The sequence below is a fragment of the Archangium primigenium genome (assembly GCF_016904885.1).
GTDB lineage: Bacteria > Myxococcota > Myxococcia > Myxococcales > Myxococcaceae > Cystobacter > Cystobacter primigenius.
The window spans coordinates 6,295,919-6,353,589 of sequence record NZ_JADWYI010000001.1 but is presented as its reverse complement, the minus strand read 5'-3'; the positions used below and the strand labels follow the sequence as shown (position 1 = coordinate 6,353,589).

Sequence of the window (57,671 nt, the reverse complement as noted above, 5' to 3'; positions counted from 1 at the left end):
AGGCTCGCGCCCAGGTCCCGGCTGAACATGAACTCCTTGGCGCCGAACAGCTTGATGGCGTGCGTGCGGTCGAAGGGCAGCAGGCCCGAGCGGTTCTCCGTCAACGACAGCAGGTCGAAGTCCGAGCTGAAGTTGGGATCCAGCTGGAAGGTCTCCGGACGGAACAGGCCCGAGTAGTTGCCGGTCAGCCGCGACCACGTGTAGCTCGCCTGCGCCAGCCAGCCGTCGGTGAAGGTGCGGTTGAGGAACACCGTCACCGCGTCGTAGTTGCGCGTGGCCCGGGGGAACTCCTGGGCGAAGCCCTCGCCGGGGTTGCCCATGAAGCGCGAGTTGCCGCCGTCCCGGCTCATGTCCTCGATGATCGAGTTCATGTAGCGGTGGGTGTAGAGCGCGCCGGCGCGGATGTTGGCGAGCAGCTCGTACTCGGCGCCCACCAGCACCTCGTCCGAGGACTGGGGCTTGATGCTCGGGTCCACCGGCACCCGGTCCGCCTTGCCGCCGAAGTGCAGGAAGCTCGGATCGATGTAGCCGGGGCCGAACGTGCCGTTGAACAGCTCCAGGTTGGAGTCGGCCAGGCACGTGGCCTGTCCTTCCCGCGTGGGGATGGTGGCGGGATCACACCGGCCCACGCCCGAGGAGTGCTTGGCCACGTAGCGCGGCTCGGGCGGGAAGGCGCGATCCAGCAGGTTGATGGGCACCTGCTGGTAGTAGCGCGCGAAGTTGGCGTAGACCTTCATGCGGCCGTTGGCCAGCGGGTCCACGACCAGGCCCAGCCGGGGGGAGATCTGGTTGGGCAGCGAGAAGGCCAGGTTGCCATCCCCACCGTAGAGCCACTGGGCGTCGTAGCGCAGGCCCACGTTGAGCGTCACGCGCTGGGCGATGGTCCAGCTGTCCTGCAGGAAGCCACCGGCCGTGTTGCTCGTGGTGGTGGAGTTCAGGAAGGGCAGGCTGATGGCCGTGTCCGGTCCCGACTGGTAGCCGAAGCGGCGGATGTCCACCCAGTTGGCGCCGTTGGTGGCCTCGAGCAGGAACACGGAGCCGGAGTAGGCCTTGCGGTTGTTGTAGCGCAGCAGCTCCACGTCCGCGCCCGCCTTGAGCACGTGGGTGCCCAGCGCCTTGAGCAGGTAGGTGGCCTTGGCGTTGGCCTGGACGCGGTCCAGCTTCGCGTCGTTGAGGTAGCCCGGGCCGCCCGCGTAGTACGAGTACACCGGACACGTCAGCAGGCCCGTGGTGTCCCCGTTGCGGGTGCACAGGTCACGCGCCGCGGCCAGGTCGGGCTCGTAGAAGAAGATGGGCCGCGGGGCGCTGTAGACGACCGTGGCCAGACCCGCCAGGCCCGTGGTGGAGCCCACCGCCGAGCCGTCCGACGGCAGGATGGCCGACGTCTGGTGGAACCAGCCCAGGTTGGCGTCCACGAGCAGCTTCTTGTCGTCGAAGGCGCCCGAGTAGCGCAGCGCGGTGGACGTCGTGCTCGACGTGGCCCGCGTGTAGAAGATCTCCGCGTCGGGGTTGCCGGGCAGCAGCGACAGCAACTGGCCCGTCAGGGGGCTGATGGCGATGGTGCCGTTGCCTCCCGACGTGGAGGGCGTGCCCGTCACCGACAACGAGAGGTTGTGGTTGGCGTTGAGCAGGTACGTCAGCTTGCCGATGTACTGCAGGCTCTGCCCCGTCGCCCCGATGTCGCGCCGCGAGCCGGGGATCTCCGTGAACAGGTTGAAGCCGCGCTCGTCCGTCTTCACCCGGAGCGTCCCCGAGGCCGGATCGATCTCCGTCTGGTAGGCGTTGACCGAGCGCGTGTGCGTGTAGCGGTTGTAGTTGGGCGCCACGCCCGCGAAGAACCACAGCTTGTCGTGGAGGATGGGACCGCCGAGGGTCACGCCCACGTCCCCCAGGAGGTTGAGCGCGTTGCGGCCCGCGAGCACCGACGAGGCGCTGACCACCTGGGCGCGCGTGCCCTCGAGGGCGCCCGGCGTCACGGTGCCGTACACCGAGCCGTGGAACTCGTTGGAGCCGGACTTCGTCACCGCGTTGAGCACGCCGCCCGTCGAGCGGCCGTACTCCGGCATGTAGCCGCCGGTGATGACGTTCACGTCCTGCACGAACTCCACGCTCAAGGGGCTCGCGTTGACGCCGAAGGCCGGGTCGTTGTTGGACAGGCCGTCCACCACGTACCCGTTCTCCGGCGACGTCGCGCCGTTGAGGGACACGCCGTACATGTCGTTCTGCGCGCCCGGCGCCAGCTCCGCCAGGCTCTCGAAGGAGCGGGCCGCGCCCGACTTGCCGCCCGGCCGGTTCACCGCGATGCGCTTGATGAAGTCCTGATCGACGTTGAGGCCCGTGCTCGTCGAGCCCACGTCCACCGTGGGCGGACGCGCCACCACGTCGATCTCGATGCTCTCCCGGGCGCTCTCGGGCAGGAGCTGCACGTTGACGCGGATGGTGCGATCCAGGCGCAGCTGGATCTCCGGCCGCGCGAACGGACGGAACGACTCCTTGTCGAAGCGCAGCGTGTACACGCCCGGCGGCAGCTGCGGAATGCGGTACTGGCCCTGCGTGTCCGTCACCACCACCTGCTCGCCTTGCAGGTTGGGCGAGGTGGCCGTGACGAGCACGTCGGGGGCCGGCTGGCGCGTCTCGGCGTCGATGACCGTGCCGAGAATCACGCTGTCGGCGTGGGCCACCGTTGCGGCGGACAGAACCGCGACCACTCCGGTTGCCCGGAGCATCCGTTTCACTTGCATGGTGCAACCCCCTCGCGCTGGGTGTGCTGGAACCCTGAACGTCGGCGAAAATAGCCGAGCCCGCCCAATTGTCCACGACTCCCGTGTCTACCCCGCGGGGGCCGTGAACACGGCGTCATCGGCGCGCACCGTCTCCATGGTCTGGCGCAGCGTGCCCTCGCCGAAGCGCAGCAGCAGCGCACCTCCGACGAAGCCCGGCACCGCGACGAGCATCATGGCGGTCAGCAGGTTGCGGGGCTCGGGCCCGAGCGCATCGGAGACGATTCCGACCACCAGTGGACTGAGCGCGCCAAAGCCCACGTAGAACATGCCGCCCAGGGCCATCAGCCGGGCCCGGACCCGCGCGGGCGCGATGCCCTGGTTGACGGTGGGCGACAGGGCGAGCCCGCCGAACGACGCGGCGATCTGCAAGGTCGCGATGACGTAGAACTGCGTGGGCGTCGTGGCGAACAGGTAGAGCAGCGAGAAGCCCAACGCGGCGAGCGCCCCCAACTGGGCGACCCGCACCGGCGCGGCGTCGACATCGCGCCGCGCGATGCGTTTGGCGAGCAGGTTGGCCGCGGTCACGCCGAGCACGCTGCCCACCGCGAAGACCTGGCCCAGGGTGACGCCCACCTCGGCGGGGGTCACGTTGAACAGCCGGACGATCACGACCGCGATCCACCCGAAGACGGTGAAGTTGGCCGCGCCAATCGCACCGAAGCCGGCGAACATCGACAGCAGCGTCCGCGCGTTCGCACGGCAGTACTCGAGCAGCCCGTCCCGGACCGCCGCGGGGGCCGTCCCGCCCGGGGCGCCCCCCCGCGCCGCCTCGCGCAGGGGAATGGCGAGCATCATCGGGATGAGCACGATTCCCGGCAGGGCCACCAGGATGAACACGATGCGCCACGTCGTGAGCGAGGCCAGCGCCTCCGGCAGCGCGGCGTGCGAGCGCTCCACCGCGCCAATCAGCAGGCCTCCGAGCGCCAGCCCCACCGCGTAGCCGAGCAACTGCGAGACGAAGAAGATGGAGTTGGCCAGCATGCGACGCGCCGGTGGGAACAGGTCCGGGATGAGCGAGTAGGTGACGGGACCGAGCACGGCCTCGCCCACCGAGATGCCCATCGCGAAGACGAACAACATCTCGTAGTCGCGCGCCAGCCCGGACGCGGCGGTCGCCGCGCACCAGATGAAGATGCACACCGCGAAGATGCGCCGACGGTCCACACGGTCGGCGAGCCAGCCGATGGGATAGGCGGCGAGGGCGACCACCAGGGTCGCGCCCAGGCCCCGCAGCGCGCCAATCTCCGTGTCGGACAGCGACAGCTCCTGTTTGATGGGCTCGGTCAACAACGCCATCACTTGCATCACCGAGTTGCCGCAGATCGACGCGAGGATGAGCGTCGTGAGGCCGTACCAGGCGCCGAGCGGAATGCGAGGGGAGGACGGCGTGGAAGTCGAGGGCTGCATCGTGCACTCCATGAAGTCACACCCATGGATTCATTGCGAGAAAGGCATTGCGGCGGCATCATCGGCCGCTGCATGGCTACCCCTTCGAACGGCAACGACCCGAAGCCCCTGTCCTGGACCGAGCTGGGACTCGGGCCGCGGTCCGTCCTGTCCTTCCTGCTCATCCTGGCCGTGGTCGCCGGGTGGCTCTACCACTGGTTCTGGGGACATGCCGCCCGCGCCGTCCCCGCACCCGCCACGCACATGGCGGACGTGGGGACCGTCAACGCCATGCGCGAGGACGTGTGTGGACCTCCCACGCCCAATGGCCGTCCCACCGCCTTCTCCATGCTCTACAGCGAGGAGAAGCGGGCGTGGATCGAGGCGGCCGTGGACGACTTCGCCCGGCTCTGCCCCAACATCCAGGTGAAGCTCACGGCCATGGGCGGGCTGGAGTCCGCGGATGCGCTGCTCTCCGGCAACCAGCGACCGCTCGTCTGGGCCCCCACGGATGACCTCAACGTGGACTACCTGTTGGCGCGCTGGAAGACGCGCGGCCGGGAGGAGACCCTGCTCGAGCCCTCCACGCGGACGGCCCTGGTGCGCACGCCCCTGGTGGTGCTCGTCTGGTACGACCGGCTGCGGATGTTCCAGGCGCTCCTGTCCGCGCAGACCAGCCGCGAGGGCTCGTGGATGTCCTCGCTCTGTGCCCTGGTGCCGCGCGACGTGGATCCCTCGGCGTCCCTGCTCCAGGACCAGGTCCCGGGCCGGTGGGCGGATTGGTATGATCAGAACGCCGCGCGGCTGCCCCGTCCCGCCGCCGGAGAGCGGCCCTTGCCCTCGCGCGAGGAGCTGGTGCGGTGGGATCGCGTGAAGATCCAGCACACCTCGCCCACGTACTCGACCTCGGGCTTCGAGGTGCTCTACCTGCTGGCCTACGACTACGCACTGCCGCCCCGCCAGCGCCGCTCCGCCCCGGCCTCGTCCGCCGACGCGGGCACCGAGGCGGACGCAGGCACCGAGGCGGAGGACGCGGGGCCTCAGGAGACCGTGGTGCTGGGCAACGAGCAGTTGCGCGAGGCCTTCGCCCAGGGCCTCGACGCGAAGAAGCCGCAGTTGCAGCGCTGGCTCCAGCGGTGCCAGGCGGGCATGCCCAACTTCCCGCGCTCCACGGAGCTGGCCACCAAGCGGATGCTCGACGAGGGCCCGTTGGAGTTCGATGGCGTGGTGACCTTCGAGCACCTGGCGCTGCCCTTGCTCCAGCGCATCGACCGCTACCCGGGCGCCCGGCCCGACGTGCGCATCAATTACCCCGAGCCCACCTTCGTCAACGAGCACCCGGCCTACCTGCTCTGGCCCGAGTCCCAGGGCCCGGAGCTCGAGGTCCAGCGCGACGCGGCGCGCCGCTGGCTGGCCTTCCTGCGCGGCAAGGAGCAGCAGCAGAAGGCCATCCTGCACGGCTTCCGTCCCGCCACGGACCTGTCACTGCTCGACTACGACGTGGACGGCAACCTGTTCCTGAGCCTGCGCCGCCACGGCGTCCAGCCCGTGTTGGAAGTGACCGAGCCGCCCCGGCTCACGGGACAACCCCTGGCGGACATGGTGGACATCTGGAAGGCGGCCGTGGGCCGGAACTGAGAGACGCCCCGAGGCGTCCCTCCGTTCCGGCCTGGACCGGAACTCAGGCCGGCGGGGAGCGGAAGCGCTGGGTGGCCGAATCGATGACCTCCTTGCGCAGCTCCTTCACCGTCTGCATGGACTTCTCGTACTGCTCCTTGAAGCGTCCCTGCATCTGCTTGGGATCGAAGTCCAGCAGCGAGCCTCCGGACTCCAGGTGCACGACGTACACCTGGCCCAGCGCATGGGTGAACGCCGCCGCCATGAGCGGAGCGGACACCGCGCTGAGGGCCCGGCCCACCCCCGGGATGAAGTTGACGATGCGCATCACCGCATCACCCGCGAGCGCGCCGCCCATGCCCATCACGATGGCGCTCACCACCTTGGCCGCCAGCCCCTCGGAGAACTTCACCTCGTAGAGGTCCGAGAGGTTCTTGAGCATCTTGATCTGCACGGCCGCCGCCGCCACCACGTCCATGTACGGAAAGACGATGACGAAGGTGCCAGCGCCCGCGGACCACAGCGTGTTGTTGCGGATGATGGCTTCCGCCGCGTAGAGCCGCTCCCGGGCCTCCGGTGAGCCCATCAGGGGCGTCACCGGCAGGGCTTGCGCCGAGGGGACGGCTTCTGGCGTCTTCTCCTCGGACGCGGGGGGCCGCGTGGAGGTCTCTACTTCAAAGGTCTCGACGGACATGCCTCGGACTCCTGTCTGGGTTCACGCGGAGGCGGGTGAGCGCGCGGCTCACGTCGCCTTGTATTCGGTCCGAGCCGCCGGCTCGGCGGCCTGGGGCGCTTCCTTGCGCAGCTGCTCCACGGTCACCCGGGCCTTCTCGAACTCGGCCTTGAAGTGCTCCTGCATCTTCTTCGGATCGAAGTCGAGCAGCGTGCCGCCCGACTCGAAGTGCATGAGGAACACCCGGCCCAGCGCGTTGGTGAACGCCGCCACGGCCAGCGGGAACGTCAGCACGCCCAGCGCCGAGCCCACGCCCGGAATGAGCTTGATGAGGCTGGCGGCGCCCACGCCCACGGCCAGGCCGCCCAGGCTCATCAGCAGCGAGCTCACGATCTTCTTGGCGATGCCCTCGGAGAACTTCACCCCGTAGAGGTCCGACAGCTCCTTGAGCATCTTGAGCTGCACCGCCGAGGCGGCCACCACGTCCACCACGGGGAAGATGAGCGCGCCGGCGCCCACCGCCCACAGCGTGTTGCGGCGAACGACGGCCTCGGCCTGCTTGAGCCGCTCGCGCGACTCCGCCGAGCCCAGCACGGGCTGGGGTGCCGGGGGCTGGTTCTTCGCCGCCTCCTTGGCCGCCGCCTTGGCGGCCTTGGCCTCCTGCTTCAGCTCCTTCTTCGTCTTCACCTCAGGCGTGGGGGACTGCGTCGGCGTCTCCACCTTGTGCGTCTCGACGGACATGCGGCTGCCTCCTGCGTGGGTTTGCTTGCGGTACGACGGGAATGCTCGGCTTCACTCCGGGTACGTCACTCCCTGCTGCCATCCCGTGAGGTTCCGCCGTCTCCACATCCCTTGGCGTGTCACGGAAAGTCCCATCTGGCCCCGAAGGGCCAACCATTTGTCGAATGTTCTTCATCGCTCGGGCGGCACGGGGGGCGCCTCGGCGCGGGTGTCACGCTGGACGGCCGGGGCGCCAAAGGCTGGCTTCGCTCGAGTGCCGTCCGTGGGAGCGGTCCGGGACTCGGCGGGCGGCTCGATGCGCGTGGGCGTGACCGTCCCCGCCGTGGGCGACGGCGTCGCGGGGCGCGTGCCGTTCGTGGGGAGCGGCTTCTCCTCGACGGCGGGCGTCGTCTTGCCCGTCGAGGCGCCGCCGGTGTCGCCGGGCGGGGGACGCGGCGGCGGGGTGGTGGCCGCCGCGGGCGAGGCCACGGCCGCGGGCGGTGGCCCCTCCAGGTTCATGATGAGCGAGGGCGCCTGGCCCTGCTGCCCGCCGCCGAGCAGCACCACCTTGGAGTTGGGCGAGCGCGACAGCTCCAGCGTGGCCTCGATGCTCTTGAGCCGGAGCACCTCGGGCGACAGCTTGCCGACGATCTCGTTGTAGTCGCGGATGCCGGCGGCCTCGGTCCGCTTGCGCTCGGCCTCCTTCTCCTCGCGCTCGAGCTTGTAGCGGTACTCGAGCATGAGCTGCTCCTGCCGGTACTTGTCCGCGATGGCGCCGGCGACCATGTCCGGCAGGGAGATGTCCATGAGCTTGAGCTCCTGCACCACCACGTAGGGCATGGCGTTGGGGTCCACTCCCAGGTCCTCGACGCGGCCGAGCACGGGCAGGCGCCCCAGCTCCTGCAGGACGTCCTTGGCGCTGGAGTAGATTTCGTGCGCGGGCCGGTTGCCGAAGGTGCGGCGCGTATGGGCCTGGATCTCCGGCAGCACGAGCTTGTCGAAGTACTCCTTGCCGATGTCGCGCTGCAGGAAGCCCAGCATCTCCAGCTGGGGCCGGAAGCGGATGGACACCTTCACGCCGAGCTGGAGGCCCTCCTCGCTGAGCACGTTGAAGTTCAGGGTGCGCTGCTGCAGCCGCGTGTCGTAGAGCGTGAGCCGATCCCACGGGGGGATGACGTGCAGGCCTTCCCCCCACACCCGGTCCGTGACGGTGCCGCCCGCGAGGAAGCGGTACATGACGGCGTTGTGGCCGGCGGGCACGGTGATGAAGACGCGCTGCCAGACAAAGCCCAGCAGGATGAGGCAGAAGACGAGCACCAGGTACACGACGAAGCGCAACTGGAGGAAGGCCGCCGCGAGCTGCTCACGGAAGGTCGGCGGCGGCTCGGGGTCGGGGGAGTTCTTGCTGCGGAACATGGATGCCTTCTCCTGGGAACTCACGCCGACCGGGACGTGTCAGCCTCGGGGGGGGGAGCCGACCGCTTCTTCTTCTTGGGCTTGATGCGCTTGGGTCCCGACAACACCGCCACCAGCACGCCGCCAATCGGCGTCAACACCACCGCCAGCAACACGGAGAGCCAGAAGCCGAGCCTGCGCGTGCCGCCCACCAGCCCCACGGAGAACACGAGCAGCACTGGCAGGAGGACGACGAGGACGGGAGTCAAGTCCATGGGGTTGAATCTCTCGGGAGGAAATCAGGTCGCCTTGGGCTCACCGCGCGAGGCCACCTTGCGCTTGAGCTCCGAGACGTGCTGCTGGGCCTTGTCGAACTCGCTCTGGAAGTACGCCTGCATCTTCAGGGGATCGAAGTCGAGCAGGGTGCCGCCCGCCTCGAAGTGCATGATGAACACCTGGCCGATGGCATGCGTGGACGAGGCGAGCGCCATGGGCAAGGACAGCATGCCCAGGCCCGTGCCGATGCCGGGGATGAGCTTGAGGAGCGAGGTGGCCAGGGCGCCCACGCCCACACCGCCCAGGCTCATGAGCATCGCGCCCACGAGCTTCCGGGCGAGCCCGTCCTTGAAGTCCACGCCGTACAGGGTCGCCAGCTCGCGCAACTGCTTGAGGTGCACGGCGGACGCGGCCACGAGGTCCGCCACGGGCACGCCGATGGCGCCCGCGCCCATGGCCCAGAAGGTGTTGCGGTAGACGATGGTCTCCGCCTGCCGCAGCCGCTCGCGCGTGTCAATTTGGGGCGTCGCCGCCTCCGCGGCGGGTTCAGGCGTCCCGGCGGGGGGCGCCGCGGTGTCCTTGGCCTCGGCGGCGGGGGCCTGGGGCGCTGTCTCGAACTGGATGGTTTCGACCGACATGTGCTGCCTTTCGTGTGGCGCGGGTCTCGAAGGGGAAGCGTCTCTCAGGAGATCTTCTCGGGGGAGGGGGGCGGCGGCGCGACGGCCTTGTGTTGTTCGATGGAGCGCACCTGGCCGTACTCCATGGTCACCACGCGGTCGGCACAGGAGAAGTACCGGTCATCGTGGCTCACGGCCACCACCGCCTTGCCGCGCGCGCGCAGCATCGGCAGCAGCTCGTTGTAGAAGAAGTGCCGGAACGTGGGGTCCTGATCCGCGGCCCACTCGTCGAAGATGTAGAGCGGGCGGTCCTCCAGCAGGGCCACGATCATCGCCAGGCGCTTGCGCTGGCCCGTGGACAGCTCCCGCCGGGTGAAGCGCTGCTGGGAGAAGGACGTCTGCTCCTCCAACTGCATCTGCGCGATCAGCGCCTGGACGGCCTCGGGCTGCACGTCCAGCAGGCCATAGAGCCGGGAGAACAGGTGGAAGTCCGTGAAGATGGTGCAGATGAGCTCGCGGTAGGCCGCGATGGTGTGCGTGTCCACGCGGATGCCGTCCACGCGGATGCTGCCGGCGCTGGCGGGGTAGAGCCCCGTGAAGGCCTTGAGGAAGGTGGACTTGCCGCTGCCGTTGCCGCCCACGATGAACACCACCTCGCCCGCCTGGATCGTCAGGTCCACCGGGCCGATGTGGAAGCTCGCGCCATCCGCCGTGGGGGTGTAGTTGTACTCGAGCCGGGAGATCTCGATGCGCGAGAAGCGCCCCTTCCAGGGGTCGGAGGCGAGCGCGTCCTTGGCGAGCGGATCGATGCCCGACTCCAGCTTCTGCTCCAGGGCCTCGAGCGCCATCAGCGCGTGGTTGGAGCGCACGTAGGCGGGGTAGCAGTTGACGGCGATGGCCACCGAGTTCCACGAGAGCATCAGCGCCGCGATGATCTGGGTGACCTGCACGCTCTTGAGCTCCAACTGCTGGGGGAGCACGAACACGATGGCCGCCAGCAGCGCGAAGAGCAGGGTGTTGGAGAAGATGAGGTTGTCGTCGAACAGATGGTTCGTGCGCGTGGTGCTGTCGCGCAGGCGCTCCGAGGTGCGCAGCACGTCCTCGCGCAGCTCCTGGCTGCGCCGGGCATTGAAGCGCGTCTCCTTGAAGCCCCGCAGCAGGTCCGTGAGCTGATCGAAGAAGGCGAGCCGGATGTGGCTCAGCCGCATCAGGCCGTTCTCCACCTGATCCTGGTTGGAGCGGAAGAGCATCAGGCCGCTGCCCAGCAGCAGGCAGATGAGCATCAGCGCCGGAATGGACAGCCACGCCAGGTAGAGCGCGGCGAACACCAGCACGCAGATGGACTGGAGCGTGGCGGCGATCATGCCCGCGGAGGTGGAGATGACCGTGACGTTCTCGGTGATGCGATCGTAGATCTCCGAGGTGCCCACCCGCTCGAAGCCCTGCAAGTCCATGCGCCGGATCTTGTCCACGATGCGGATCTTGATGTGGTGCAGCGCCGACTCGACCAGGTTCGTGGTGCGATGGAACGTGTAGCGCGAGGTCACCACGTACAGCACGACCGAGAGCGCGAAGAGCACGAACGAGTGCATCCGCACGTTGGGAATGCTGCGCGCCACGGTGTTGACGAGCGCGATGACGAAGGCATTGGCGAGGCCCGACAGGCTCGCGGCGATGAACAGATTGCGCCGCTCCGCGCCCGCCTCCTTGGACAGCAACTCGATGATGGTCATCGCCATGAAACCACTGCCTCTCTCCACGCAACGCGCTTCGGCCCCACGTAAGCGTGCGGCCCTGTTTTCGTCAATGAATGGACCGGCCCTTCAGCGCCGCTCCAAGGTGGCCTTGGCCCGCTCGTACTCGCGGATGAAGTGCTCCTGGACCTTCTTCGGATCGAAGTCCAGCAGCGTTCCGCCCGTCTCGAAGTGCAAGAGGAACACCCGGCCCACCGCGTTGGTGAACGCCGCCGCCGCCAGCGGGAAGGTCGCCAGCCCCAGCACCGAGCCCACCACGGGGATGGCCTTGAGCGCGCTCGCGGCCGACAGGCCCACCAGCGAGCCGCCCGAGCTCATCAGCAGCGAGAGCACCAGCTTGCGCGCGAGGTCCTGGGTGAACTTCACCCCGTAGAGGTCCGACAGCTCCTTGAGCATCTTGAGCTGGACCGCGACCGCGGCGGCGAAGTCCACCCACGGGAAGATGAGGGCACCCGCGCCCAGGGCCCAGAGCGTGTTGCGCTTGATGATGGCCTCGCCCCGCACGGTGCGCTGGCGCGCCTCCTCGGTGCCGAACAGGGGCGCCGCGGGTGGGGGCTCGGCCGGGGTGTGCGGCTTGGACTCGGGGGGTGCTGCGTTCGGGGTCTCGACGGACATGGGGGTCTCGGGGATGGGTGGTGCTACTGCGCCGCGTCTTCCACTGAATCCAGCCAGGCGGAGAGCTGGTGGGCCAGCGCCTCGGCATGCGGAGGTCTCACGAGGGTGGGGTGCGTGCCGGCGGACGCCACCACCGACAAGGGCGCGCACAACCGGGCCCACCCCTCCTGCTTCTCCTGGGTCGTCATCTCGCCCACTCCCAGCATGCCCTGACTGCTCTCCGCGGAGAACAGCCGCACGGGCGCCTCCAGCCGGCCCGCGGGCAGATCGTTCATCAACAGGCCCGCGTGGAAGACCTCTGCCCGGCCGCGCACGAGCGCCAGGTCCGTGCCCGGGGGAATGCGCCGCGAGCGCTCGCCGCACGCGCGCACCAACTCGAGCCGCTCCTCGTCCGTGGTCAGCTCCGCCATGCGCGCGCGCTCGGCGCTCAGGTCCAGGCCGCTCTCCAGCTCGTAGCCCTCGATCACCATGTTCATGAGGTGCGCGTGGTCGCGGGGCACCGGGAACAGGGCGTGCTTGTGCGAGGTGGCGTCGAAGAGCGCCAGGGTCACCCGCTCGCCCCGGGCGGCGAGCCGCTGCGCGAGGCGATAGGCCACCCAACCGCCGAGCGAGTGGCCGCCCACGTGGTAGGGCCCCTGGGGCCGCACGCGCACGAGCTCGCGCTCATAGCGCGCGGCCATGGCGTCCAGGGTGCGGTCCGGCGGGGTGTGTCCGTCCAGGCCCACCGCCTGCAAACCATAGAAGGGGCGATCAGGGCCGAGGTGCTGGGCCAGGGCCTGGAGGTAGAACACGTCGCCGCCCACGCCGGGCACGCAGAAGAACGGCGCCCGCGTGCCGTGGGGCTGCATGCACACGAGCGGGGCCCACAGCTCCTCCTCCGGGATGTCGCGGCGTCGCAGGGCCGCCAGGGCCTCCACGGTGGGATTCTGGAAGAGGCTGCCGAGCGACAGGGCGTAGCCGAGCTCCTCCTTGAGCCGGGACAAGAGCCGCACCGCCAGCAGCGAGTGGCCGCCCAGGGCGAAGAAGTCCGCGCGCACGTCCACCTCGGGCAGGCCGAGCGCCTCGCACCAGAGCCGGGCGATGGCCGTCTCCAGGGCGTCACGCGGCGGGAGCAGCGCGCCGAGGGCGGCCTCCGTCCGGGTCTCGGGCGCGGGGAGCGCCTTGCGGTCCACCTTGCCGCTGGAGTTGAGCGGGAAGGCCTCCAGGGGCACGAAGGCCGAGGGCACCATGTGCTCGGGCAGTCGCGTCCGCAGCCGCTCGCGCACGTCCGCCACCCGCCGCGCCGCGGCGTCCGCGTCCCACGGCGAGAGGACGAGCCAGGCCACGAGCCGCTTGGCACCCCGCTCATCCGCGCGCAACAGGACGCACGCGTCGCGCACCTCGGGCTGCTCGCGCAGGCTCTGCTCGACTTCTCCCAGCTCGATGCGGAAGCCGCGCAGCTTCACCTGGTTGTCGGTGCGGCCCACGTAGTCCAGCTGGCCGTCCTCCCGCCAGCGTCCGAGGTCGCCCGTGCGGTAGAGGCGGCCTTCCCCGAAGGGGTTGGGGATGAAGCGCTCGGCCGTCAGCTCCGGGCGGTTGAGGTAGCCCCGCGTGACGCTCACGCCACCCAGATACACCTCGCCCGCCACGCCCAGCGGCGCGGGCCGCAAGTGCGCGTCGAGCACGTACATCTGGGTGTTGGACATGGGGCGACCCACCGCGGGCGCCTGGGCCGAGGGCTCGCAGTCCGCGAAGGTGGACCAGATGGTGGCCTCGGTGGCGCCATAGATGTTGATGAAGCGGCGGCCCGGAGCCCACTGGCGCACCAGCTCCGCGGAGCACGTCTCGCCGAACACCATGACGGTGTGCAGCGCGGGCAGGGGCCGCACAGGTACCGTGGCGAGCGCCGAGGGCGTGAGGCCCAAGGCGGTGATGCGCTGGCGCTCGAGGAAGGCGAGCAGCGGCTCGCCGGGGGCCAGCGCGTCCCGGGTGCCCATGCACAGCGAACCGCCCGCGCGCAGCGCCAGCCACAGCTCCAGGGCCGAGGCGTCGAAGGAGGCCGAGGCGAACTGGAGCACGCGGTCGTCCGGGCCCAGGCGGATGGCGCGGGCCTGGTCCTCGATGAAGCAGCACAGGCCCCGGTGGTGCACCAGCACGCCCTTGGGACGACCCGTGGAGCCCGAGGTGTAGATGATGTAGGCGAGGTTGTCCGGCGTGGCCTCGCACGGGGGCGGACGGGGATCCTGGGCGGCGAGGGTCCCGGCCTGCGTGTCCACCTGGAGGCAGCGCTCGGGCGCGAGCTGGAAGTGCGCGACGAGCGAGGACTGGGTGAGCAGCAGGCGCGGCTGGGCGTCCTGGATCATGAAGTCCAGACGGGCCTGGGGCGAGCCGGTGTCGAGCGGCAGGTAGGCGCCGCCCGCCTTGCTCACCGCGAGCATGGCCACGATGAGCTCCGGCGAGCGCTCCAGCAGCAGGCCGACGACGACCTCGGGCCCCACGCCGCGCGAGCGCAGCACGTGGGCGAGCTGGTTGGCGCGCGTGTCCAGCTCCCGGTAGGTGAGGCGCTGGACGCGCTGGCCGTCATCGAAGCAGAGGGCCTCGGCGTCGGGCGTGCGGTCCACCTGGGCCTCGAAGAGCCGATGGGCGCAGACGTCCTCCGGGTAGGGCTCCGCCCGGGCGGGATTGAAGTCCACGAGCAGGCGCTGGCGCTCGGCGTCGGAGAGCAGTGACAGCGCGCCCACGCGGCGGTCGGGGTGCCGGGCCACGTCGGCCAGCAGGGAGAGGAAGTGCCCGTTCATCCGCTCCAGCGTGGAGGCGTCGAAGAGGGCGGTGTTGTAGAGCCAGTAGGCCGACAAGCCGCCGTCGCGCTCCCACAGGTGCAGCTCCAGATCCATGCGCACCCGGGGGGGCTGCCCCGCGAGCGGTTGGAGCGCGAGCCCCGGCAGCGCCAGGTCCTGGAGGGGCGCGTTCTGCAGGGCGAGCACCACCTGGACCAGGGGGTTGAAGTTCTGGTGGCGCTCGGGGGCCAGCTCCTCCACGAGCCGCTCGAAGGGCAGGTCCTGGTGGGCGAAGGCCTCCTGCGTCGTGTGCTTCACCTGGGCGAGCAGCTCGCGGAAGGTGGGGTCGGCCGACAGGTCCGCGCGCAGGGCGAGCGTGTTGATGAAGACGCCGATGAGCGGCTCGGTCTCGGAGCGGGTACGCCCGGCGATGGGCGAGCCGACGACGACGTCCGGCTGGCCGCTCCAGCGCGACAGCAGCACCTGGTAGGCCGCCAGGAGTGTCATGAAGAGCGTGGCGCCCCCGTTCTGGCTCAAGGCGCGCAGGTCGCGCACCACGGAAGGCGGCACCTCGAAGCCGAGCACCTGGGCGTCGAACGTCATGACGCTCGGGCGGGGCCGGTCGGTGGGCAGTTGCAGCAGCGTGGGCGCATCGGCCAGCCGCCGCTTCCAGTAGTCCACCTGCCGCGCCAAGCGCTCACCCTGGAGCCAGTCGCGCTGCCACACGGCGAAGTCCGCGTACTGGATGGGCAGCTCGGGCAGCGGCGAGGGACGTCCCTGGTGGAAGGCGCCATACAGCTCCACCAGCTCGCGCTGCAGCACGCCCATGGACCAGCCGTCGCTCGCGATGTGGTGCAGGCACAGGAGCAGCACGTGCTCGTGCTCGGCCACCTGGATCAGGCTGGCGCGCAGCATGTGGTCGTGCGCCAGGTCGAACGGCCGCTGGCTGTCCTCCAACGCCAGGCGCTGGACTTCCGTCTCGCGCGCCTCGGGCGGGAGGTGCCGCACGTCCACGTGCTGGAGCGCGAAACCCCCGGCGGGCAGCACGTGCTGGAACGTTTGCCCGTCCTCCTCGCGGAAGAGGGTGCGCAGGCTCTCGTGGCGCCGCACGAGGGCGTCCAGCGTGGACTCCAGGGCCGCGGTGTCGAGCACGCCCGTCAGGCGCAGCGCCTGGGGCATGTTGTAGGCCGCGCCCGAGCCGAAGCGGTCGAGGAACCACAGCCGCTGCTGGGCGAAGGACAGGGGCAGCCGTCCGGTGCGCTCCGCGCGCGGAATGGGCTGGAGGCGCGTGTCCGCGTCCCCGCCGCCCGTCGCCAGCGCCTGGAGGGCCTCGGCCAGGGCGGACAGGGTGCGCGCCTCGAAGAGGAGCTTGAGGGGCACGTCGCGGCCGAGCCACTTGCCCAGACGGGACATGACCTGGGTGGCGAGCAGGGAGTGGCCGCCCAGCGCGAAGAAGTCGTCGTGGGCGCCCACCTGGGGCACGCCCAGCACTTCCTGCCAGACGAGGGCCACGGCCCGCTCGGTCTCCGTGCGCGGCGCCACGAAGGCGCCACCGACCGCGCCGCCCACCGCGGACGGAGCGGGCAGGGCCTTGTGGTCCACCTTGCCGTGAGACGTGAGGGGCAGCGCGTCCAGGGTGACCCAGGCGGAGGGCACCATGTACTCGGGCAGACGGGCGGACAGGGCCTGGCGCAGCAGGGGCACGAGCCGACGGTGCAGCTTGCCCAGCAGCGGATTGTTGGCGTAGTCGCGCCAGGGCCGCGGCGAGGCCACGGGCGCGGCCAGCACGGCGTCCGAGACGTCGACGTCGCTCCGGACCAACCGCACGTCCATCGTGTCCAGGGCGCCCTGGGGGGACGGGGTCAGGTGCACGCGGTAGGGCAGCGTGTCGCCGAGGGCCCAGAGCTCCTCCGGGTCCACGGACACGGGGGCCCGCGCCAGCGTCTGACGCAGCCGCGCCACGCCGTCCGCCGAGGCGCTGGAGAGCCAGGCGAGGGTGAGGGCCTCGTCGCGCAGGCGGGCGTTGGGGATGTCCCGCAGCTCGACGTGCGCGGGTCTCGCCTCGCTCAGCCAGCGGCGCAGGGAGGTGAGGGTCCACCCCTCGCGGCGCCAGTCATGCACGTCCGCGGGCACGGGGGCGGCGGCCGACGCGGCGGTGCCCACGTGCACCAGGGCCTGGTAGCGGAAGCGCGTCAGCTCGTTGTGGAACCGGCCGCGCTTGAGCCGCAGCTCCACGCCTCGCACCTGGGGCAGCCGGTGCGGCAGGGCGCGGAAGAGCTCGGCGTCGAGCAGCAGCTCCTCCTCGTCGCGCAGGCGCTGGCCCATGAGGGTCGACAGCTCGTCACGCGAGAGGGCGTCGGGCGCGCGGAACAGCTGCACCGAGGCGTGGTAGGCGTGCAGCAGGCGCAGATCGCGCACGTCTCCCAGGTAGATGACGCCGCCGGGACGCACCACGCGCGCCGCGCCCTCCAGTACCCGCAGCAGGTAGTCCGCGCTGGGGAAGTACTGGATGACGGAGTTGAGCAGCACCACGTCGAAGTGCGCCTCGGGCAGCCCCGAGAAGTCATCCGCGGAGCGCTGGGAGACCGAGACCCCCTCGAGGCCCGGCACCGTGCGCTGCATGAGGCGCACGTGCTCCACGGCGCTCTGGGCGTGGTCCGTGCCCAGGTAGCTCTCGCAGTGGGGCGCGATCCGGGCGAGCAACATGCCCGTGCCGCAGCCAATCTCCAGCAGGTGGCGGGGCCGCAGGGCGCGCACGTCGGCGACCGTGGCCTCCACCCACTCGGCCATCTCCTCCGCGGGCATGTCACCCCCGGTGTAGCTGCTGCCCCAGCCGGAGATGTTGAAGGTGCTGTCGGCCTGAGCGGTCGGCTCGACGTAGGACTGGCCGTGCAGCTCCTGCCACTGCCGCACCTGCTCGGCCTGGAGCGTGGCGTCCTCCGCCTGCGGCACGAGCCAGGCGGTGAGGGCAGGCTCGCCCCGGGCGTCCGCGCGCAACAGCACGCACGCCTCGCGCACGCCGGACTGCTCGCGCAGGGCCTGCTCCACCTCGCCCAGCTCGATGCGCAGGCCGCGCAGCTTCACCTGGCTGTCGGTGCGGCCCAGGTAGTCCAGCTGTCCGTCCTCGCGCCAGCGCGCCAGGTCACCCGTGCGGTAGAGGCGACCCTCGCCGAAGGGATTGGCGATGAAGCGCTCGGCGGTGAGCTGGGGACGGTTGAGGTAGCCCCGCGTCACGCCCACGCCGCCCAGGTACAGCTCGCCCGGGACGCCGACGGGCGCGGGACGCAGGTGCGCGTCGAGCACGTAGGCCTGGGTGTTGGCGATGGGCCGGCCGATCGCGGGCGCCTGGGCCGAGGGCTCGCAGCGCGCGACGGTGGACCAGATGGTGGCCTCGGTGGGGCCGTAGAGGTTGAAGAAGCGTCGACCCGGCGCCCACTGGCGCACGAGCTCCGCCGGGCACGCCTCGCCCGCGACCATCAGCGTGCGCAGCGCGGGCAAGGGGCCCACGGGAACGGCCGCCAGGGTGGAGGGCGTGACGACGGCGGCGGACACCCGCTGGCGCACGAGGAAGGCGCGCAGGGGCTCCCCGGGCGCCATGGCCTCCCGGCTGCCCAGGCACATCGTGGCGCCCACGCCCAGGGCGATCCACATGTCGGCCGTGGCGGCATCGAAGGTGACCGAGGCGAACTGGAGAACACGGTCCTCGGGCCCCAGCTCGAAGGTGCGGGCCTGGGCCTCGACGACGTTGCTCAGGCCCCGGTGGGGCACCAGCACGCCCTTGGGCTGGCCCGTGGAGCCCGACGTGTAGATGACGTAGGCGAGGCTGTCGGGGGACAGCTCGACGTCCGGCGCGTGGGGACTCTGGGCCGCGAGGGTGTCCGCCTCGGCGTCCACGAGGACACGGCACTCGGGCGCGAACGCGAGCCGCTCGGCGAGCGAGGACTGGGTGAGCAGGACCGTGGGCTGGGCGTCCTGGCGCATGAAGTCCAGGCGGGCCCGGGGCGCGGCCGGATCCAGCGGCAGGTAGGCGCCGCCCGCCTTGTGCACCGCGAGCATCGCGATGACCTGTTCCAGCGAGCGCTCGAGGAGCAGGGCCACGAGGCGCTCGGGGCCCACGCCGCGCGAGCGCAGCACGTGGGCGAGCTGGTTGGCGCGCGTGTCCAGCTCCCGGTAGGTGAGGCGCTGGAGGCGCTGGCCATCATCGAAGCAGACGGCCTCGGCGTCGGGCGCGCGGGCCACGTGGGCCTCGAAGCGCTGGTGGACGAACGTCCATGCCGGGGCGGCGGGCGCGGTGGCGTTGAAGTCCACGAGCAGGCGCTGGCGCTCGGCGTCGGAGAGCAGCGACAGCTCGCCCACGCGGGCCTCCGGCCGCTGGACCACGTCCGCCAGCAGGTGGAGGAAGTGCTCCTTCATGCGCTCCAGCGTGGAGGTGTCGAAGAGCGCGGTGTTGTAGAACCAGGTGGCCGACAGACCGCCGTCGTGCTCCCACAGGTGCAGCTCCAGGTCCGTGCGCACCTGCGGGGCCCGGCCCACGAGCGGCTGGAGCGAGAGCCCCGGCAGCGCCATGTCCTGGAAGGGCGCGTTCTGCAGGGCGAGCACCACCTGAACCAGGGGGTTGAAGTTCTGGTGACGCTCGGGGGCCAGCTCCTCCACGAGCCGCTCGAAAGGCAGGTCCTGGTGGGCGAAGGCCTCCTGGGTGGTGCGCTTCACCTGGGCGAGCAGCTCGCGGAAGGTGGGGTCGGCCGACAGGTCCGCGCGCAGGGCGAGCGTGTTGACGAAGAAGCCGATGAGCGACTCGAGCTCCGCCCGTGTGCGGCCCGCGATGGGCGAGCCGACGATGACGTCCCGCTGGCCACTCCAGCGCGACAGCAGCACCTGGTAGGCCGCCAGCATCGTCATGAAGAGCGTGGCGCCGCTCCGCTGGCTCAGCGCCCGCAGTTCCTTGACCACGGCCGGGGGAACCTCGAAGCCGAGCACCCGGGCCTCGAACGTCATGACGCTCGGGCGGGGCCGGTCGGTGGGCAGTTGCAGCAGCGTGGGCGCGCCCGCGAGCTTCGTCTTCCAGTAGTCCACCTGCCGCGTCAGGCGCTCGCCCTGGAGCCAGTCGCGCTGCCAGACGGCGAAGTCCGCGTACTGCAGGGGCAGCTCGGGCAGCGGCGAGGTGTCGCCCTGATGGAAGGCCGCGTAGAGCACCCGCAGCTCGCGCTGCAACACACCCGCAGACCAGCCGTCGCTCGCGATGTGGTGCAGGCACAGCAGCAGGACATGATCCTGCTCGGCCACCTGCACGAGACACGCGCGCAGCATGTAGTCGCGCGTCAGATCGAAGGGCCGCTGGCTGTCCTCGCTGGCCAGGCGGTGGACCTCGGCCTCTCGCTGCTCGAGCGGGAGGTGCCGCACGTCCACGCGGGCGAGCGTGAAGTCCTCGGCGGACAGGAAGTGCTGGAACGCCGTGTCCCGCTCCTCGCGGAAGACGGTGCGCAGGCTCTCGTGGCGTCGCACGAGCGCGCGCAGGGCGGACTCCAGGGCCCCGGCGTCCAACGCGCCCGTCAGCCGCAGGGGCTGGGGCATGTTGTAGGCCGAGCCCGCGCCGAAGCGGTCGAGGAACCACAGCCGCTGCTGGGCGAAGGACAGAGGGAGCCGTCCCGAGCGCTCCACGCGCGGAATGGCCTGGAGGGACGTGGCGTCACCGTGCTCGCCCTTGAGGGCGTCCAGCCGCTCGGCGAGCACCGCCAGTTCGCCCGCCTCGAAGAGCAGCTTGAGGGGCACGTCACGGCCGAGCCACTTGCCCAGACGGGACATGACCTGGGTGGCGAGCAGGGAGTGGCCACCCAGTTGGAAGAAGTCGTCCTGGGCGCCCACGACGTGCAGTCCGAGCACTTCCTGCCAGACCTGGGCCACGGCCCGCTCGGTCTCCGTGCGCGGCGCCACGAACGCGTCCCGGACGGCGCCCGCCTGAAGCGAGGGCGCGGGCAGGGACTTCGTGTCCACCTTGCCGTTGGCGGTGAGGGGCAGCGCGCCCAGGACCACCCAGGCCGTGGGCACCATGTACTCGGGCAGCCGCGACTTGAGCGCCTGACGCGGACCGGAGGCCCACGTGGAGGACGCGTCGTGGAGCACCGAGGTGTCCTGGGGCACGAGCCAGGCGGTGAGGGAGGGCTCGCCCCGGGCGTCCGCGCGCAACAGCACGCACGCCTCGCGCACGTCGGGCAGCTCGCGCAGGGCCTGCTCCACCTCGCCCAGCTCGATGCGCAGGCCGCGCAGCTTCACCTGGCTGTCGGTGCGGCCCAGGTAGTCCAGCTGTCCGTCCTCGCGCCAGCGCGCCAGGTCACCCGTGCGGTAGAGGCGACCCTCGCCGAAGGGGTTGACGACGAAGCGCTCGGCGGTGAGCTGGGGCCGGTGGAGGTAGCCGCGCGTCACGCCCACGCCGCCGTGGTACAGCTCGCCCGGCACGCCCACCGGCACTGGCTGGAGCCACTCGTCGAGCACGTACGCCTGGAGGTTGGCCAACGGCCGGCCGATGGGCGGCGCCGCGGGCCCGGGCTCGCAGCGCGCCGTCGTGGACCAGATGGTGACCTCGGTGGGGCCGTAGAGGTTGTAGAAGTGTCGGCCCGGCGCCCACTGGCGTACCAGCTCCGCCGGGCACGCCTCGCCCACCACCATCAGCGCGCGCAGCGCGGGCAGCTCGCCCACGGGCAGTGCCGCCAGGGTGGAGGGCGTGAGCACGGTGGCGGAGATGCGCTGGCGCTCGAGGAAGGCGCGCAGGGGCTCGCCGGGCGCGAGCGCGTCCCGGGTGCCCAGGCACAGCGTGGCCCCCACACCCAACGCCAGCCACACGTCGAAGGTGGCCGCATCGAAGGCCGCCGAGGCGAACTGGAGGACACGGTCCTCGGGCCCCAGCTCGAAGGTGCGGGCCTGGGCCTCGACGACGTTGCTCAGGCCCCGGTGGGGCACCAGCACGCCCTTGGGCTGGCCCGTGGAGCCCGACGTGTAGATGACGTAGGCGAGCGTGTCCGGCGTGGCCTCGCTCTCAGGGGCGTGGACTGGCTGGGCGGCGAGGCGCGCGGCGTCCACGTCCACGCGCACGCACCGCTCCAGGGGGAGCGCGAAGTGCGTGGCGAGCGAGGACTGGGTGAGCACCACCCGCGGACGGGCCTCCTGGAGCATGAAGTCCAGGCGCGCCGGGGGCACCGCCGGGTCCACCGGCAGGTAGGCGCCGCCCGCCTTGTGCACCGCGAGCATGGACACCACCAGCTCCGGGGAACGCTCGAGCACCAGGGCCACGAGGCTCTCGGGCCCCACGCCGCGCGAGCGCAGCGCATGGGCGAGCTGGTTGGCGCGTGTGTCCAGCTCCCGGTAGGTGAGCGTCCGCGTCTCGGGGCCGTCCTCGAAGTGGAGGGCGGTGGCGTGCGGCGTGCGCGCCGCCTGGGCCTCGAAGCGCTGGTGGGCGCACGTCGCCTCGGGGAAGGGCGCCCGGGTGCGGTTGAGGTCCACGAGCAGGCGCTGGCGCTCGGCGTCGGAGATCAGCGACAGCGCGCCCACGCGGGCCTCGGGCCGCTGGACCACGTCGGCCAGCAGGGTGGCGAAGTGGCCGCGCAGGCGCTCGAGCGTGGCGGAGTCGAAGAGGGCGGTGTTGTACACCCACGCACCCGACAGGCCGCCGTCCTGCTCCCACAGGAACAGCTCCAGGTCGAGGCGCGCCTGCTGCGCGGCCGGCGGCAGGGGCTCGAGGGTGAGGCCCGGCAGGCGCAGCGTCTCCTCCGGCGTGTTCTGCAGGGTGATCGCCACCTGGACGAGGGGGTTGAAGTTCTGGTGGCGCTCGGGGGCCAGCGCCTCCACGAGCCGCTCGAAGGGCAGGTCCTGGTGCTCGAAGGCCTCCTGGGTGGTGCGCTTCACCTGGGCCAGCAGGTCCAGGAAGCGGGGGTTGCCCGAGAGGTCCGCGCGCAGGGCGAGCGTGTTGATGAAGACGCCGATGAGGGGCTCGAGCTCCGTCCGGGTACGCCCGGCGATGGCCGAGCCCACCACGATGTCCTTCTGACCGCTCCAGCGCGACAGCAGCACCTGATAGGTCGCCGTGAGCGCCATGAAGAGCGTGGTGCCGTGGTCCTGGGCCAGGGCGCGCAGCGCTTCGAGCAGCGCGGGCGGCAGGGTGAAGCCCAGCGTGCGGGCCTCGAAGGTCATCACGCTCGGACGGGGCCGGTCGGTGGGCAGTTGCAGCAGCGTGGGCGCCCCGGCGAGCCGCGTCTTCCAGTAGTCCACCTGGACCGCGCGGGCCTCTTCCTGACGCGCGTCGCGCTGCCACACGGCGAAGTCGGCGTACTGGAGGGACAGCTCGGGCAGCGCGGCGGACCGGCCTTCCCGGAGGGCCGTGTAGAGGGCCGACAGCTCGCGCTGGAGCACGCTCGCGGACCAACCATCGCTCGCGATGTGGTGCAGGCACAGCAGCAGCACGTGCTCGTGCTCGGAGACGAGCACGAGGCGGGCGCGCAGCATGAAGTCGCGGGCGAGGTCGAACGGCCGCTGGCTGTCCTCCAACGCCAGGCGCTGGACTTCCGCCTCGCGCGCCTCGGGCGGGAGGTGCCGCACGTCCACGTGCGAGAGCGTGAAGTCCTCGGCGGACAGCACGTGCTGGAAGGTCTGTCCGTCCTCCTCGAGGAAGACGGTGCGCAGGCTCTCGTGGCGCCGCACGAGCGCGCCAAGGGCCTCCGCCAGGGCCACGCCGTCGAGCACGCCCGTCAGGCGCAGCGCCTGGGGCATGTTGTAGGCCGTGCCGGAGCCGAAGCGGTCGAGGAACCACAACCGCTGCTGGGCGAAGGACAAGGGCAGCCGTCCCGTGCGCTCCGCCCGGGGGATGGGCTGGAAGGCCGGGCCGCCGTCCTGAGCGGCCTTGAGCGCCTCCAGCCGCTCGGCCAGGGAGGCCACGTCACTCGCCTCGAAGAGCACGCGCAGGGGCACGTCCCGCCCCAGCCACCGGCTCAGCCGTGACGTCACCTGGGTGGCCAGCAGCGAGTGGCCGCCCAGCGCGAAGAAGTCGTCGTGGGCGCCCACCTGGTCCACGCCCAGCACTTCCCGCCAGATGGCGGCGACTTCCTCTTCCGTGGGCGTGCGCGGGGCGACGAACTCGCCGGCCGCCGCCCTCAGGAAGGTGGGCTCGGGCAGGGCCTTGCGATCCACCTTGCCACTGGCGTTGAGCGGCAGGGCGCTCATCACCACCCAACCGGAGGGCACCATGTAGTCCGGCAGCCGGGCCTCGAGCGCCTGGCGCAGCGAGGCCACCCAGTCCTGGGAATCGGCCGGGGGCTCGTGGGCTGCGACATACGCCGCCAGGGCGGGCTCGCCCCGGGGGTCCGGACGCAAGAGCACGCTCGCCTCGCGCACGCCGGGCAGCTCCAACAGGGCCTGCTCGATCTCCCCCAGCTCGATGCGGAAGCCGCGCAGCTTCACCTGGTTGTCGATGCGGCCCAGGTAGTCCAGCTGGCCATCCTCCCGCCAGCGCCCGAGGTCCCCCGTGCGGTAGAGGCGGCCCTCGCCGAAGGGGTTGGGAATGAAGCGCTCGGCCGTCAGGTCCGGCCGGTTGAGGTAGCCGCGGCCCACCTGGACGCCCCCGAGGTACAGCTCGCCCGCCACGCCCACCGGCACCGGCTGCATCCGGCCGTCGAGCACATAGGCCTGGTTGTTGGCGAAGGGCCGGCCGATGGAGGGCGGCACCGGGCCGGGCTCGCACCGGGCCACGGTGAAGTTGATGGTGGTTTCCGCGGGGCCGTAGATGTTGAAGAAGCGGTGCCGCGCGCCCCACTGGCGCACCAGCTCCGCCGAGCACGTCTCGCCGCCCACGATGACCGTGTGGAGCGCGGGCAGCTCGCGGTACGGCACGGCGGCGAGCGTCGACGGGGTGAGGTTCGCGGTGGTGATGCGCTGGCGCTCGAGGAAGCCGAGCAGCGGCTCGCCTGGGGCCAGCGCGTCGCGGCTGCCCATGCACAGCGTGGCGCCCGAGCACAGCGCCATCCAGATCTCCGAGCCCGCCACGTCGAAGGAGATGGAGGCGAACTGCATGACCCGGTCCCCGGAGGTGATGCCCATCCGGAGCATGTCGTGGCCCAGGCTGCTCAGGCCCCGGTGGGGCACGAGCACGCCCTTGGGCTGACCCGTGGAGCCCGACGTATAGATGATGTAGGCGAGGCTGTCGGGCGTGAGCGCGAGCGGCAGCGGGTGCTCGCTCTGGGCGGCGACCGTCGCGTGCTCGGTGTCCACGCACAGGCAGCGCTCGGCGGGCAGCGCGAAGCGCGCCGCGATGGCCGAGTCGGTGAGGATCACCTGGGGCCGGGCGTCCTGGAGCATGAAGTCCAGACGGGCCTGGGGCGTGGAGGGCAAGAGCGGCATGTAGGCGCCGCCGGCCTTGTGCACCGCGAGCAGGGCGATGATGAGGTCCGCGGAGCGCTCGAGCAGCAGCGTGACGATGCGCTCGGGGCCCACGCCGCGCGAGCGCAGGACATGGGCGAGCTGGTTGGCGCGCGCGTCGAGCTGTCGGTAGGTGAACGACGCCACGGGCCGCCCGTCATCGAAGCACAGGGCCTCGGCGTCGGGCGTGCGGGCCACCTGGGCCTCGAAGAGCTGGTGGACGCACAGCGCCTCCGGGAAGGGGGCCTGGGTGCGGTTGAAGTCCACGAGCAGCCGCTGGCGCGCGGCGTCGGAGAGCAGGCGCAGCTCGCCCACGCGGGCCTCGGGTCGCTGGAGCACGTCGTCCAGCAGCGTGAGGAAGGTGTCCTGCATCCGCGCCAGGGTGGACGCCTCGAAGAGCGCGGTGTTGGAGATCCACTGGCCCGACAGGCCGCCGTCCTGCTCCCACAGGTGCAGCATCATGTCGGTGCGGACCTGCGGCGCTTCCGAGGCCAGCGGTTGGAGCGACAGTCCCGGCAGCCGCCACGGCTCGTCCGGGTTGTTCTGCATGACGAGCAGCACCTGGACGAGCGGGTTGATGTTCTGGTGGCGCTCGGGGGCCAGCTCTTCCACGAGCCGCTCGAAGGGCAGCTCCTGATGCTCGAAGGACTCCTGGGTGGTCCGCTTCACCTGGGCGAGCAGCTCGCGGAAGGTGGGATTGGCGGAGAGGTCCGCGCGCAGGGCGAGCGTGTTGACGAAGAAGCCGATGAGCGACTCGGTCTCCGCGCGGGTGCGGCCCGCGATGGGCGAGCCGACGACGACGTCCGGCTGGCCGCTCCAGCGCGACAGGAGCACCTGGAAGGCCGCCAGCATCGTCATGAAGAGCGTGGCGCCGCTCTCCTGGCTCAGGGCGCGTAGGGCCTCGAGCCGCGCGGCGGGCAGCGTGAAGCCCAGGGTCTGGGCGTCGAAGGTCATGACGCTCGGGCGCGGCCGGTCCGTGGGCAGCTGCAGCAGCGTGGGCGCGCCCGCGAGCTTCGTCTTCCAGTAATCCACCTGACGTGTCAGGCGCTCGCCCTGGAGCCCGTCGCGCTGCCACACGGCGAAGTCCGCGTACTGGATGGGCAGTTCGGACAGCGGCGAGGGCTGTCCCTGCTGGAAGGCCGTGTAGAGCGCGGACACCTCGCGCTGCATCACCCCCATGGACCAGCCGTCGCTGGCGATGTGGTGCAGGCACAAGAGCAGGACCTGGTCCTGCTCGGCCACGTGCACCAGGCACGCGCGCAGCATGCAGTCGCGCGTCAGATCGAAGGGCCGCTGGCTGTCCTCCAGCGCCAGGCGCCGCACCTCGGCCTCGCGCCGCTCGGGCGGGAGGGGCCGCAGGTCCACGCGCGCGAGCGAGAAGGCCTCGGCGGGCAGGACGTGCTGGAGGGCCGTGTCCCGCTCCTCGCGGAAGACGGTGCGCAGGCTCTCGTGGCGCCGCACGAGCTCACGCAGCGCGGACTCCAGCGCCTCGGCGTCCAGCGCGCCCGTCATCCGCACGGGCATGGGCATGTTGTAGGCCGCGCCCGCGCCGAAGCGATCGAGGAACCACAGCCGCTGCTGGGCGAAGGACAGGGGCAGCGGTCCCGAGCGCTCCACGCGCGGAATGGCCTGGAAGCCCGGACCCTTCAGGGCCTCGAGCCGCTCCGCCAGGGAGGCCACGTCACTCGCCTCGAAGAGCAGCCGCAGGGGCACGTCCCGGCCCAGGTGCTTGCTCAGCCGCGACGCCACCTGGGTGGCCAGCAGCGAGTGGCCGCCCAGCTCGAAGAAGTCGTCCAGGGCGCCCACCTGGGGCAGGCGCAGGACCTCTTGCCAGACGTGCGCCACGGCCCGCTCCAGCGCCGTGCGCGGGGCGAGGAACGCTTCCTGGAGCGTCGCGAAAGTGGGGGCGGGCAGGACCTTGCGGTCCACCTTGCCACTGGCGTTGAGCGGCAGGGATTCCAGCGGCACCCAGGCCGAGGGCAGCATGTAGTCCGGCAGCCGGGTGGCCAGGGCCTGGCGCAGCGAGGCCATCCACGCGGGGGGCTCGGCGGGCACCTGGCCCTCGGGCGTCACCACGTAGGCGGCCAGGGCGGGCTCGCCCCGGGCATCCGGCCGCAGCAGGACGCACGCGTCGCGCACCCCGGGCAGCTCACGCAGGACGTGCTCCACCTCGCCCAGCTCGATGCGGAAGCCGCGCAGCTTCACCTGGTTGTCGATGCGGCCCAGGTAGTCCAGCTGCCCGTCCTCGCGCCAGCGCGCCAGGTCACCCGTGCGGTAGAGGCGACCCTCGCCGAAGGGGTTGGGGATGAAGCGCTCGGCCGTCAGATCCGGGCGGTTGAGGTAGCCGCGGCCCACGCCCACGCCGCCCAGGTACAGCTCGCCCACCGCGCCCAGGGGCAAGGGTCGCAGGTGCGCGTCGAGCACATAGGCCCGGGCGTTGGCGATGAGGCGACCGATGGGCGGCGGACGCGTGTCGGGCTCGCATCGCGCGGCGGTCACCTCGATGGAGACCTCGGTGGGCCCGTAGATGTTGAAGAAGCGGCGGCCCGGAGACCACTGGCGCACGAGCTCCGCCGAGCAGGCCTCTCCGCCCACCAGGAGCGTGTGCATGGTGGGGAGTGGATCGACGGGCAGCGCGCTCAGGGCCGAGGGCGTGAGCGTGGCGGCGGTGATGCGCTGGCGCCGCAAGAAGGTCAGCAGGGGCTCACCCGGGGCCATGGCGTCCGCCGACCCCAAGCACAGCGTGGCGCCAGAGCCCAGGGCCATGGTCACGTCGGCGATGGCCGCGTCGAAGGAGATGGAGGCGAACTGGAGGACCCGATCCCCGGGCCCGATGTTCTGCAGGCGGCTCTGCGCGTGGGCGATGTTGCGCAGGCCCCGGTGGTGCACGAGCGCGCCCTTGGGTTGGCCCGTGGAGCCCGAGGTGTAGATGATGTAGGCGAGGTGGTCCGCGGACACGCCACTGTCCGGGGCGTGGGCGGGCAGGGCGGCGAGGGCGTCGCGCTCGGCATCCACGAGCAGGCAGTGCTCGGGCACGAGCGCGAAGCGCGCGACGAGGGACGCCTGGGTGAGGAGGACCTGGGGCCGCGCGTCCTGGAGGATGAAGTCCAGCCGGGCCTTGGGCGTGGAGGGCAGGACCGGCAGGTAGGCGCCGCCGGCCTTGTGGATGGCGAGCAGGGCGATGATGAGCTCGGCCGAGCGCTCCAGCAGCAGCAGGACGACACGCTCGGGACCCACGCCGCGCGCGCGCAGCGCATGGGCGAGCTGGTTGGCGCGCGTGTCCAGCTGCGCGTAGGTGAGCGTCTCCTCGCGCTGGCCGTCATCGAAGCAGAGCGCCTCGGCGTCGGGCGTGCGCGCCGCCTGGGCCTCGAAGAGCTGATGGAAGCACGGCTCCACGGGGGCGTCGGTGGTCGTGGCGTTGAAGTCCACGAGCAGGCGCTGGCGCGAGGCCTCGGACAGCAGGGACAGCTCGCTCACGGGGACATCGGGGCGCTGGACGAGGTCCGCCAGCAGCGTGGCGAAGCTCTCGTGCATGCGCTCCAGGGTGGAGGCGTCGAAGAGGGCCGCGTTGTAGAGCCAGAGCCCCGACAAGCCGCCGTCGCGCTCCCACAGGTGCAGCTCCAGGTCCATGTGGGCCTGGGCGGCCTGCTCCGGCAGGGACTGGACGACGAGCCCGGGCAGGCGCGGATCCTCCGGAGACGCGTTCTGGAGGACGAGCACCACCTGGACGAGGGGGTTGAAGTTCTGGTGGCGCTCGGGGGCCAGCTCCTCGACGAGCCGCTCGAAGGGCAGATCCTGGTGGGCGAAGGCGTCCTGGGTGGTGTGCTTCACCTGGGCGAGCAGCGCGCGGAAGGTGGGGTTGGCCGACAGGTCCGCGCGCAGGGCGAGCGTGTTGACGAAGAAGCCGATGAGCGGCTCGAGCTCCGCGTGGGTCCGGCCCGCGACGGGGGTTCCCACCACCACGTCCGATTGACCGCTCCAGCGCGACAGCAGGACCTGCCAGGCCGCCGTGAGCGTCATGAAGAGCGTGGCGCCCGCCTTCTGGCCCAGGGCCCGCAGTGGTTGGACCAGCGCGGAGGGCAGCGCGAAGCGCACCTGGCCGGCCTCGAAGGTCATGACGCTCGGACGCGGCCGGTCCGTGGGCAGCTGCATCAGCGTGGGCGCTCCGGCCAGCCGCCGCTTCCAGTAGTCCACCTGGCTGGAGAGCCGCTCGCCCTGGAGCCAGTCGCGCTGCCACAGGGCGAAGTCCGCGTACTGCAGGGCGGGCGCCTCCAGCGGCGAGGGCTGGCCTTGGTGGAAGGCCGCGTAGAGCGCCGTCAGCTCCCGCCACAGCACGCCCAGGGACCAGCCGTCGCTGGCGATGTGGTGCAGGCTCACGAGCAGCACGTGCTCGTGCGTGTCCAGCCGCACCCGCGTGGCGCGCAGCATGAAGTCCCGGGAGAGATCGAACGGGCGGCGGCCGTCCTCCAGCGCCAGCCGCTGGACCTCGGCCTCGCGCTGAGCGGGCGCCAGGTGCCGCAGGTCATGGGCCGCGAGCGTGAAGGCCTCGGGGGACAGGATGTGTTGCCAGGCCTGTCCGTCCTCCTCGTGGAAGACGGTGCGCAGGCTCTCGTGGCGGGTCACGAGCGCGGCCAGGGCCGCCTCCAGCGCCGGGACGTCCAGCGCGCCCGTCAGCCGCAGGGCCTGGGCGATGTTGTAGGCCGAGCCCGTGCCGAAGCGGTCGAGGAACCACAGGCGCTGCTGGGCGAAGGACAGGGGCACCCGTCCGGTGCGCTCCGCGCGCGGAATGACCTGGAGGGCCGTGTGCGCGGACGCGTCCAACTGGCGCGCGAGGGCCTCCACCGTGTGTGCCTGGAAGAGCAGGCGCAGGGGAACGTCGCGGCCGAGCCGCTTGCCCAGGCGCGCCGTCACCTGGGTGGCGAGCAGCGAGTGGCCGCCCAGCGCGAAGAAGTCGTCCCGCGCGCCCACCTGCTCCACGCCGAGCACCTGCCGCCAGACCTGGGCCACGGCCTCCTCGGTCGCGGTGCGCGGCGCGACATAGGGGCCGCTCGCCCCGGGGGACGCGGAGGGCGCGGGCAGGGCCTTGCGGTCCACCTTGCCGTTGGACGTGAGGGGGAAGGCCTCCAGGGGCACGAAGGCCGCGGGCACCATGTACTCGGGCAGCCGCGCGCGCAGCCGCTCGCGCAGCGGGGCCACGAGGGCCTCCATGGCCGCCGCGTCCATCGGGCCCAGGACGAGCCACGCCACGAGCCGCGTGTCGCCCGGCGCGAACTCGCGCGGGAGCACCAGGGCCTGGCTCACGCCGGGCTGCTCCGTCAGGGCCGCTTCGATCTCCCCCAGCTCGATGCGGAAGCCGCGCAGCTTCACCTGCTGGTCGATGCGGCCGAGGTACTCCAGCTCGCCGTTGGGCAGTCGGCGCGCCGCGTCGCCCGAGCGGTAGAGCGTGCCCGGGCCGAAGGGGTTGGGCAGGAAGCGGGCGGCGTTCAGCTCGGGGCGGCGCAGGTAGCCGCGCGCCACGCCCGCGCCTCCGACGTGGATTTCACCCGCCAGGCCCACGGGCACCGGCTGGCCATGGGCGTCGAGCAGCAACAGGCCCAGGTCCGGGATGGGCTGGCCGAGCATGCTGCCCGGACGCTCCACGTCCTCCTGGCTCAGCGGACGATACGTGACGTGCACCGTCGTCTCGGTGATGCCGTACATGTTCACGAGCAGGGGCTCGCGATCGCCATGGCGGGAGAACCAGCCGCGCAGGCTCTGGAAGTCGAGCGCCTCGCCGCCGAAGACGACGTAGCGCAAGGACAGGGTGGGGCGGATCTCCGCCTCCTCCTCGGCGCGCGACAGCTGGGTGAAGGCGGAGGGCGTCTGGTTGAGGACGGTGACGCGCTCGCGCGCCAGCAGGCGCAGGAAGTCCGCGGGCGAGCGGCTCACGTCATGGGGCACCACGACGAGGCGGCCACCGTACAGGAGCGCGCCCCACATCTCCCAGACGGAGAAGTCGAAGGCCAGCGAGTGGAAGAGCGTCCACACGTCGTCGGGACCGAAGCGGTACCAGTCCTCGGTGGCGGTGAAGAGCCGCATGACGTTGGCGTGCGTCACCTGCACGCCCTTGGGCTTGCCCGTGGAGCCCGAGGTGTAGATGACGTAGGCGAGGCTGTCGGGCGTGGCGGTGGACTCGGGGCGGGTGACCGGCTGGCGCTCCAGCACGTCGCCCGGGGTGTCGAGGCACAGCGTGTGCGGCACGGGGGCCGTGCCCATCCGGCCGAACAGGGAGGACTGCGTGAGCAGGACGGGGGCCTCGCTGTCCTCGAGCATGAACGCCACGCGCTCGGGCGGATACATGGCGTCCATGGGCAGGTAGGCGCCGCCCGCCTTGAGGATGGCGAGCAGGGCGACGACGGCCTCGGGCGAGCGCTCCATCCACACGCCCACGAGCGTCTCGGGACCCACGCCCCGCGAGCGCAGGTGCCAGGCGAGCTGGTTGGCCTGGGTGTCCAGCTGCGCGTAGGTGAGCGTGCGCGTGCGCGGCCCGTCCTCGAAGGAGACGGCGAGGGCGTGGGGCGCGCGCTCCACCTGTGCCTCGAAGCGCTGGGCGAGGCCTTGCGTCACGGGAAGCGCGGGCACGACCGGACGGCCCTCGGCGAGCAGGTGCTCGCGCTCGGCGGAGGTGAGCAGGGACAGCTCGCCCACGCGGGCCTCGGGGCGCTGGGCGGCGTCCGCCAGTAGGGTGGCGAAGTGCTCCCGCATGCGCTCGAGGGTGGCCGTGTCGAAGAGGGCGGTGTTGTAGACCCAGGTGCCCGTCAGGCCGCCGTCCCGCTCCCACAGGTACAGCTCCAGATCCATGTGCACCCGCTCCGCCTGGAGCGGCAGTGCGTGGAGCGACAGCCCCGGCAGCCGCCAAGGCTCCTCGGGGGCGTTCTGCAGGGAGAGCGTCACCTGGACGAGCGGGTTGAAGTTCTGGTGGCGCTCGGGCGCGAGCTCCTCCACGAGCCGCTCGAAGGGCAGCTCCTGGTGATCGAAGGCGGCCTCGGTGGTGCGCCGCACCTGGGCGAGCAGCTCGCGGAAGGTGGGGTTGGCCGAGAGGTCCGCGCGCAGGGCGAGGGTGTTGACGAAGAAGCCGATGAGCGACTCGGTCTCCGCCCGCGTGCGGCCGGCGATGGGCGAGCCGACGACGACGTCCTGCTGGCCGCTCCAGCGCGACAGGAGCACCTGGAAGGCCGCCAGGAGCGTCATGAAGAGCGTGGCGCCGCTCTGCTGGCCCAGCACCCGCAGGGCCTGCACCAGCGAAGGCGGCAGCGTGAAGTCCAGGGAGTGGGCGTCGAAGGTCGTGACGCTCGGGCGGGGCCGGTCCGTGGGCAGTTGCAGCAGCGTGGGCGCTCCGGCCAGCTGCCGCTTCCAGTGCTCCACCTGCCGCGTCAGGCGCTCGCCCTGGAGCCAGCCGCGCTGCCACACGGCGAAGTCCGCGTACTGGATGGGCAGCGCGGGCAGCTCGGCGGCCGGACCCGAGTGGGCGCCCGCGTAGAGCGCCGCCAGCTCGTGGCGCATCACGCCCGAGGACCAGCCATCGCTGGCGATGTGGTGCACGCACAAGAGCAGCACGTGCTCGTGCTCGGACACGTGCACCAGGCAGGCGCGCAGCATGAAGTCGCGCGCCAGATCGAAGGGGTGCTGGCTGTCCTCGCGGGCCAGCCGCTGGCTCTCGGCCTCCCGCTGCTCGGCGGGCAGGGCCTGGAGGTCCACGCGCGCGAGCGTGAAGTCCTCGGCGGACCGCACGTGCTGGAAGGCCTCGCCCTCCTCCTCGCGGAAGACGGTGCGCAGGCTCTCGTGGCGGTGCACGAGCGCGCGCAGCGCGGACTCCAGTGCCGCGGTGTCCAGCTCGCCCGTCACGCGCAGGGCCTGGGGGATGTTGTAGGCGGAGCCCGAGCCGAAGCGATCGAGGAACCACAGGCGTTGCTGCGCGAAGGACAGGGGCGTCCGTCCGGTCCGCTCGGCGCGGACGAGGGGCTGGAAGGCCGCTTCCGTCCGGTCGACGTGTTGTGTCCGCGAGGCCTCGATCCGCTCGGCGAGGGCGGCCACGGTGCGCGCCTCGAAGAGCAGGCGCAGGGGCAGATCCCTCCCCAGCCACCGGCTCAGGCGGCCCATGACCTGGGTGGCCAGCAGCGAGTGGCCGCCCAGCTCGAAGAAGTGATCCAGGGCGCCGACGCGAGGCAGCTTCAGCACCTCCTGCCAGATGCGCGCCACGGCCTCCTCGGTGGCCGTGCGGGGCGCGACGAAGTCGGCGCTCGAGGCCCGCTCCTCGAACGAGGGGGTCGGCAGGGCCTTGCGATCCGTCTTGCCGCTGCTGTTGCGAGGCATCTCCTCGAGCGTCACCCACGCCGAGGGGACCATGTACTCCGGCAGTTGGGTGGCGAGCGTCTGGCGCAACGAGGCCACCCACGACGGCGACGCATCGAGCGCCAGCGGCGCCTGGGGCACCACGTAGGCGACGAGGGCGGGCTCGCCGCGCGCGTCTGGACGCAGCAGGACACACGCCTCGCGCACGCCGGACACCTCACGCAGCGCCTCCTCGATCTCCCCCAGCTCGATGCGGAAGCCGCGCAGCTTCACCTGGTTGTCGATGCGGCCCAGGCAGTCGATCTGCCCGTCCGCCCGCCAACGCGCCAGATCTCCCGTGCGGTAGAGGCGGCCCTCGCCGAAGGGGTTGGGGATGAAGCGCTCGGCCGTCAGGGCCGGACGGTTGAGATAGCCGAGGCCCACGCCCACGCCGCCCAGGTACAGCTCGCCCACCGCGCCCTGGGGAAGGGGTTGCAGGAACGCGTCGAGCACGTAGGCGTCGACGCTGGGCAGGGGCGCGCCGATGGACGGCGGCAGGGGGCCGGGCTCGCAGCGCGTGAAGGTGGCGTTGATGGTGACTTCGGTGGGGCCGTAGAAGTTGAAGAAGCGGCGGCCCGGCGCCCACTGGCGCACGAGTTCCGCCGAGCAGGGCTCACCGCCCACGATCACGGTGCGCAGCAGGGGCAGCGCGTGCGCCGGCATCACGGACAGGGACGAGGGCGTGAAGACGGCGTGGGTGATGCGCTGACGCAGCAGGAAGGCCAGCAGGGGCTCTCCGGGGGTCAGCACGTCGCTGCTGCCCAGGCAGAGCGCGGAGCCCGAGTGCAGCGCCATCCACACGTCGGCGGTGGCCGCGTCGAAGGAGATGGCGGCGAGCTGGAGGACACGGTCCTCCGGCACGATCTCGAGCAGGGGCGTCTGCGCCTGGGCGAGGTGGCTCAAGCCCCGGTGCCGCACGAGCACGCCCTTGGGCTGGCCCGTGGAGCCCGAGGTGTAGATGATGTAGGCGAGGTTGTCCGGCGACACGCCGCTGTCGGGGGCGTGGGGGGGCCGCGCGGCGAGCGACTCGCGCTCGGCGTCCACGAGCAGGCAGTGCTCCGGGGACAGCGCGAAGTGCTCGGAGAGGGAGGCCTGGGTGAGGACGACCTGGGGTCGGGCGTCCTGGAGGATGAAGTCCAGCCGGGCCTTGGGAATGGAGGGCAAGAGCGGCAGGTAGGCGCCGCCCGCCTTGTGGATGGCGAGCAGGGAGATGATGAGCTCGGCGGAGCGCTCGAGCAGCAGGAGGACGACGCGCTCGGGGCCCACGCCGCGCGCGCGCAGCGCATGGGCGAGCTGGTTGGCGCGCGCGTCGAGCTGCCGGTAGGTGAGCGTCTCCTCGCGTCGGCCGTCATCGAAGCAGAGCGCGGGCGCGTCGGGCGTGCGCCGGGCCTGGGCCTCGAAGAGCTGGTGGACGCACTCCTCCTTCGGCGCGGGCAGGCGCGAGCGGTTGAAGTCCACGAGCAGCCGCTGGCGCTCGGCGTCGGACAGGAGGGCCAGCTGGCCCACGGGGCGGTCGGGGTGCTGGACGGCATCGGCCAGCAGGGTGGTGAAGTGCCCGCGCATCCGCTCGACGGTGGCCGTGTCGAAGAGCGCGGTGTTGTAGGCCCAGGTGCCCGTCAGGCCGCCCTCGTGCTGCTCCCACAGCAGCAGCTCCATGTCCATGTGGACCTGCTGCGTCTGGAACGGGATGGGACGGGTGGTGAAGCCCGGCAGACGCCACTGCTGCTCGGGGGTGTTCTGCAGCGAGAGCAGCACCTGGACGAGCGGGTTGAAGTTCTGGTGACGCTCGGGGGCCAGCTCCTCCACGAGCCGCTCGAAGGGCAGATCCTGGTGGGCGAAGGCCTCCTGGGTGGTGTGCTTCACCTGGGCGAGCAGCTCGCGGAAGGTGGGGTTGGCCGACAGGTCCGCGCGCAGGGCGAGCGTGTTGACGAAGAAGCCGATGAGCGGCTCGAGCTCCGTGCGGGTGCGGCCGGCGATGGGCGAGCCGACGACGACATCCTTCTGGCCGCTCCAGCGCGACATGAGCACCTGGAAGGCCGTCAGCAGCGTCATGAAGAGCGTGGAGTCGGTCCGCTGGCCGAGCACGCGCAAGGCCTGCACCAGCGCGGGGGTCAGCTCGAAGCGCAGCATCTGGGCTTCGAAGGTCATGCCGCTCGGACGGGGCCGGTCCGTGGGCAGTTGCAGCAGGGTGGGCGCGCCGGCCAGCTGCTTCTTCCAGTAGTCCACCTGGGAGGAGAGGCGCTCGCCCTGGAGCCAGTCGTGCTGCCACACGGCGAAGTCCGCGTACTGGATGGGCAGGGGTGCCAGGGGCGAGGGCCGCCCCTGGTGGAGGGCGGTGTAGAGCGCCGCCAGCTCCCGCCGCATCACGCCCAGGGACCAGCCGTCGCCGGCGATGTGGTGCACGCACAACAGCAGCGCGTGATCACGCTCGGAGATCCGCACCAGGGTGGCGCGCAGCATGAAGTCCTGGGCGAGGTCGAAGGCGCGCTGTCGGTCCTCGCGCGCCAGCCTGGCGACCTCGGCCTCGCGCCGCTCGGGGGACAGGGCGCGCACGTCCAGGTGCGCGAGCGTGAAGTCCCCGGCGGACAGCAGGTGCGACCAGGCCTCTCCCTCGTCCTCTCGGAAGCAGGTGCGCAGGCTCTCGTGACGCAGCACGAGTTCGCGCAGGGCCGCTTCCAGGGCGCGGGTGTCCAGGTCCCCGTCGATCCGCAGGGCCTCGGGGATGTTGTAGGCCGAGCCCACGCCGAAACGGTCGAGGAACCACAGGCGCCGCTGGGCGAAGGACAAGGGCCGCCGTCCCGCGTGTTCGGCGCGGGGGATGGCCTGGAAGCGCGGCTCCTCGCGCTTCGGGCGCGCGGCCTTCAGGGCGTCGAGCCGCTCGGCGAGGGAGGCCACGGTGCGTGCATCGAAGAGCAGGCGCAGGGGAACATCCCGCCCCAACCACCGGCTCAGGCGCGTCATCACCTGGGTGGCCAGCAGCGAGTGACCGCCCAGCTCGAAGAAGTGATCCAGGGCCCCGATGCGGGGCAGCCCGAGCACCTCCTGCCAGATCCGGGCGACCTCCTGCTCGGTGGGGGTGCGGGGCGCGACGAAGGCGCCGCTCGCGGCCCCTTCCATGAAGGACGGCGCCGGCAGGGCCTTGCGGTCCACCTTGCCGTGGGACGTCTGGGGCAGCGCCTCCAGCAACACCCACGCCCCGGGAATCATGTACTCCGGCAGGCGGGTGGCGAGCGTCTGGCGCAGGTCGGCCACCCAGGGCCGCGCATCGCCGGGGGCTTGCTGGGGCACCACATAGGCGGCCAGCGAGGGCTCGCCGCGCGCATCCGGGCGCAGCAGCACGCAGGCGTCCTTCACGCCGGGCGTCTGGCGCAGGGCCTCCTCGATCTCCCCCAGCTCGATGCGGAAGCCGCGCAGCTTCACCTGGTGATCGGTGCGGCCCAGGTGCTCCAGCTGTCCGTCCTCGCGCCAGCGGGCGAGGTCACCCGTGCGGTAGAGCCGGCCCGGACCGAAGGGATTGGGAAGGAAGCGCTCGGCCGTCAACTCCGGCCGGTTCAGGTAGCCCGCGGCCACACCCACGCCGCCGAGGAACAGCTCGCCCGCCACGCCCACGGGCAGGGGCCGCAGGTGGCGATCGAGCACGTAGGCCTGGGTGTTGTCCAGGGGCCGGCCAATGGAGGGCGGCAGCGCCGAGGGCTCGCAGCGCGCCGCGGTGGACCAGATGGTGGCCTCGGTGGGGCCATAGAAGTTGAAGAAGCGGCGGCCCGGCGCCCACTGACGCACCAGCTCGGCGGAGCACGCCTCGCCGCCGACGATGAGCGTGCGCAGCTCGGGCAGGGGATGGGCGGGCAGCGCGGTCAGGGTCGAGGGCGTGAAGAGGGCGGCCGAGACACGCTGGCGCCGCAGGAAGGCGAGCATGGGCTCACCCGGGGCGATGGCATCGCGCGTGCCCACGCACAGCGTGGCGCCCGCGTTCAACGCCATCCAGACATCCCCGGTGGCCACGTCGAAGGAGACGGCGGCGAGCTGGAGGACACGGTCCTCGGGCGTGAGGCCCAACAGCCGCGTCTGGGCATGGGCGAAGTTGCTCAGCCCGCGGTGGTGCACGAGCACCGCCTTGGGCTGACCCGTGGAGCCCGAGGTGTAGATGACGTAGGCGAGGTGCTCGGGCGTCAGTCCACTGTCGAGCGCCTCGCTGCCCTGGGTGGAGATGACGGCGGAGTCCGCGTCCACCTGGAGGCAGCGTGCCGGCTCGAGCTGGAAGAGCGCGGCGTGGGTGGAGTCGGTGAGGACGACGTGGGCCTGGGCGTCCTGGAGCATGAAGTCCAGGCGGGCCTTGGGCGTGGAGGGCAGCAGGGGCAGGTAGGCGCCGCCGGCCTTGTGGATGGCGAGCAGGGAGATGATGAGCTCGGCCGAGCGGTCGAGCAGCAGGGCGACGACACGCCCGGGGCCCACGCCCCGGGAGCGCAGCGCCCGGGCGAGTTGGTTGGCGCGCGCGTCGAGCTGGCGGTAGGTGAGCGTCTCTTCGTGCTGGCCATCATCGAAGCGGAGCGCGGGCGCGTCGGGCGCGCGCCGGGCCTGGGCCTCGAAGAGCTGGTGGACACACGGATCCCGCGGATGGGCGACCTGGGTGCGGTTGAAGTCCACCAGCAGCCTGCGCTGCTCGGTGTCCGTCATGAGGCGCAGCGCGTGCAGCGGCACCTCGGGGTGCTCCAACACGTCCTCCAGCAGGGCCTGGAAACCCTGCTTCACCCTCAGGAGTTCTTCCGCGCCGAAGTCCGTGCCCGCGACGAACTCGAGCAGGACGTCTCCCTGGGCATGGAAGTCCTGCACGTAGAGGAGCAGACCCGCGTCATCCCGGCGCTCCGTCAGGATGCGGAAGTGCACCCGCGCCTCGCCCAGGCGCACGTCACACGCGCCACTCATGTGCGACAGGGTGACGTCGACGAGTTGGGAGCGGCCCGTGCGTGCCATCCCCACCAGCCGGTTGACCGCGCCGCTCGGGAAGCGCCGATGCGAGGCCCCGCGCGCGCCTTCCTCCCGGATCGCCCGCAGGAGCTGGGTGAAGGACAGGTGCGTGCCCAGGCGATACCAGATCGACACGGTGTTGGTGCACAACCCCACCGTGTTCAAGGCCCGCTCGCCGGAACGGTTGCGGGTGTTCAAGCCCAGGGCGAAGTCGTCACGCTGCCCGACGCGCGTGAAGTAGGCGTACAACACCCCCATCAGCACATGCGCGGCACCGGCTCCCCGCTGCTGAGCGAAGGACTCCAACCGGGCGAAGGACTCCCGGCTCAACATCAGGGAGGTGATCGGCTGGGCGTCGCGGGTGGGCGCCCCACTCGCGGTGGAGCGGGCGAGGGGCTCGGGCAGGGACGAGAAGGTGTCACGCCAATAGGCCGCGTCGCGCGCGAAGTCCTCGGACTCCTCGTAGGCCTGCTGCTCGGCGACGATGTCGAGGTAGGACGGCGCGGGGGTCGGGGAGACGGGCTGTCCCGCGAGCAGCGCGTTGTAGGCCTGGGCGATGCGCTGAAGGACGAGGGGGAGCGACCAGCCGTCCACGATCAGGTGGTGGAGCTGGAGATACAAATAGTGGTGCCCGGCGGCGACCTTCACGAGGGTGAAGCGGAACAGGGGGCACGCGAGCAACGGCATGGGCTCGCCCATGCGCGCCCGCATCCACGTCAGCGCACGCGCCTCCGCTCCCGGCAGCTCCGAGAGGTCCAACCGCTCCAGGCGGACCTCGCACCGCGTGGCCACGGATTGGCGGGGCAGGGACCCGGCCTCCACGAGCCTCAACCGGAGCGCATCAGTCGTCTGGACGACGTGCTCCAGCGCACGCGCGAGCACGTCCGTCTCCAGGGCACCCTCGATGCGGACCTGACCGCCCACGTTGTAGAGCGGGGAGTCGGGATTCAGGGACTGGTCGAGCCACATCTCCCGCTGCTGCGGCGAGAGCGGGAACGTCGCGGTGCTTTCGGGGGCCGGCTGCGGATTCGTGAGGGAACTCATGGGGGCATTCAATGCGAAGGGGGGCCGGGGGGCGCCGCGCAGCGGGCGGGAGCCATCCCCGGAAGCGGGAAGTCGGAGGAAGGGGACGTCGGGCGCGCTCAGCGGACCTCGTGGAGACGAGCGCGCGGCGGATTCCAGGCGCGCAGCCAGCTACGCGTGACGGGATAGTGGCCGAGGAAATAGCCGTCGCAGTGATGGCCGGCGCGGTACTCCGGCACGTGCCACATCAGCTGGTGGGTGGCGTGCAGGTTGGGCATGGGCACGCGCGGCGCCAGGTGATGGGTGAGGTGGTAGTTGTCCCCGAAGGGGTGCAGCAGCAGGCCCAGGGCGTTGCGCGGCGCGTTGCGCGTGTACGAGAGCACCGTGCCCACCTCGAGGCCGGAGTGGTCCGCCAGCTCGGTGAACACCTTGAGCGCGTGGTAGGTGGTGGCCCGCGCCAGCAGCCACAGGCCGGCGAAGCGCAGCGCGGCGCCCGGCCCCGCCACCCCCGCGAGTACGCCCAACACCCCCGCCCACCACAGCAGGACGCGGCCCCGGCCGCGCCAGCCGAGCGCGGGCAGCTCGCCCAGGCAGTGGCTCTTCCACAAGCGGGCGGAACCCAGGGCGCGCAGGTACACCCGCGCGGCCGAGGGGCCCGTCTCGCCGTCCCCGGGCCGCACGGGCAGGGACAGGTGATCCGGATCCTCCTCGGGCGTGTGCAGGCGGGCGTGGTGGCGCAGGTGCAGCGCGCGGTAGCGCTGGAAGTCCTCGAACATCGGCGCGGCGAGCAGCACCTGGAACAGCGTCTCACCTCCGCGCAGGATGTTGCCGTGCGCGGCATCGTGCAGGCTGTTGTTGAGCAGCCGCTGCGCGGACGCCGTCAGCAGGAGCGCCACCGGCAGCAGCGCCAGGCCCGCGCCCTCCACCAGTCCCCAGGACAGGCCCAGCCCAAGCCACGCCGTGGCGATGTACGCGAGCGAGATCACCGGTCGGGGCCGCTGCAACTCGAGCAGGCGCGCGCTCCACTCCGGCCGGCTTTGCAGGACGCGGCGCAGGGCGTGGATCTCGTCCTGCACCGGCGAGCGTCGCTCCCGGACGGGCGCCTCGGATGGAGCACGGCCCTCCTCCTGTACGGGAAATTCCTCGGGGGCGCGGGCGGGAGACAGGGACATGAAGGGGGCTCGGGCGCGGGGGGGACGCGGGGGTGCCGGGGAATCGCCGTGAACCTACGCGCGCGGCCGCGTGGAGCGCGCCGGACGCTCGAGGCGGTGGACGGCCGCGACCAGGCACGCGGCGCTGCCCCCGCCGAGGTGGAACTGCTCGAGCGGGACGTGCACGGGCGTCTTGCCCGCGTCGCGCACCGCCTGCTCCGTGACGGGCGCGCGGCAGGGGATGAGCACCGAGTTGCCGCACTCGACCATGTTGAGGCTGAAGCGCAGGGCCTCGTCCCGGGGAATGGGCACGAGCCGCCGGATGCCCGGCGTGCGCTCCATGCGCTGGAAGGACTCGCGGGTGAAGGCCTCCGGGTACACGAGCGCCGTGCCGTCCTCGAGCACCGTCAGCGCCACGTCCAGGTGGTAGAGCGCCGGATCCGTCAGCTCCACGGGCGTCACGGGCACCTCGAGGAAGCGCTCCAGCTCGGCGGCGGCCTTCACGTCCGAGCGCTGGCCATGGCCGAGCAGCAGGCCCTGGCCCTCGGGCAGCATGACCACGTCCCCGCCCTCGAAGTGCGCGGACGGCGGGCCGTGCAGCTCGAACCCCCGGGCCTCCAGGGCCACGGCGCGCATGCGCTGCTCCTGGCCGCGCTCGCCGTGCAGGTAGCTGGCGAGCAGGGCGCGACGCCGTCCCCCCCGCTCCACGAGCAGCGCGTTGTCCTTGGCGAACACGGAGTCGAAGGCCCCGTGGACGAAGGGCAGCTCCAGCACCTCGGCGCCCTCGCGGCGCAGCGCCTCGCGCAGCACGCGGTGCTCCTCGCAGGCCGCCGTCATGTCCACCGGGCCCACGCGCATGTGCGGGTTGATGACCCAGCTCACGCGAAAGGCGCAGTCCGTGTCCCGTGCATGCGCCTCGTCCCGCCCACACTCGAGCTGACTGACGACGAAGGTCCTCCCGGAGGCCGGGGTTTCGTTCGGGTGTGCCTTCATCGGATTCCCCCCAGAGGTTCTCTGCCTGGGCGCATGGGGTAGGGTCTTTTCACTGCGGGCGCGGCTTCTTCCACAAAGGCCGTGCGCCTTCAATTACGTAAAATGCTGATTGACGGGGGGGAGGGGCTTTGGATCAGCGCTTCGCGCGGACGGGCCACGCCATCGGGGGCCCTACCCGGGAAGTCGACAGGACACCCGACCACCGAGAGGTGGCCTCACGCTCACGCGGGCGAACGGCTACGGAGCGGACGCGGGCCGCTCGATGACGCGCCAGGTCAGACGCTCGCCGCCGGTCGTATGGTTGGGTACATGACAGTGCACGAGGTAGTCGCCCGCCGGGTGCCGCTGTCCCGGCGCGGTGAGGCTGAGGCTGCCGCCGGGCATCAGGAGATGCGGCTGGCCCATGGGCTCGTCGGCGGCCTCGCGCCAGCCGTGCACGTGGGGAATGTGCGGCTCCGCGTTGCCCGCGTGCACCACCCGCAGGGTGACGGATTCGTCCCGGTAGGAGCGCAGCGGGGGCGGGGTCCGAGGCCCTGGCCCGGCCTCGTCCCGCTCGAACTGGGGGTGACTGTGGTAGTTGAGGCCGAACGCGCCCGCGCGAAACGGCCCCGCCATCTCGTCCAGCTCCGGCAGGGGCTCGCCCCGGGCCGAGCGCACGTCGGCCACCTCGGGGGGGCCCATGGCGTGCGCGATCAGCACCCACTCCCGGAAGGCCGGTGCCCCCGGCGGCTCGATGAGGGCCTCCCAGCCCTCGCCGGACGCGTGCGGCGCGCCCGTGGTGGCGTCGCGGTAGCGCGTGCCCGCGGGCTCCAGCACCAGCGCGCCGAAGAGGCCTCGCGCCTCGCGATCGCCGCCCTCCTCCGGATCATGCAGCAGGTAGGCCCCCTGGGCCTCGGGCTCCCGCGGCAGCGCGAGCACGTAGGTGAGGGCCTGGCCCGGCGAGAGCGAGGCCCCGGGCACGAAGGCGCGCGGGCGCGCGGGTCCGCCCACCGTGCCCCCCAGGCCCTCGAAGTGCAGCGCGGCGGATTCACGCGCGAGCCGGTTGGTGAAGCGCAGGCGCAGGCACTCGCCCAGGTTGGCGCGCAGCACCAGCGGGTGGAGCGGTTCGCCCGGCGACCCGGCCCCCGCGCCGTCGAGCACGTAACGCACCCCCTGGGGCACGTGGTCACCCTCGGCGTTGAGGACGAGGTCGGCGGCCACGGCCGACACGGCATACGCGCGAACGGGGATGCCCGGGGGACAGGCCGGCGCCTCGGGCGCGGGGCGGGCACTCGCCCTCCAGAGGCACAGGGTGCCCAGCCAGATCAGGGAGGTGAAGGCCGAGCCCCGGGCGGACGTGAGCGCGGTGCGCACCCGGCGGTGGACCAGCAGCCACGCGAGGGGGAACACCGGCACTTGCAGCAGCAGGGCGTCCCGGAGGGCCGTCCAGGCCGTGTCCGCCCAGGTGTCGGCCGGGGCGTCCTCCGCCCCGGCGTCGGCATTGGCCACCGAGCAGAGGAAGCGGCTGTCGTCCTGGAGGGCCGGCGGGGTCGCGGAGCGGGCGGCGCCGAAATCGAGCACCTCGGGCGTGGCGAGCTGCCGCTGGACGAGCCCCCGGCCCACGGCCACCGGCAGCAGGACGAGGAGGAAGGCCGTGGAGAGCAGGCCCGCCTTGTGCGCGGAGGTGAGGGGCCGTGTCTCCCGTCGGCGGTACGCGCGCACGCCCGCCACCGCCAGCACCCCCCCCCCCAGCAGCAGCGCCGCGTCCTTCACCAGCAGGGCGGCCACCACGCGCGCGGGAGGCGGGTCTCCGCCGGACAGCAGGCCCAGCACGGCGAGCTCCCAGCCCAGCACGCCACAGGCCAGGGGCACGACGAGCTCCCACCGGGGCTTCCACGGCTCGCCCTCGGCGAGGACCACGGGCGCGCCTTTCATTCGTCCGTCCGGGGCGTCACGAGGTAGGCGATGACGTCCGCCATGTCCTGGGCGCTCAGCACCTCGCCATACAGGGGCATGGGGCTGGGCCCCACACAGGGCTGTCCGCCCGGACACGCGGGCGCGATGAAGGCATCGGGGTTGAGCAGCGACTCGTAGGCGTACTGCGCCGCGCTCAGGCCCGCGATGCGCGTGGAGCCCGCCTGGAAGAACGCGCCGAGCGACGGGCCCACCCGCGCCGCGTCCAAGGCCTCGAGCGCGCCATGGCAGGCGACGCAGCCCAAGCGGTCATAGAGCGCCGCGCCCGAGCCGGCCGAGCCCGCGGGCAGCTCCCCCACGCTCTCGGGCCAGCCCCGGGGCTCGCGCGCCTCGGCGCCCAGGGGCCGCCGGGTCGCCAGCAGCGCGATGCGCTCCTCGCCCCGGGCCCAGAGCAGGCGCAGGGGCGCCGGGGTGCGGGGCACGTCGAAGCCCAGCGTCAGGAACAGCAGCTCCCCGGGGCCCAGGGTGAAGGGCCGGGAGACATCCGTCGTCGCGCGCCACTCGGTGGCCGTGCGCCCCTCCGACAGCCGCAGCTCCCCGGGCGAGAACTCCAGGGGCATCGCGCGGGGGTTGAAGATGGACACCTCCACGGCGAGCCGCCGGGAGCCCTCGGGAGGCGAGCCCGGCAGCGTGGGCAGGCGCGCCGTGTCGCCATGATCCGTGGCCTCGTGCAGCCAGACGGCCCGCTCCATCCGCAGCCGCAGGCCCCGCTGTTCGGCCTCGCGTCGGGGCTGCTCGGCGCGCGCCCGCAGCACGAGCACCAGCCCGGAGAGGCTCGCCAGCAGCGCCAGGCCCACCGCGCGCCAGGGACTAGAGCGCATCCGCGCCGGGCTCCGACACGGGAACGGACACGGTCACCGGCCCCGCCTTCTCGAAGCGCAGTGTCACGTCCAACCGGGACGCCCGGGTCGGCACGGCGTAGAGCATGAGGTGCTTGCCGCCGGGCTCCAGCTCCACGCGGCTGCGCGCTGGGAGGCGGAAGCCCTCGGGCCGGGGATTCATCCGCATCAGCTCGCCCTCGCTCGTCACCTCGTGCAGCTCCACGCTGCCGGCCGATGGAGACTCGGCCGAGACGAGCCGGTCCTCCTGCGCGGTGCCGTTGACGAGCGTGAGGTAGATGGCGCCCACCCGCGAGGGCGTGAGCAGCGCCCGGGCCCGCTCCACCCGGGGGCTGGAGTCCGGCGCCTCGTCCTCCGCCAGGAGCCGCGCCACCTCGTCGCGCAGATACTCGCCGCCGACGGAGTAGGGCAGGCGCAGCCGCAACTGGCCCCGCTTGTCCACGACGAAGAAGGCCCCGGTATGATCGATGGTGTAGGGCAGATCCTTCGCGAAGGGGTGCTCGCGGTAGCGCGTGGTGTCCGGGTAGTGCCGCGCCGCGGTGACGTTCCAGGCGGCGAGCACCGGGGCGATGCCCTCCGGCTCCAGCCGCAGGCCCGTGAACCGCGTGCTGAAGGCGCGCACGTACGTCTGGAGCTGCTCGGCGCCGTCGCGATCGGGGTCCACGGAGAGGAACACCACCTGGAGGTCCCTCGACGCGGGGCCCAGGGCGCTCTGCAGCCGCTGCAGTTGGGTCAGCGTGGTGGGGCAGACGTCCGGACAGGAGGTGTACCCGAAGGTCAGCACCACCACCTTGCCGCGCTGCTCGCTCAACCGGAAGACGCCGCCCGAGGCCTGGGGGACCTCGAGCGTGGGCGCGGCCTGGAGCGGAAGCACCGCGAACTCATTGCTCCGGCGGCACCCGGCCCCGAGCAGCAGGAGCGCGCACAGCGGTGGCAGCCAGCGGAATCGTTGGCGCATCGGGACGGCCTCCCCGGGGGTTCGAGCCAAGGGAGGAAGGATGGGACGCGGGCGCGCTCCGGGCGAGTGGCCCGGCGGGACGAGGCCTGTGTCCGCTGCCGATCAGCCGCGCGACGGGCCGCGCCGCCAGCGCTCCACCTGCGCCAGGTGCAGCAGATCCCGGGCCGAGCCGCGCTCGCGCTTGAGCCCGAGCAGCGTCTCCCACGCCAGCAGGGGCAGCCCCGCCACGCGCCGGGCCTGGGCCACCGCCTCGGCTAGGTTCAGTGTGTCGTGCTCGTAGGTGCCGTCCACCACCAGGGCACCCTGGCGCGCCCGCACGTAGTACCGGCCGCGCAGCGCCTCCAGCGCCAGCGGGGGCGTCACGGGCACGTCCCACACCGCGAGCGCCCAGCCCTCCGCCGCCATGAGCCGCGCCCAGCGCTGGAGGTTGTCGGGCGAGGGCTCCAGGAAGAGATCGCAGTCCGGGACGGGCTCGCCCTCCAGGGCGTCCATGTACAGGCGCAGCGCGAGCGAGCCCGTGAGCGCGAACGCCACCCCCTCCGCCTCCAGCCGGTGCAGGAGCGCCAGGTAGGCGGCGTGCTCGACGGGCCCGGGGCTCATGGGAGGGTGCGCAGCAGCACCTCGCGCTCCGGATCCCAATCCGCGCAGAGGTTGCCGTTGGCGTGGAAGACGAGCTTGTGGATGACGCCGGAGCGGTGGCGGGCCTTCATGGCCTCGTAGTCCGAGGCCTCGAACGTCACGTCGCACCGCTCCCGCCAGCGCAGGCGCGCGTTCCAATAGTAGTAGCCGTGGGTGACGTCCAGGGGCTGGAAGTCCGAGGAGGCTCCGCCGCCGGGCAGCAGGGACGCGAGCAGCGTGTCCATGGGCACCCGATCCCGCTCCACGGTGCGCGCGGTGGCGTTGGGCAGGTAGAGCCCGTGCAGCCGGGAGAACTCGCGGAAGACCACGTCCGTCACGCCGAGCGCGTCCACCGCCCAGCGCAGGTAGGCCTCCACGTCCTCGGGCGTCGCCACGCCCGTGCGCTGCACGATGCACACGAGCCGCACCGGAACATGGCCACGCGTGGCGCGCACCGCGGCCTCGAACACCTCGCGCCGGGCCACGGGCTGGCCGGGCCGGAAGCGCATGATGGCGTCGTTGCGCGCGGGCTCCGGGTGGTGCCGGGACACCTCCACGCGCGTGAGGCCGTAGCGCGCCAGCCGGGGCAGCAGCACCGCGCCCGACGTCTCCGCGCACAGCCCCGCGGCATTGGAATAGAGGACCTTCTCCGTCACCCGGCCCTCGGGGTGGCGCTCGTGCCGCTCCAGCACGTCCAGCACGCCGAGCAACCAGTCCGGATCGTCCGTGGCCTCCAGCCCCGACAGGGAGATGCCCAGGGGCAGGCCCCGGAGCGCGGCGAGCGCCCGCGCGAGGCCCTCGAGGTAGTCCGGCCCCGGCCGCAGCGAGGCCGCCAGGCGCCCCGCGTCCCGATGCCGCAGCGTCTCCGAGCAGAAGACGCAGCGGGCCGAGCAGGGCCGGGCGGAGGCGAACGGGGTGAACGTCACCGGCAGCGCCACCCGCCAGGCCTCGCCCTCCACCCGGTGCTCGCGCAACGACTCGGGGGGCGGCACCTGGCGGTGCACGGGGAGGCCGGAGAGGAGCGCGGGCGGCGCGAACACGCGGGGGGCGTCCGGGCTCAGTAGTGCCAGGGGAAGCGCTTGTAGTCCTGGTCGCGCTTCTCCAGGAAGGCGTCGCGGCCCTCCTGGGCCTCCTCGGTGCCGTAGGCGAGCCGGGTGGCCTCGCCCGCGAAGAGCTGCTGGCCCACGAGCCCGTCGTCCGGCAGGTTGAAGCCGTACTTGAGCATGCGCATGGCCGTGGGGCTCTTGGAGTTGATGAGCGCGCCCCACTCGAGCGCCACTTCTTCCAGCTGCGCGTGGGGCACGGCCGCGTTCACCATGCCCATGGCGGCGGCCTGCTCGGCCGTGTAGTCCAGTCCGAGGAAGAAGATCTCCCGCGCCTTCTTCTGGCCGATCTGCCGCGCGAGCAGCGCCGAGCCATAGCCGCTGTCGAAGCTGGCCACGTCCGGATCCGTCTGCTTGAAAATGGCGTGCTCCTTGCTCGCGAGCGTCATGTCGCACACCACGTGCAGGCTGTGGCCCCCGCCCACCGCCCAGCCGGGCACCACGGCGATGACCACCTTGGGCATGAAGCGGATGAGGCGCTGCACCTCGAGGATGTGCAGGCGACCCAGGCGGCCCGGATCCGGCTTGCCCGCCTCGCCCCCCTCGTACTTGTAGCCGTCCTTGCCGCGGATGCGCTGGTCACCGCCGGCGCAGAAGGCCCAGCCGCCGTCCTTGGGCGAGGGCCCGTTGCCGGTGATGAGCACGCAGCCCACGTCCGTGGTCATGCGCGCGTGGTCGAGCGCCGTGTACAGCTCGTCCACCGTCTTGGGCCGGAAGGCGTTGCGCACCTCGGGACGGTTGAAGGCGATGCGCACCGTGCCCTGATCCACGGCGCGGTGGTAGGTGATGTCCTCGAACGGGAAGCCGTCGACCTGACGCCAGCGCGCGGCATTGAAGAGGGGGGAAATCGTCATGACCGTGTCTCCGAGTGGGGGCGCGCGGACCCTAGTGCCCCCCCTCGGCGAGCGTCAATCGCGGGCCTGGGCGCGCTGGTACTCCGCGAGCGTGGGCGGGTACTCGGACCAGAAGTACAGCGAGCCCGTGTGGCCCATGAGCGTCTCCTGTTTGCCGGCCGTGTCCGCGTCGGACACGAGGAGCAGCCAGGGCGCGAAGAGCGAGGGGACGGGGCCGCGAACCAGGGAGAGCGGCAGGGCCAGGTCCAGGGCGTAGCCGTGCGCGCCCTGGCTCCAGGAACCCGTGGCCTCGGGCAGGTCCACCTCGACCGCCTTGCTCTTGCCGCCCTCCTGCTCGCGCCAGCGCCGCACGAGGAGCCGACCCTCGGGGGCGAGCAGCACACCCAGCTTGCGCGTGCCGGACGCGGTCGGGCTCAACAAGAGCTCCAGGTGGTCGGAGTGCAGGCCGGTGCCCGTGGTGAAGGGCACGACGACGTCGTCATCCACCTCGGCGCGCAGGTGAAGGGTGTCGCCCACACGCGAGAGCCGCCAGGCCAGGGCGAGGTCGTGCGCGTCGGTCCAGGCGTCGCGGCCCCAGGGAATGTGCAGGCGCGTATAGGCGTGCACGGTGGGGGCGAGCGCCCGGGCGGCCTCGACGGACTTCGCCTCGCGCACGGGGTAGGGCGTGGCGCCCTCCACGTGGAGGCCTTCCGTCCGCACGAAGTCCATGGACTCGGGACGCACGCGGGAGATGGACTGATGGCTTCCCTCGCTGCCACGCACCCCATCACAGGCGACGAACGTGTAGGCCGTGGGGGTCAGGGAGAAATAGTGTGGCGACTCGTCGGTCAGCGCGGGCAGGGGGAGGGCCCGCACCTGATCGCCCTTCACCAGGACCGGGCAGAAGGGCCTCCCGCAGCTGGAGTTCCTGTCGCCCGGTGCCGTATCGAGGACGAGCACGCACGTCTTCCCATGACATTCATGGTGCAGGGGAATCATCCGCTCCGCCCCGCAGACCTTCCGGGCCTGGGCGAGCAGGGCCTCGGACACGGGCTCGTGGAGGCGGGGCGTGGTGTCGGCGAGGGTGCCCGAGGGCGGAGCGGAGGCCGGGGTCTTCTCGCGCTTCCAGGCGGGGAGCGGTGGATCCTTCTCCCGCGTGAGGGCCTTGCCGTTGGCGGACAGCGTCCAGCGCTGGAGAACGACCCGTGCCACCTGATCCACGCCCGTGTCCGGCGGGATGTACTCCGGCAGCGTCATGTCCCCGCGGGAGAGCGCGCCCGCCGTGCTTTTGAGGATCTCGATGCGCCGGGGTCCGATGAACCGCACGTCGAAGGTGCTCCGGCCGACCGAGAGGCCCTCTCCACCTTCCACGAGGATCCGGCCCCCTCGGTCGGTGATGTAGAGGTTGCTGTTCTCACAGAACGCACCCGCGCACGGGCCGAGGAACGTGGTGACCTGCCAGACACAGAAGTTCCCGTGACAGTCGTACCGCTTGTTCCACTGCTGATCTGGAACACTCTCGCCGAGCACGTCGCCCACGATGGGCTGGGCGAGCGCCGGGGCCGCGAGGCCCACGGTGAACAGCGCCCCCAGGGCCCACGTGCGCCGGGCCTTGTTCCAATGGTTCGTGCTTCCCTTGCCTTCGCCGCGCATGTCGCCACTCCCGTGCAGGACCGTGTGTGCCGCCCGGCATAGCAAGGGCGATACCAGGGAGCGGGAGCGGGGACTCGCGAGGAAGCGGTCTCCCGGGGCGCGGACGGAGGGCCACGCGCCGTGGTCCGGGGGACACGCGGAACCGGGACCGTACGGAGCGCGCACGGTCCCGGGGTTCGACTCACGTCACGGCAGGGCGAGGCCCAGCCGCTGGCGCAGACGCAGGAAGTCGTCGCTGACCACGTAGGACAGGAGCTGCTGGAGATCCCCACGCTCGCGCAGGGCCTGGAGCACGGGCTCGGCGTTGTCCACGCGCAGGGTGGCGAAGTTCGGGTCCTCCTTGAGCACCAGCGCGAGGCCCACCGACACGTCACCGCACATGAGCGCGCCGGCGCGGTCCGCCGACAGCGCGAGGCCCTCCAGCACGGGCGGCAGGTCCACCTTGGCCTGGGGTCCCAGCTCCAGGGCGGCCGGCTCCAGGGCCTTGAGCGCCTTGCGCGAGCAGGCGCGGCGGTACTGGCGCACCAGCTCCTCGTTGTTGCGCCCCAGCGCCGTGAACTGCGGGGCGAACACGCGCACCGAGTTGCCGAACAGGTCGACCGTCTCCCCGCGCGACAGCTTGGAGAGCACCGCCGTCTTGTTGAGCAGGCCCATGACCGCGCGGCCGATGAGGAACTTCTGCTCGCGCACGTTGAAGCGGCGCACCACGTCCTGGCCCACGCACACGGCGAGCGGCTCGCTCGTCTCCAGGGCGATGAGGCCCCGGCGCGCCTGGTACACCTCGAACTCCTCGACGCCGAAGACCTGGGCCACGGCGCGCACGGCCTTGAACACGGCGTGGTCCGTCTTGAGCTTGTCCTCCTTGCGGTTGACGCCGAGCAGTTCGAACTGGGGCGGGTGCAGCTTGCCGAGCTGATCGCCCACGGCGCGCATCACCTCGAGCAGGGGGCCGCGCGAGCTGGGGTGCGTGAGGCCCGCGTCCACGTCCGCGATCGACAGCTTCTCCTGCGTCTCCACGGGCAGGCGGCTGCGCATCTCCGTGTAGAAGGAGACCTCCACCTCGTTGGCCGAGCGCAGGAAGTGCAGGACCGCCGCGGCGCAGAAGGCCTTGTCGTTCTGCTTGAGGCCCTCCCACAGCCGGAAGAGCGCGTGCAGGCTGTCCACGCGCGTGGGCTCCAGGCGGAGGATCTGCCGGTGCTCCTCGATGGCGAGCTGGGCGGACGCCGCGTCACGCATGTAGAGCGTGGCGAGCGAGGCGCGCGCCTGGACGTTGGCGGGCTCCGTCTCCACGATCTGCCGGTAGAGCGTCACCGCGCGGTTGGGCTCCCCGAGCGCGCCGGCGCTCAGGTCCGCGACCTTGAGGCGCAGCGTGGTGGCGCGCCGCGTGTCGCCGGTCGTCTGCGCCTGGGAAGACTGCGCCTCGAGCATCTGCGACAGCTCCGGCAGCTTGCCCGCGCGCTCGTAGAGCCCCGCGAGCCGGTCCACCAGGGCCATGTCGCCGGGGGTCAGGTCCAGCGCCTGGCGGTAGAGGGTGGAGGCGGTGGCCACGTCCCCCAGGCCCTGCTCGTGCACCTGGGCGAGCGTCACCGTGTGGCGCGCGCGATCGGCCAAGGGCAGCTCCAGCTCGAGCAGCCGCTTGAGGCACTCCATGGCGCCCTGCCAGTTGCGCACCTGGAGGAACAGGGCGGTGAGCCGCTCGAGCACCTCGGTGTTCTGGGGCAGGCCCTCGCGCGCGGCGTGCAGGTGCACGGCGGCGTGGGTGGGCTCGTGGAGGTGATCCTGGTAGAGCGCGCCGAGCGTCAGGTGCATGCGCGCGAGCGCGCCGGGCTCGCCGCCCAGCTCCACGCGCTGGGTGAGGGTGCCGGCCGCCTCGGCGTGCCGGTGCTCCTCCATCAGCATGTGGGCGCGCAGCTCCAGGGCCTCGGGCGTCCGGGGCTGCAGCGCGAGGACGCGGTCGAGCAGCTCCAGGGCCCGGAGCCGGTCCCCCACGCCGGTGAGGTACGTCTTGGCGGCGTTGAGGAAGGCCGCCGCGGCGGCGGCCGTGTCGCCCTGCGCCTGCCGGGCCTCACCGCGCCGCTCCTGCAACAGGGCCAGGTCGCCCGCGCCGCCGCGCGCCGCCAGCAGCTCCTCGAGGCCCGCGGTGGCCGCGACGTCGAGCGGATCCCGCTCGAGCGCCTTGCGGTACAGGGCGATGGCACCCTCCTCGTCCTGGAGCGTGCCCGCGGCGAGGCGGGCCGCGGAGATGAAGGACTCGATGGCGCCGCGCGCGTCGCGGCTGGCATGGGCCTCGCTCTCCAGCAGCACGCGCGTGGAGGCGGCATCCCCCCGGCGCGAGAGCACGCGGCGCAGGCCCTGGAGCGCCGGCAGGCACTGGGGCTGCAACTGCAGCACGGCGCGGTAGGCCTGCTCGGCGCGGGTGGAGTTGTTGAGCTTGCCCTCGTCCAGCTCCGCGCAGCGCAGCATGAGCTGCACGCGCTCCATCTCCTCCGTCACCACCTGGAGGCGGCGCAGGTACAGGTCGGACAGGAGCGCGGCGTCTCCCTGCTGGCGCAGCACGCGCTCCAGGGTGAAGACGAGCCGCACGTCGCGCGGGTTCTCCGCCACGGCGAGCCGCAGCGCCTCCACGTCCATGCCCTTGTCCAGGTCCGCGGCGGCGTTCACCCGCAGGGCGAGCCCCAGGCGGCTGTCCTTCACCTGCTCGCTCAGGCGCAGGCGCAGCTCCCCGCGGCGCGCCCGGTCCCCGGCGCGGATGCGCTCGAGCGTCTTGAGGGCCGACAGGTGCTGGGGCTCCAAGGCGAGCACCGCCTCGCAGCACTGGGCCGCGCGCGAGGGCTCCTGGAAGTGGTCCAGGTAGAGCCGCGCGAGCTTCATGTAGGCGGCGACCTTGGCGCCCGTCGTCTGGCCCATCTGCGTCTCACGGTCCAGCAGCGCCACCAGCTCCTTCACGTCCTCGTCGGCGAGGAACAGCCGCTCCAGGGCGCGCAGGGTGGCGGTGTGGCCGGGGGCCAGCCGCAGCACTTCCTGGAAGACGCCGATGGCGTTGTCCGGCCGCTTGAGCTGGTCCTCCCAGATGGTGGCCGCGTGGTAGAGCGCGTTGGCGCGCTCCATGGGATCCGTGCGGTTGGCGGCCTCCGAGCGCAGCACCTCGATGAGGCTCTCCCACGCGCCCTTGGCCTTGTAGAGCCGCGCGAGCGCGCGCAGGGCGGGGAAGTGGCTGGGCGCCAGCGTGAGCACCTCCTGGTAGGAGGCGATGGCCTGGGACTCGTCCTTCACCCGGTGCTCGTACAGCTCGCCAATCTTGTGGATGAGCGCCGCGGCGGCCTCGGGGTTGGGGGAGATCTCCGCCTCCGCGCGGTACATGCGGATGAGGGGCTCCCACTTGCCCTCCATGGCGTAGAGCCGGCCCAGCGACTTGAGCGCGGGCAGGTAGGAGGGCATGAGCGTGAGCACGCGCTCGTACGCGGCGATGGCGCCCGCGCGGTCCTTCAAGTGCTCGTCGAGGATCTCCGCGTTGCGGTGGTAGAGCGAGAGCACCTGCTTGGTGTCTCCCACCAGCGACGCCTCCAGCTCCTGGTGGCGGATGAGCTCCGGGAAGCGGCCCGCGCGCTCGAGCAGCCGCGACAGGTTGTGGATGGTGGGCAGGTGCTCGGGCGCCAGGTCGAGGATGCGGCGCATGCACTCGATGGCGTGGTCCAGGTCATTGAGCCGCTCCTCGTGCAGCACCGCCACCTTGTTGAGCGTGGCGATGAGGAGGTCGCGGTCCTGCGTCTGGAGCAAGTCCTGCTCGTACATGGCCACCAGGTCCGCGAAGCGGCCCTGACGCTCGTACAGCCGGATGAGGGCCTTCTGGGCGGGGAGGTAGCCCGGCTGCACCTGGGTGCACGCGTGGTAGCGCGGGATGGCCTCCTCCTGCCGGCTCAGGCGCTCCTCGAGCACCTCGGCCGCCTTGAACATGCGCGCGGCCTTCTCCTTGGGGTCCTGCGCGGCGGCGGCCTCGGCGTCGAAGACGGAGACCAGGCCCTCCCAGTTGCGCGTGCGGTGGTAGAGCTTGCCCAGGCCCGCGAGCGACGCGGCATGGCCGGGGATGCGCGCGAGGATGGCCTGGTAGCGGCCGATGGCGTCCGGGTCGCGCTTGAGGTCCTCCTCGTAGAGCGCGGCCAGGCGCAGGCTGATGGCCACGAACTCGCCCTCGTCGTTGATGCAGCCCACCCACGCGAGCAGCACGTCCGCCAGCTCCTCGAAGCGGTGGCGCGTCTCGTAGACGTTGGCGAGCGCCGAGAGGATGAGCGACTCGTTGGGGCTCACGCGGCGCGCGTCGAGCAGGGCCGCGAGCGCCTCTTCCTTGCGCCCGAGCCGCTCGTACATCTTGCACAGCTGCAGCCAGGCGGGCGCGCCCTGGGGGCCGAGCGCGGCGGCCTCGGCGGACAGCACTTCCAGCAGCTCCTCGGCGCGGCCCTCGCGCACGGCCACGCGCTTGAGGGCGTTGAGCAGCAGGGGATCCGAGCGATCCTGCCGGAAGGCCTCGCGGAAGCACGCGGCGGCGTCGCTCGTGCGCTTGAGGCGCTCGTCGAGCACCATGCCCGCGGCGGTGAGGTAGTGGGCGCGCAGCGCGGGCGTCTCCAGCGCGTGGGCCAGCAGCTGGTACACCTCGATGAGCGAGGGGTAGTCATTGCGCGCCGCGTAGAGCGCCTCGAGCTGGGTGAGCAGGCCCACGTCCTGGGGCTTGAGCTCCAGACACTGGGTGAAGGCGGCCGTGGCGTCCTCGGCGCGACCCAGGCGCTCCTCGAGCAGCTGGCCCTTCTCGAAGAGCAGGGCGGCGCGCTCGGTGGGGCTCTCGATGGCGCCCAGCTCCGCGTCGAGCAGCTGCACGGCCATCTGCCAGTTGCCCACGTCGGCGAAGAGCCGGCGCGCGGCGCGGATGTTGGAGAGGAACCTGGGGGCGAGCCGGTAGGCCTGGTTGTAGGCCATGGCCGCGTTGCGCGGGTTCTTGAGGGGCTCCTCCCAGAGCCGGCCCATCTCGTGGAAGAGCAGGGCGGCCTGCGGCTCGCCGCCGAGCGCCCGCGCCTCACGCTCCAGGCTGGTGATGCGCTCGCGCGCCTCCTGCTCCGGGCTGGAGGCGGGGGGGATGTTCCCCAGGGTGGAGGCCATGGCCTGCGTGGCCGCCGGACGCGCGGTGTCGGTCTCCGCCGGGGCCGAGGTGACACCGGTGGGGCTCGAGGAGGGCGTCCTCGACAAGTCGTTGTGCTCACTCATGGGGATAGCCATCTCCGAGAGGGAAAAGATCGCGGCGGGGACGTCCGGGCCGGCCGGAGTTCGTACCATGCGCCCGGAGGCCCTCTCAAGTTCCCGACTTTCTTGGAGTTTCACCCACTGTCTGGCTGCTCGCCGGGGGGCCGGGCGCTGATTCCGTGATCTTCGGGGCCTGTCCTCGCCTGGCGGGTGAAGCGCTCGACCCGAGCCCTTCCTTCCAGGGAAATCCGGGCATGTTTTGGCTTCAAATGAATGGCTGCTAGCCTCGCGGCATGGCCGGGCGTCGGGAACCCTTGGATGAAGAGCAACGTGCGCTGCATGACTCGTGGGACTCCATCGCGCTGACGATGGGGCGGGTGGCGCTGGGCGCGGTGGTCGCCTGGATGGTGTGCGCGGGGCTGCGCTACGGCGTGCACGCCACGAGCGACACGCTGCTGACGTTCGTGGCGGAGTCGGGGCGGTGGTGGGCGCCCCTGGTGTTGGTGGGCCTGCTCGTGGTGGGCGGGCTCGCGCGGGGGCTGCTCAACCGCCGGCCCGGCTGGAGCGAGGTGGCCTCCGATGGCGTGGAGCGCGCGCTGCACCACTACCACATCACCTATGAGGATCCGGCGGATGACCCCCGCCCGCGCTATGCGCTGCCGACCTTCGTGCTGGCCCTGCGCAAGGCGGCGGCCACGCTGCTGACGCTGGGCACGGGGGCCTCGGGCGGACTGGAGGGCCCGTCGGTGCTGCTGGGCGAGTCCCTGGGAGCGGGGGTCGCCAAGCTCACCCGGGCGCGCTCGGAGCACACGCTGCGCACCTGCCAGCTCGCCAGCATCTCGGCCGCCGTGGCCACGCTGCTCAACGCGCCCTTCGCCGCCGCGCTCTTCGCCATCGAGGTCGTCTACGGCAACCGCATCGTCTACCGGAAGCTGTCCTACTGCCTCTTCGCCGGCATCATCGCCTACGTCCTCAACAACCGCTTCCTCGGCTTCCGCCCCATCTTCATGGCCCCGCCGCACGGCCACACCTACACGCTGGCGGAGTACGGCCTGACGGCGCTGGTGGCGGTGACCGTGTCCGCGCCGGTGGCGCTCGCCCTGGGCCTGACGATGAAGCACACCCGCCGCGTGGTGGAGCACGTGCACCCGGTGCTGCGCGGCGCCGTCGGCTCGCTGTGCACGGCCGGGGTGGCGCTGGGGCTCTTCTACGGCGTGGGGATGGATCCCCGGCACGTGCTGGGCATGGGCGAGTTCACCGTGGCCCGGCTCCTGGCCGGCGAGGCGGGGCCGCTGACGGCGTGGTGGTTCCTGCTGCTCATCGTCGTGGGCAAGCTGCTCACCACGGGCTTCACCCTGCAGTCGGGCGGCTCGGCGGGCATGCTCATTCCCTCCATGGTGCTCGGGGGCGTGTCCGGCGCGGCCACGGCGTTGGGCCTGGCCGCCACGGGCCTGGTGCGCCTGGACGTGGGCCTCTTCGTGGTGGTGGGCATCGCCTCGGCGCTGGTGGCCATGGTGGGTGTTCCCCTGGCGGCCATCGCCCTGGTGCTGGAGGTGTTCGGCGCGACCTATGGCCCGCCCGCGGTGCTCGCGTGTGGCCTCACCTACGTGCTCACGCTCCGCTTGCGCGTGTATAAAGAGCAGCCCCGCGAGGCTCCCGCGCGGGCCCTGGACGGCCTGGCCGCCGTCCCCACTTCCTGAGCGGGGGCGACGAGGCGTGATGATGCGCGTGGCATGGTGGTTGTGCGTGCTCCTGCTCGGGGCCGCGTGTGCCCGGTCGGCTCCGGCCCATCGGCAGGCGGAGGATCCCCTCACCGGCATGGCCTTCACCTCCTCCCTGGCGGTGCTGCTCGAGCACCGCGGGGAGCTGGCCCTCACCCCCGAGCAGGTGACGCGCTATGAGCAGATGGACTTCACCCTGCGCGAGAAGAACCGCGCGCTCCAGCAACAACTCGAGTCCCTGCGCGAGGCGAACAAGAAGGGCGGCCGACCCTGGCACGGCGGTTACCTGGGCGGCGGCTCGCACGACGTTCACGGGGGCAAGGGCGGCTCCATGAGCGGCCCGGCGGACGCGGATCAACAGAAGCTCCAGCGCCGCGCGCGCCTCACGCGGATCGAATCCACCCTGCGCGAGATGCAGGACAACGACTCCCAGGCCTACCTCCAGGCGGAGGGGCTCATGACCGACGCGCAGAAGCCCCGCGCGCGCGAGCTGTTCTCCGAGGAGCGCGACAAGCTGCTCAAGCAGCTCGACGCCATGCACTACCAGATGCGCAAGGGCGACTACTGACACGTCACCGGCGCGCCTGACACGCGGGTGGCACGTCCTGGCCCCGCCCGCCGTGAGGGCCTCCGAGAGCAGCACCCCCTGGCATGCGGCGTGTAGAGCGCACCTGTCGCGCTTCGCGCCCCTGACCGTGGGAGTTCTCGATGGATGCCTGTGATAGCCGCTTCGCCCTGGACTATGTCTACCCCGTCGCGCATGCCGCGTACGACGAGCCGTGGAATTCGGCCTCGCTGCCACTGCTGGCCGGCTTCACGCAAGTGGGGGAGATCCTCCTGACGCCGGCCTCCCCCAGCTTCATGGCCGTCCAGGGGGCCGCGCCGTCCGCCGGCTCCCAGAAGCTGCTCGCGTCCATGCTCAAGCCCCGAGGCGCGCCGCGTCCGCCCTCCGTTACCGTCGCCGCCGCCGCGCTGCCCCCCGCGCTCCATCCCAACGTCGCGGTGGCGGTGAACGACCGCTTCGGCTGGGTGTGCGTGGATCCCTCGCGCGCGCGGCTGATCGTGGCCTTCCGGGGCACGCAGACGCCGGAGGACTGGCTCCACGACGTGGACTTCGTCTCCGAGCCCTACCGTCCCATCGACGGCGGGGGCACGGTCCACCAGGGCTTCCAGCACGTGTACTACGCCGTGCGGGACAACGTGCTGCGCCTGGTGAAGGAGCGCTGCGCGGGCATCCGCGAGGTGCTCGTGACGGGCCACAGCCTGGGCGGG

General features: G+C 72.0%; 24 protein-coding genes (2 of these 24 running past the window's edge). 4 read left to right on the top strand and 20 right to left on the bottom strand.

Annotation, left to right across the window (positions count from 1 at the left end; genetic code table 11):
* Both I3V78_RS25835 and I3V78_RS25830 read right to left on the bottom strand, forming a co-directional pair.
* Positions 1-2,663, bottom strand: partial view of a TonB-dependent receptor gene (locus I3V78_RS25835; protein WP_476756492.1) — the 5' portion only. Its footprint begins 445 nt before the window's first position; the window shows 2,663 of its 3,108 coding nt (coding positions 1-2,663); the start codon lies at positions 2,661-2,663; its stop codon lies off the left edge, out of view.
* A 165-nt stretch (positions 2,664-2,828) separates the two neighbouring features.
* Positions 2,829-4,190 carry an MFS transporter gene (locus I3V78_RS25830; protein WP_204491101.1) on the bottom strand — a complete coding sequence of 454 codons (1,362 nt, stop codon included), beginning with the start codon at positions 4,188-4,190 and terminating at the stop codon, positions 2,829-2,831.
* A gap of 72 nt (positions 4,191-4,262) precedes the next feature.
* On the opposite strand from I3V78_RS25830, the gene I3V78_RS25825 reads away from it, so the two are divergent.
* Positions 4,263-5,807: a substrate-binding domain-containing protein gene (locus tag I3V78_RS25825; protein ID WP_204491100.1), complete on the top strand. Its 1,545-nt coding sequence runs from the start codon at positions 4,263-4,265 to the stop codon at positions 5,805-5,807.
* Positions 5,808-5,850: 43 nt separating this feature from the next.
* On the opposite strand, the gene I3V78_RS25820 is transcribed toward I3V78_RS25825, so the two are convergent.
* From I3V78_RS25820 to I3V78_RS25735, 18 genes are all read right to left on the bottom strand, one after another.
* Positions 5,851-6,480, bottom strand: coding sequence for a YcjF family protein (locus I3V78_RS25820; protein ID WP_204491099.1), 630 nt, complete (start codon positions 6,478-6,480; stop codon positions 5,851-5,853).
* 48 nt (positions 6,481-6,528) lie between these two features.
* Positions 6,529-7,200 (bottom strand): YcjF family protein, encoded by a 672-nt coding sequence (locus tag I3V78_RS25815; protein ID WP_204491098.1) that lies wholly within the window; start codon positions 7,198-7,200, stop codon positions 6,529-6,531.
* A gap of 171 nt (positions 7,201-7,371) precedes the next feature.
* On the bottom strand, positions 7,372-8,595 hold the full coding sequence (locus I3V78_RS25810; RefSeq protein WP_204491097.1) for a prohibitin family protein: 1,224 nt from the start codon (positions 8,593-8,595) through the stop codon (positions 7,372-7,374).
* A gap of 20 nt (positions 8,596-8,615) precedes the next feature.
* The gene (locus I3V78_RS25805; protein ID WP_204491096.1) at positions 8,616-8,849 is read right to left on the bottom strand and encodes a hypothetical protein; all 234 of its coding nucleotides are present in this window, start codon (positions 8,847-8,849) and stop codon (positions 8,616-8,618) included.
* A 24-nt stretch (positions 8,850-8,873) separates the two neighbouring features.
* Positions 8,874-9,488 carry a YcjF family protein gene (locus tag I3V78_RS25800; protein ID WP_204491095.1) on the bottom strand — a complete coding sequence of 205 codons (615 nt, stop codon included), beginning with the start codon at positions 9,486-9,488 and terminating at the stop codon, positions 8,874-8,876.
* A gap of 44 nt (positions 9,489-9,532) precedes the next feature.
* Positions 9,533-11,206 carry an ATP-binding cassette domain-containing protein gene (locus tag I3V78_RS25795; RefSeq protein ID WP_204491094.1) on the bottom strand — a complete coding sequence of 558 codons (1,674 nt, stop codon included), beginning with the start codon at positions 11,204-11,206 and terminating at the stop codon, positions 9,533-9,535.
* Between the two features lie 84 nt (positions 11,207-11,290).
* On the bottom strand, positions 11,291-11,836 hold the full coding sequence (locus tag I3V78_RS25790; RefSeq protein ID WP_204491093.1) for a YcjF family protein: 546 nt from the start codon (positions 11,834-11,836) through the stop codon (positions 11,291-11,293).
* Positions 11,837-11,859: 23 nt separating this feature from the next.
* Complete coding sequence (locus I3V78_RS25785; protein WP_204491092.1) at positions 11,860-39,369, bottom strand: non-ribosomal peptide synthase/polyketide synthase; 27,510 nt, start codon at positions 39,367-39,369, stop codon at positions 11,860-11,862.
* 98 nt (positions 39,370-39,467) lie between these two features.
* Complete coding sequence (locus I3V78_RS25780) at positions 39,468-40,520, bottom strand: fatty acid desaturase family protein (protein ID WP_204491091.1); 1,053 nt, start codon at positions 40,518-40,520, stop codon at positions 39,468-39,470.
* Positions 40,521-40,574: 54 nt separating this feature from the next.
* Positions 40,575-41,492 carry a dimethylarginine dimethylaminohydrolase family protein gene (locus I3V78_RS25775; protein WP_204491090.1) on the bottom strand — a complete coding sequence of 306 codons (918 nt, stop codon included), beginning with the start codon at positions 41,490-41,492 and terminating at the stop codon, positions 40,575-40,577.
* 237 nt (positions 41,493-41,729) lie between these two features.
* The gene (locus tag I3V78_RS25770) at positions 41,730-43,406 is read right to left on the bottom strand and encodes a cupredoxin domain-containing protein (protein WP_204491089.1); all 1,677 of its coding nucleotides are present in this window, start codon (positions 43,404-43,406) and stop codon (positions 41,730-41,732) included.
* Positions 43,403-44,266, bottom strand: coding sequence for a c-type cytochrome (locus I3V78_RS25765; protein WP_204491088.1), 864 nt, complete (start codon positions 44,264-44,266; stop codon positions 43,403-43,405). The genes I3V78_RS25770 and I3V78_RS25765 overlap by 4 nt, the downstream gene beginning before the upstream one ends.
* A complete protein-coding gene (locus I3V78_RS25760) occupies positions 44,256-45,242 on the bottom strand; it encodes an SCO family protein (protein WP_204491087.1) in 987 nt (328 codons plus the stop codon). Before I3V78_RS25760 ends, I3V78_RS25765 begins: the two co-directional genes overlap by 11 nt.
* A gap of 102 nt (positions 45,243-45,344) precedes the next feature.
* Positions 45,345-45,842, bottom strand: coding sequence for a hypothetical protein (locus I3V78_RS25755; protein WP_204491086.1), 498 nt, complete (start codon positions 45,840-45,842; stop codon positions 45,345-45,347).
* Entirely contained in the window at positions 45,839-46,900 is a 1,062-nt protein-coding gene (locus I3V78_RS25750) for a radical SAM family protein (protein ID WP_204491085.1), read from the bottom strand. The genes I3V78_RS25755 and I3V78_RS25750 overlap by 4 nt, the downstream gene beginning before the upstream one ends.
* 17 nt (positions 46,901-46,917) lie before the next feature.
* Positions 46,918-47,817 carry a 1,4-dihydroxy-2-naphthoyl-CoA synthase gene (locus tag I3V78_RS25745; RefSeq protein WP_204491084.1) on the bottom strand — a complete coding sequence of 300 codons (900 nt, stop codon included), beginning with the start codon at positions 47,815-47,817 and terminating at the stop codon, positions 46,918-46,920.
* 54 nt (positions 47,818-47,871) lie between these two features.
* Positions 47,872-49,449, bottom strand: coding sequence for a DOMON domain-containing protein (locus I3V78_RS25740; RefSeq protein ID WP_204491083.1), 1,578 nt, complete (start codon positions 49,447-49,449; stop codon positions 47,872-47,874).
* Positions 49,450-49,635: 186 nt separating this feature from the next.
* Positions 49,636-54,702 (bottom strand): tetratricopeptide repeat protein, encoded by a 5,067-nt coding sequence (locus I3V78_RS25735; RefSeq protein ID WP_204491082.1) that lies wholly within the window; start codon positions 54,700-54,702, stop codon positions 49,636-49,638.
* Positions 54,703-54,992: 290 nt separating this feature from the next.
* On the opposite strand from I3V78_RS25735, the gene I3V78_RS25730 reads away from it, so the two are divergent.
* The 3 genes from I3V78_RS25730 to I3V78_RS25720 all read left to right on the top strand — a co-directional run.
* Entirely contained in the window at positions 54,993-56,378 is a 1,386-nt protein-coding gene (locus I3V78_RS25730; RefSeq protein WP_275583506.1) for a chloride channel protein, read from the top strand.
* Between the two features lie 19 nt (positions 56,379-56,397).
* Positions 56,398-56,967 carry a hypothetical protein gene (locus I3V78_RS25725; protein ID WP_204491080.1) on the top strand — a complete coding sequence of 190 codons (570 nt, stop codon included), beginning with the start codon at positions 56,398-56,400 and terminating at the stop codon, positions 56,965-56,967.
* A gap of 140 nt (positions 56,968-57,107) precedes the next feature.
* Positions 57,108-57,671: the 5' portion of a lipase family protein gene (locus tag I3V78_RS25720; protein ID WP_204491079.1), read on the top strand. It continues 408 nt past the right edge of the window; only the first 564 of its 972 coding nucleotides appear in the window; its start codon is at positions 57,108-57,110; its stop codon lies off the right edge, out of view.

Excerpts from the sequence above, each read along its gene's own strand:
- I3V78_RS25830 (WP_204491101.1), bottom strand. The coding sequence starts at position 4,190 with ATGCAGCCCTCGACTTCCACGCCGTCCTCCCCTCGCATTCCGCTCGGC.
- I3V78_RS25825 (WP_204491100.1), top strand. The coding sequence starts at position 4,263 with ATGGCTACCCCTTCGAACGGCAACGACCCGAAGCCCCTGTCCTGGACC.
- I3V78_RS25820 (WP_204491099.1), bottom strand. The coding sequence starts at position 6,480 with ATGTCCGTCGAGACCTTTGAAGTAGAGACCTCCACGCGGCCCCCCGCG.
- I3V78_RS25815 (WP_204491098.1), bottom strand. The coding sequence starts at position 7,200 with ATGTCCGTCGAGACGCACAAGGTGGAGACGCCGACGCAGTCCCCCACG.
- I3V78_RS25810 (WP_204491097.1), bottom strand. The coding sequence starts at position 8,595 with ATGTTCCGCAGCAAGAACTCCCCCGACCCCGAGCCGCCGCCGACCTTC.
- I3V78_RS25805 (WP_204491096.1), bottom strand. The coding sequence starts at position 8,849 with ATGGACTTGACTCCCGTCCTCGTCGTCCTCCTGCCAGTGCTGCTCGTG.
- I3V78_RS25800 (WP_204491095.1), bottom strand. The coding sequence starts at position 9,488 with ATGTCGGTCGAAACCATCCAGTTCGAGACAGCGCCCCAGGCCCCCGCC.
- I3V78_RS25795 (WP_204491094.1), bottom strand. The coding sequence starts at position 11,206 with ATGGCGATGACCATCATCGAGTTGCTGTCCAAGGAGGCGGGCGCGGAG.
- I3V78_RS25790 (WP_204491093.1), bottom strand. The coding sequence starts at position 11,836 with ATGTCCGTCGAGACCCCGAACGCAGCACCCCCCGAGTCCAAGCCGCAC.
- I3V78_RS25785 (WP_204491092.1), bottom strand. The coding sequence starts at position 39,369 with ATGAGTTCCCTCACGAATCCGCAGCCGGCCCCCGAAAGCACCGCGACG.
- I3V78_RS25780 (WP_204491091.1), bottom strand. The coding sequence starts at position 40,520 with ATGTCCCTGTCTCCCGCCCGCGCCCCCGAGGAATTTCCCGTACAGGAG.
- I3V78_RS25775 (WP_204491090.1), bottom strand. The coding sequence starts at position 41,492 with ATGAAGGCACACCCGAACGAAACCCCGGCCTCCGGGAGGACCTTCGTC.
- I3V78_RS25770 (WP_204491089.1), bottom strand. The coding sequence starts at position 43,406 with ATGAAAGGCGCGCCCGTGGTCCTCGCCGAGGGCGAGCCGTGGAAGCCC.
- I3V78_RS25765 (WP_204491088.1), bottom strand. The coding sequence starts at position 44,266 with ATGCGCTCTAGTCCCTGGCGCGCGGTGGGCCTGGCGCTGCTGGCGAGC.
- I3V78_RS25760 (WP_204491087.1), bottom strand. The coding sequence starts at position 45,242 with ATGCGCCAACGATTCCGCTGGCTGCCACCGCTGTGCGCGCTCCTGCTG.
- I3V78_RS25755 (WP_204491086.1), bottom strand. The coding sequence starts at position 45,842 with ATGAGCCCCGGGCCCGTCGAGCACGCCGCCTACCTGGCGCTCCTGCAC.
- I3V78_RS25745 (WP_204491084.1), bottom strand. The coding sequence starts at position 47,817 with ATGACGATTTCCCCCCTCTTCAATGCCGCGCGCTGGCGTCAGGTCGAC.
- I3V78_RS25740 (WP_204491083.1), bottom strand. The coding sequence starts at position 49,449 with ATGCGCGGCGAAGGCAAGGGAAGCACGAACCATTGGAACAAGGCCCGG.
- I3V78_RS25735 (WP_204491082.1), bottom strand. The coding sequence starts at position 54,702 with ATGAGTGAGCACAACGACTTGTCGAGGACGCCCTCCTCGAGCCCCACC.
- I3V78_RS25725 (WP_204491080.1), top strand. The coding sequence starts at position 56,398 with ATGATGCGCGTGGCATGGTGGTTGTGCGTGCTCCTGCTCGGGGCCGCG.